The 57,671-nt window shown below is 36.3% G+C and carries 35 protein-coding genes and 3 pseudogenes (1 of these 38 cut by a window edge); 28 read left to right on the top strand and 10 right to left on the bottom strand.

The window, feature by feature from the left end; all coding sequences use genetic code 11:
• The 5 genes from N7659_RS00770 to N7659_RS00750 all read left to right on the top strand — a co-directional run.
• Positions 1-357, top strand: partial view of a BglG family transcription antiterminator gene (locus tag N7659_RS00770; protein ID WP_263275434.1) — the 3' end only. Its footprint begins 1,314 nt before the window's first position; only the last 357 of its 1,671 coding nucleotides appear in the window; its start codon lies off the left edge, out of view; its stop codon occupies positions 355-357.
• A 170-nt stretch (positions 358-527) separates the two neighbouring features.
• A complete protein-coding gene (ulaG, locus tag N7659_RS00765; protein ID WP_263275344.1) occupies positions 528-1,619 on the top strand; it encodes an L-ascorbate 6-phosphate lactonase in 1,092 nt (363 codons plus the stop codon).
• 219 nt (positions 1,620-1,838) lie between these two features.
• On the top strand, positions 1,839-2,375 hold the full coding sequence (locus N7659_RS00760) for a GNAT family N-acetyltransferase (RefSeq protein ID WP_263275343.1): 537 nt from the start codon (positions 1,839-1,841) through the stop codon (positions 2,373-2,375).
• A 78-nt stretch (positions 2,376-2,453) separates the two neighbouring features.
• Positions 2,454-3,137, top strand: a complete 684-nt coding sequence (locus N7659_RS00755; RefSeq protein WP_263275342.1) for a hypothetical protein — start codon at positions 2,454-2,456, stop codon at positions 3,135-3,137.
• A gap of 134 nt (positions 3,138-3,271) precedes the next feature.
• Positions 3,272-5,932 carry a pneumococcal-type histidine triad protein gene (locus N7659_RS00750; protein WP_263275341.1) on the top strand — a complete coding sequence of 887 codons (2,661 nt, stop codon included), beginning with the start codon at positions 3,272-3,274 and terminating at the stop codon, positions 5,930-5,932.
• Between the two features lie 265 nt (positions 5,933-6,197).
• Here the strand turns inward: N7659_RS00750 and N7659_RS00745 are convergent, their stop codons facing one another.
• Both N7659_RS00745 and N7659_RS00740 read right to left on the bottom strand, forming a co-directional pair.
• Positions 6,198-6,653, bottom strand: a complete 456-nt coding sequence (locus tag N7659_RS00745; RefSeq protein WP_263275340.1) for a DIP1984 family protein — start codon at positions 6,651-6,653, stop codon at positions 6,198-6,200.
• A gap of 104 nt (positions 6,654-6,757) precedes the next feature.
• Entirely contained in the window at positions 6,758-9,034 is a 2,277-nt protein-coding gene (locus tag N7659_RS00740; RefSeq protein WP_263275339.1) for a Xaa-Pro dipeptidyl-peptidase, read from the bottom strand.
• Between the two features lie 125 nt (positions 9,035-9,159).
• On the opposite strand from N7659_RS00740, the gene gla reads away from it, so the two are divergent.
• The 4 genes from gla (at position 9,160) to N7659_RS00720 (ending at position 12,820) form a co-directional block, all read left to right on the top strand.
• Entirely contained in the window at positions 9,160-10,017 is an 858-nt protein-coding gene (gene gla, locus N7659_RS00735; protein WP_263275338.1) for an aquaglyceroporin Gla, read from the top strand.
• A gap of 151 nt (positions 10,018-10,168) precedes the next feature.
• Complete coding sequence (locus N7659_RS00730) at positions 10,169-10,924, top strand: CppA family protein (RefSeq protein WP_263275337.1); 756 nt, start codon at positions 10,169-10,171, stop codon at positions 10,922-10,924.
• On the top strand, positions 10,921-11,847 hold the full coding sequence (locus tag N7659_RS00725) for a serine hydrolase domain-containing protein (protein WP_263275336.1): 927 nt from the start codon (positions 10,921-10,923) through the stop codon (positions 11,845-11,847). The genes N7659_RS00730 and N7659_RS00725 overlap by 4 nt, the downstream gene beginning before the upstream one ends.
• Before the next feature lie 193 nt (positions 11,848-12,040).
• On the top strand, positions 12,041-12,820 hold the full coding sequence (locus tag N7659_RS00720; RefSeq protein WP_263275335.1) for a hypothetical protein: 780 nt from the start codon (positions 12,041-12,043) through the stop codon (positions 12,818-12,820).
• Between the two features lie 46 nt (positions 12,821-12,866).
• Here the strand turns inward: N7659_RS00720 and N7659_RS00715 are convergent, their stop codons facing one another.
• Positions 12,867-13,307 (bottom strand): GNAT family N-acetyltransferase, encoded by a 441-nt coding sequence (locus N7659_RS00715; protein ID WP_263275334.1) that lies wholly within the window; start codon positions 13,305-13,307, stop codon positions 12,867-12,869.
• Positions 13,308-13,370: 63 nt separating this feature from the next.
• Positions 13,371-15,683: a formate C-acetyltransferase gene (pflB, locus tag N7659_RS00710; protein ID WP_411575287.1), complete on the bottom strand. Its 2,313-nt coding sequence runs from the start codon at positions 15,681-15,683 to the stop codon at positions 13,371-13,373.
• Between the two features lie 204 nt (positions 15,684-15,887).
• Between pflB and dinB the strand changes: the two genes are divergently transcribed.
• Positions 15,888-16,982, top strand: coding sequence for a DNA polymerase IV (gene dinB / locus N7659_RS00705; RefSeq protein WP_263275333.1), 1,095 nt, complete (start codon positions 15,888-15,890; stop codon positions 16,980-16,982).
• Positions 16,983-17,093: 111 nt separating this feature from the next.
• Here the strand turns inward: dinB and N7659_RS00700 are convergent, their stop codons facing one another.
• Complete coding sequence (locus N7659_RS00700; protein WP_263275332.1) at positions 17,094-17,585, bottom strand: hypothetical protein; 492 nt, start codon at positions 17,583-17,585, stop codon at positions 17,094-17,096.
• 339 nt (positions 17,586-17,924) lie between these two features.
• Between N7659_RS00700 and N7659_RS00695 the strand changes: the two genes are divergently transcribed.
• The 5 genes and pseudogenes from N7659_RS00695 (at position 17,925) to N7659_RS08190 (ending at position 43,154) form a co-directional block, all read left to right on the top strand.
• Positions 17,925-23,858: a discoidin domain-containing protein gene (locus N7659_RS00695; RefSeq protein WP_263275331.1), complete on the top strand. Its 5,934-nt coding sequence runs from the start codon at positions 17,925-17,927 to the stop codon at positions 23,856-23,858.
• A 231-nt stretch (positions 23,859-24,089) separates the two neighbouring features.
• Positions 24,090-34,466 carry a discoidin domain-containing protein gene (locus N7659_RS00690; protein WP_263275330.1) on the top strand — a complete coding sequence of 3,459 codons (10,377 nt, stop codon included), beginning with the start codon at positions 24,090-24,092 and terminating at the stop codon, positions 34,464-34,466.
• A 204-nt stretch (positions 34,467-34,670) separates the two neighbouring features.
• A pseudogene (locus N7659_RS08200) lies at positions 34,671-39,260 on the top strand (discoidin domain-containing protein); the annotation flags it as partial.
• A gap of 228 nt (positions 39,261-39,488) precedes the next feature.
• Positions 39,489-41,801: pseudogene (locus tag N7659_RS08195) on the top strand (alpha-L-fucosidase); the annotation flags it as partial.
• A gap of 843 nt (positions 41,802-42,644) precedes the next feature.
• A complete protein-coding gene (locus N7659_RS08190) occupies positions 42,645-43,154 on the top strand; it encodes an LPXTG cell wall anchor domain-containing protein (protein WP_411575289.1) in 510 nt (169 codons plus the stop codon).
• A gap of 58 nt (positions 43,155-43,212) precedes the next feature.
• On the opposite strand, the gene N7659_RS00680 is transcribed toward N7659_RS08190, so the two are convergent.
• From N7659_RS00680 to rnhC, 3 genes are read right to left on the bottom strand one after another with little or no spacing between them, the layout of a single operon-like run.
• Entirely contained in the window at positions 43,213-45,591 is a 2,379-nt protein-coding gene (locus N7659_RS00680) for an ATP-dependent RecD-like DNA helicase (protein WP_263275328.1), read from the bottom strand.
• A 55-nt stretch (positions 45,592-45,646) separates the two neighbouring features.
• Positions 45,647-46,237 carry a signal peptidase I gene (gene lepB / locus N7659_RS00675; protein WP_263275327.1) on the bottom strand — a complete coding sequence of 197 codons (591 nt, stop codon included), beginning with the start codon at positions 46,235-46,237 and terminating at the stop codon, positions 45,647-45,649.
• A 24-nt stretch (positions 46,238-46,261) separates the two neighbouring features.
• The gene (gene rnhC / locus N7659_RS00670; protein ID WP_263275326.1) at positions 46,262-47,158 is read right to left on the bottom strand and encodes a ribonuclease HIII; all 897 of its coding nucleotides are present in this window, start codon (positions 47,156-47,158) and stop codon (positions 46,262-46,264) included.
• 159 nt (positions 47,159-47,317) lie between these two features.
• Here rnhC and srtB point away from each other — a divergent pair, with 159 nt between their 5' ends.
• The 5 genes from srtB to trxA all read left to right on the top strand — a co-directional run bounded on the left by srtB (position 47,318) and on the right by trxA (position 51,919).
• The gene (gene srtB, locus N7659_RS00665; protein ID WP_263275325.1) at positions 47,318-48,169 is read left to right on the top strand and encodes a class B sortase, LPKTxAVK-specific; all 852 of its coding nucleotides are present in this window, start codon (positions 47,318-47,320) and stop codon (positions 48,167-48,169) included.
• Between the two features lie 75 nt (positions 48,170-48,244).
• Complete coding sequence (zapA, locus tag N7659_RS00660) at positions 48,245-48,556, top strand: cell division protein ZapA (protein ID WP_263275324.1); 312 nt, start codon at positions 48,245-48,247, stop codon at positions 48,554-48,556.
• Positions 48,556-49,101, top strand: coding sequence for a CvpA family protein (locus tag N7659_RS00655; RefSeq protein WP_263275323.1), 546 nt, complete (start codon positions 48,556-48,558; stop codon positions 49,099-49,101). Before zapA ends, N7659_RS00655 begins: the two co-directional genes overlap by 1 nt.
• Before the next feature lie 101 nt (positions 49,102-49,202).
• Positions 49,203-51,530 carry an endonuclease MutS2 gene (locus N7659_RS00650; protein ID WP_263275322.1) on the top strand — a complete coding sequence of 776 codons (2,328 nt, stop codon included), beginning with the start codon at positions 49,203-49,205 and terminating at the stop codon, positions 51,528-51,530.
• 71 nt (positions 51,531-51,601) lie between these two features.
• Positions 51,602-51,919, top strand: a complete 318-nt coding sequence (gene trxA, locus N7659_RS00645) for a thioredoxin (RefSeq protein ID WP_263275321.1) — start codon at positions 51,602-51,604, stop codon at positions 51,917-51,919.
• 15 nt (positions 51,920-51,934) lie between these two features.
• Here the strand turns inward: trxA and mutY are convergent, their stop codons facing one another.
• Both mutY and N7659_RS00635 read right to left on the bottom strand, forming a co-directional pair.
• Positions 51,935-53,098, bottom strand: coding sequence for an A/G-specific adenine glycosylase (gene mutY / locus N7659_RS00640; RefSeq protein WP_263275320.1), 1,164 nt, complete (start codon positions 53,096-53,098; stop codon positions 51,935-51,937).
• A gap of 86 nt (positions 53,099-53,184) precedes the next feature.
• Positions 53,185-53,643, bottom strand: coding sequence for a LemA family protein (locus N7659_RS00635; RefSeq protein ID WP_263275319.1), 459 nt, complete (start codon positions 53,641-53,643; stop codon positions 53,185-53,187).
• Positions 53,644-53,814: 171 nt separating this feature from the next.
• On the opposite strand from N7659_RS00635, the gene rpsF reads away from it, so the two are divergent.
• The 8 genes and pseudogenes from rpsF (at position 53,815) to N7659_RS00595 (ending at position 57,588) form a co-directional block, all read left to right on the top strand.
• Positions 53,815-54,105, top strand: a complete 291-nt coding sequence (gene rpsF, locus N7659_RS00630) for a 30S ribosomal protein S6 (RefSeq protein ID WP_263275318.1) — start codon at positions 53,815-53,817, stop codon at positions 54,103-54,105.
• An 11-nt stretch (positions 54,106-54,116) separates the two neighbouring features.
• The gene (locus N7659_RS00625; RefSeq protein WP_263275317.1) at positions 54,117-54,590 is read left to right on the top strand and encodes a single-stranded DNA-binding protein; all 474 of its coding nucleotides are present in this window, start codon (positions 54,117-54,119) and stop codon (positions 54,588-54,590) included.
• Positions 54,591-54,622: 32 nt separating this feature from the next.
• Positions 54,623-54,862, top strand: coding sequence for a 30S ribosomal protein S18 (gene rpsR / locus N7659_RS00620; protein ID WP_018369272.1), 240 nt, complete (start codon positions 54,623-54,625; stop codon positions 54,860-54,862).
• 111 nt (positions 54,863-54,973) lie between these two features.
• On the top strand, positions 54,974-55,495 hold the full coding sequence (locus tag N7659_RS00615) for a transcription repressor NadR (RefSeq protein ID WP_263275316.1): 522 nt from the start codon (positions 54,974-54,976) through the stop codon (positions 55,493-55,495).
• A gap of 82 nt (positions 55,496-55,577) precedes the next feature.
• Complete coding sequence (locus N7659_RS00610; RefSeq protein WP_263275432.1) at positions 55,578-56,078, top strand: hypothetical protein; 501 nt, start codon at positions 55,578-55,580, stop codon at positions 56,076-56,078.
• Positions 56,079-56,665: 587 nt separating this feature from the next.
• On the top strand, positions 56,666-56,881 hold the full coding sequence (locus N7659_RS00605) for a hypothetical protein (RefSeq protein WP_258511401.1): 216 nt from the start codon (positions 56,666-56,668) through the stop codon (positions 56,879-56,881).
• A 260-nt stretch (positions 56,882-57,141) separates the two neighbouring features.
• Positions 57,142-57,392: pseudogene (locus N7659_RS00600) on the top strand (hypothetical protein); the annotation flags it as partial.
• Positions 57,393-57,399: 7 nt separating this feature from the next.
• The gene (locus tag N7659_RS00595) at positions 57,400-57,588 is read left to right on the top strand and encodes a hypothetical protein (protein WP_258511402.1); all 189 of its coding nucleotides are present in this window, start codon (positions 57,400-57,402) and stop codon (positions 57,586-57,588) included.
• The last annotated feature ends 83 nt before the right edge of the window (positions 57,589-57,671 follow it).

Genomic DNA, 57,671 nt, shown 5'->3' with positions numbered 1-57,671 from the left:
AACCAGTTTCAACATTACTTACCAAATTGTAACGTTCAAGCGATTTTTACAACGGAGCAGTTTCAAAGTGTCAGCGATTTAATTTCAGAGGATACTCTTGTTGTGTCAACCAGTAGTTGTCTAGAAATTGTTCTTCCCTTCTTGGTAGTTCACCCAATTCTAAGTGATGAAGATATTATCCGATTAATTCATTTTATAAAACATGGAAGTTTGTCTGATAATTTCTACCTTTCTGAAGAATTATATAAATCGATTTCTCAATTTGTGAGTGAAGATATTGACCGCAAGGCATTAAAACACCAAATAGAGAAGTTAATCCGTCGTGAACTGATGAATGATATTTTCCCCAGAACGTAATCTTTTGTTATCACCTCAGCTACCTGAACAGAGGATGAGATAGGCTGGGGTATTTTTTGTGTCCAAACGACCCATTTTTGAACACTTTAATGTGTGAGACTTGGTCTTTTTATTAGAGATTTTAAGGATTATACTAAGAGTGTAGAAAAAATAATCTGGAGGAAAAATCAATGCCTAAAGTACAAGAGATAACACGTGAATCATGGATTTTGAACACTTTTCCTGAATGGGGAACATGGTTAAATGAAGAAATTGAAGAAGAAGTTGTGCCTGAAGGCAATTTCTCCATGTGGTGGCTAGGAAACTGTGGCGTCTGGATTAAGACACCAGGTGGTGCTAATGTTGTCATGGACCTTTATTCTAGTCGTGGGAAATCAACCAAAAAAGTAAAAGATATGGTTCCAGGACATCAAATGGCCAACATGGCTGGTGTTCGTAAATTACAACCAAACTTGAGAGCACAACCTGTTGTTCTTGACCCATTTTTAATTAATGAGTTGGATTATTACTTAGTATCTCACTTCCATAGTGATCATATCTGTATCAATACTGCGGCAGCTATTTTAAATAATCCAAAACTAGATCATGTTAAATTTATTGGACCATATGAGGTCGGTGAAACATGGAAGAGATGGGGTGTTCCAGAAGAACGTATGATTATTGTCAAACCTGGTGATTCACTAGAATTTAAAGATATGAAAATCACCGCTGTAGAATCGTTTGACCGTACTTGTATCGTAACCTTACCAGTAAAAGGGGCAGACGCTCAAAATGGTAGTTTAAAAGGTCTACCAGTGACTGATGAAGAAATGAATAGTAAGGCAGTTAACTATGTCTTTGAAATGCCTGGTGGAACAGTTTACCATGGTTTTGACTCACATTTTTCAAACTATACTGCTAAACATGGTAGAGATTTTAATATTGATGTCACCATCAACAACTACGGTGAAAACCCAATTGGTATTCAAGATAAAATGACTTCTATTGACTTACTTCGTATGGCAGAAAATCTTCGTTGTAAAGTCGTTATTCCTGTCCATCATGATATTTGGACCAATTTCCAAGCCTCAACGGATGAAATCCTCGCTCTTTGGAACATGCGTAAAGAACGTCTTCAATATGGTTTCCATCCATTTATCTGGCAAGTTGGTGGTAAATACACTTACCCTCAAGACAAGAACCGTTTGGAATATCATCACCCACGTGGTTTTGATGATTGCTTCTTAGAAGATTCTAATATTCAATTTAAGGCTCTTCTATAATGCCTTATCATCTGGCTAATTATTTAATCATACTCCTAAAATCTCCTTTATTGGAAAAAATTATAAAAATGCTCATCTCTGAAAAAAGATGGGTATTTTTATTAAACTTTTTTTGATGACAAGGGAGTCATCAGGTAAACATCATGAGACAAAACATTAGTTTCTCATTTCTTGTTATTAAAATATGTTATAATAATAGAAAAGTTTTGAAGGTGTTTCATGGATGACTTGTTATTAATAAAACCTAGCCTTGCCTATGAAGCAGAACTAATGACATACCGTGAGGCTTTTGGCGAGGAACATATTTATGGGGGTGCCAATTTAGCTCAGTATGAAAAGATTGCTGATTGGCTTTCTTATCTTGAAAAGATGTCTGATGAGACAACTTGTCCACCAGATAGAGCCCCCTCAACGACTTTTTTGTGTGTCAGACAATCTGATAATGCCATTGTTGGTATCTGTAATATTAGACATCATATTAAAACAGCGTTTCTACTTAACATTGGTGGACATATTGGTTATTCGATTAAACCAAGTGAACGCTTAAAAGGTTATGCGACTAGACAACTTCATTTAGCTTTGTTGGAAGCTCAAAGAATGGGGCTTGAAAAAATCTTACTCACTTGTGCAGAGGACAATATTGGTTCTGAAAAAACAATTCTAGCTAATGGTGGTATCTATGAGGATACGAGATATGATGCTGGTGATGATGAAAATATAAAAAGATACTGGATTGATTTAGAGAAATTAGTTTAGTTTAATTAGTAGAAAATGATAATTACCTTATGATAAATCTGTTTTAAACAGTTTCATAAGGATAGAAAGCGAGGTCGAATGAAAAAGAATAAAGAAATGACCGCAATTGAAGCACAAACTTTTTCAAGTAGAAATCAAATGAAAAAGAATAAAGAATTGACCCCATTTGAAACACTAACGTTTTTAAGTACTGGTTTATTTCTTGTTTTCGTGCTGCTTGTTCCAATAATTCTTAAACTCTTTGTTAGTGTGGATGATTATGTGAAGAATTCTGAGTCTGTTACTTTATCGTCTTACCATCTCGTTAAATCAGACGATTTTCATGCCGTTGGTTTTTCTAGAGAAAGTGAGTTGATTGTAAGCCAACAAACTTACTATGATGTGCTTTACTATCATAAAAAAAAGAATGACCTTGCTTGGATTGATTTGTCTGGCGATTTGGAGGATAAATCCTTGCTGGTAAAAATTAACCCAGAAGAATTTAAAAAGCATAAGGGTACTGAGAGTGATCCGATTCCCGTGTTTAATGTCGCGATTGAAGAAGAGCAATTCGAATGGGATGACAAGAGCTATCGGCATAATATTGAAGAGCATATTATTTATGAAGATATTTTACATGCGGCGTCCTATAATACATTTCTTATTTATTGGATGTGTATCAGCGTGGTTCTTGGTATGATAGCATTTTTCCTTCATATGAATAGAGAAAACAAGCGACGCAAAGCTGAAAAAGAAATGAAACGAAATAGGCATTTACTATAACAATATCAGACTGATATCACTTGATGTGCAAGTGATATTTTTTTGTCAAAAATAGCTTTAAAGTATTGTCCCAGATAACAAATCATGATATACTTAACCGGTGAAATATTTACTGGTTAAGAAAGGGACTAAAAATGAAACGTCGTAACTATATTTTTGGTGTGATGGGAGTTTTATTATCTTGTCAACTTGTCTTATCAGCTTGTCAAAACCAAGAGACAAAAAAAGAGACGACAGCTAAAACACATCAGGAAACAAAAAAGAGTAAGAAAACCAAAAAATCAGCTAAGAGTAATGCTACTAAGAAAAAAGACGCCCCAAAAAATAAAGGCGTTTCTGGAGTTGATTATCCAACGGATGATGGCTTTTTATTTTCAAGTGAAGCACAAATTCAAAGTAAAACAGCAGATGGCCTCATCTTAAAGCATGGTAATCATAGCCACTTTATTTTTTATTCAGAGTTAAAAGGAACCAAGTGGGCATATTTGATTCCAGAAGAATATGTTGAAACAGCTAAGCCAAACTCTTCTATTTCTTCTACTAATCAAGCGGTAGGCAATTACCAACTAGATGATGGTTATGTCTTCAATCCAAATGACATTGTCGCTGAAGATGCTAATGGTTATACTGTGAGACATGGTGATCATTATCATTATATTTTTAAATCTCAATTATCAAATACACAAAAAGAACAAACAAATCAATTGATTAGAACGCAGCCATTACCGATAGCACCGCCAACCATTCAAACGCAAAATGGTATTCCCGGACTTGATTACCCAACTAGCGATGGTTTCTTATTTACTGGTCATAATATTACTGGAAGTACAACAACAGGTATTTTAGTGGGGCATAATGGCCATCTTCATTCGCTTAGTTTTAATGATTTGAAAAAGAGTCGATGGGCTTATCTTGTTGAAGAGTATCAAAAATCTCAAGTCAAACAACCAGCACCTTCTACAGAAAAGAAAACACTAACACCAAAAGAGCCTGCACCTTCTAAAGAAGAACAATTGCCAGAACTACCAGATTCTTCTAACGAAGAAAAAACACCAACACCAGAGAAAAAACCGACCTATCAAAAGGAAATTAGCTATTTAGCAGCTGGTTTGGGCATTGATCCTTCCTTGATTAAATTGATTGAAACAAATGAGGGGGAGATTGGTTTTGAATACCCTCACGAAGATCATAGTCATGTGATAATGTTAAAAGACATCGACATCACACAACCGTTTAAAACACCAGAAGAAGACATTGAGGAAACTCTTGAAGAAACGATTGATGGTGAAACACTTGAGGAGCGAAAAGAAAGACTTATTAAAGAGTTTATGGAGCGCTATCAAGTGAGACGTGAGGATATTACCATAAAAGGTAATTATATGTCGATCAGACATGGTGACCATGCGCATATCTATAAAATTGATCCTAGTCTTCCAGATGATCCAGAACGTGATGAAACAACCGAAACAACTAATCTAGAGATTGAAACCGGAACAGTTTATGGCCCATTTTACCCAGATGTTCATCAAGCAAGAATGTCAAAAGCAGATGTCAAAGACTACTTTAAAGTAGATGATGTTCAAAACATTAAAAATTTCATTCTGCTTGAATTTAGTAGTGAAAATGAATTTGGTGATTTAAAAGGAAATGATGGCCTTGTCAATCGTATTTACTATCTCGTTCGTAAGGATTTGGATTGGTCTGAATTAGAGATCTCAATGCCAGAAACCATGGCTAAAGAAAAAAGTCTGTTTAAAGGATGGCGAGAAGAAATGCCAACGTCAGGTAAAATGCCTAGAGAAAGTCAGCATTTTATCGCATCATTTGATAAAATCAGAAAAGCACCTACAAAAGATGTTTATGGCCCATTTGATGACACAACAGGTATCGATTTATCAGATTTCACTGCCATCAGATACACCACTATCACTAATGGTCGATTAGAATTAGACGGCAACATTCAAGGAGGCTTCATCTATCTCGTTAATCGCAATCTTACTTGGGCAGAAGCTAAGGAAAAAGGAATGAAAATACCGACCCCTGTTCCAAATGAAGGGTTTGAGTTTATTGAATGGCGTAATGTTTCTGTTTCAGAAATAGATGAAAATTCGCCTGTCAATGCTGCGATTAATTTAGCTGCTTTTGGGACAACTAGTCTAAAAATTGGTCCATATCTTGCTCAAAATCCAGATCATCCAACAGACAAAAATGACCCACAAAGACATCCTAATTATTATTGGCATAATCCTGAAAAATATGCCGCTGTTGCTTTCCAAGCAGATGAAAATGGTGAATTGATTAGCCCAGTTGGACGTGGAAGAGCTGTTGTTTACTTGATTAGAAAAGGAACATCACTTAGTCAAGCTGGCATTTTCCCACCAGCTACTCAAGCAAAAGATGGTTATGTTGCAGGGGATATGTCACATATCATCGCTAACTTTAATAAACCGGTTGAAGAGGATACAACATACACCATTTCTTTCACCAAACGTGAGGAGTTGCCAAAAAATGATGATTTGGATGATCCATTTGGACCAGACTATGATCCATTTACACCAGAATCCGATGATTTGGCTGACCCATTTGGAGAGGACTTTGACCCGTTCCCACCAGGATTTGATGAGTCAGATGATCCATTCCCACCAACGAGTGAAGAAACGACAGATGAGTCTTCTTCACCTAAAGAGGAGCCAACACCAATGATCAATGATTTAGATGATTTATTGGCTTCTAATGTCGATGAGACAGCTAATCCAACCCCTATTAGTGATGAATTGGCTAACTTTGAGTATTAATAATCATTCTACTAAGACACCTAAAAAAGCTTCTATCAAAAGGATAGAAGCTTTTTGTGATGGTTTATGACATGATATAATTCCCCGTACCCACCCTCGCAACGGATATAAATTAGTATGTGGTAGTGACAATTAATTGTGATTTGTTCAGTGGTAACAGTTCTGGGCGTCAGTTGTAAAAAGTGGATTCGAACCACGGACCTTGCCCCAAAGTCTGCCTAAACAAAGTTATACTCACCTTTATATCAGAAGCTACCGTCTCGTATTAAAGAAGATCAATCTGCCAATTCATGCCTTGAATAGCTGTATCTAATTCTCTAAAGGCTTTTGAGAGACTGTCTATTTCTTTTTGTAATTTTTTGACATCAACAGTGCTGACATATTTAATTTCACTTCTTGAATACCTAGCTTGTTTTTGACTAGCAACATCAGCAACCTCACTAAGCATATTTCTCTTGGCTAAAAGAGCATCTCTTTTGACAAGAGCATCTGATAACGTCTTTTTATCATCAAATTTAGTGTGATAATTTGTTTTATTAATGGCTTTGATAATTTCTATCAGTTCATTTTGGAGACCGGTATATTCCTTCAATAATTTTTCGGGATTTTCACTAGGGTCATCACCCTCTTGAATTAAAATATTTTGATTTAATCTATTTTTAATTTGTTCCAGTCTTTTTTGTAAATCTGATCTAAGAATTAATGCTTCTGCTAGTTTCATTTTTAATTACCCTCCTAAAAAATAGAGTTTTTATTTTAGTGATTATATCACAACAGGAAGAGTTTTAGCAAAGATGAGAACCTCAATTATACCGATATAAATGGTTATACAATCGGCATTGTCATTGTAGATTCTGCTAAATCAACGCTTAAGCTATAATCACTATTATCTCTAATGGTATGTTCAAAATCTGTCGTATAGAGAATGACACGGATACTATCTCCTTTTTTAAGGCGATAGATGGTTGGTTGTAACTTAAAGTCAAAGGTCATCCACTCCTCTGGCGTCACACTTTCAACGGTTAGCAGGTTAGTACGGTTTTGCAGGTTAAGGACTCCTTTAGTAATGACACGATATGGGCTTTCTGCAAAAGGTAATTCCATAAGGTGGTCTCTTGCAAAATCAATACCATTATCAATACTTTTGCCATCAATAATTCTTGGATTATCACCAAGTCTTTTAGCTTTACCAAAGTCCAACACTTGAGCAGAGAGGAGTCCTTTGTTAGTACTTGATTTCACTTTCAAATTAAGAGTGATTTCTCCATTGATGTGAAGATCTTTCTCCAACGTAATATCAACAATAATTTCATTAGCTTTATTATCAAATAAGTCAGACTTAAAGTTTCTAAACTGTTTGCTGTATCGACTAAAAGTGTCGTCATCATAGTGATTTTGAACGATAGCTTCTTTATCACCCAATGGCATACTTTCTTTTTTCTTTGAACCAAAAGTTTCAAGGGTTTCCCAACTTTGTGCTTCTTGGTTATTTTGCCAGATAACACTCGGTAGCGTATAGCCATTATCATGACCTAATAATTTTTGGCTTAAAAGGGCATTCATGCTTTCTCTAAAGTCGATGGATTGCCAGTTATTCATATAAACATGGGCACCGTGATGAAGAAAGACGTGTTTTTTGACCTGTTCAGGTAAGGCGTTTAGGATATTATAAACATGGCGTGGTTTCACATTCCAGTCTTGGAGTCCATGAGTGTAAACCACTTCAGCAGTGACTTTATCAGCATGGTTGACATAATTACGATTATGCCAGAACTGATTGTAATCGCCACTTTCTCTATCTAAAGCTTGTGATTGTTCCTTGAGGAATTTTTGATAATGTTCATTGTGTTTTAGATAATCACCGGCAACTAGATTACGTGAGTAGGTTAATTCTGTTAAGACATCCAAGTCTTCACCAGGATAGCCTCCAGGGCTACATACCAACCCATTTTCACGGTAATAGTCATACCAAGAAGAAATGCCAGCTTCAGCGATGATCACTTTTAAGCCATCCACACCTGTTGTGGCAAGACCTGTAGAGAGGGTTCCTAGATAAGAAATCCCTGTTGTTGCAACAAGTCCATTTGCCCAAGAGGCTTTCACTTGTTTATCACGTCTATGACTAGTATAGGCGTTAGCACGGCCATTAAGCCAATCGACAACGGCTTTAAAGGATGCAATTTGCTGATAATCACCACTCGTCATTAGTCCCGTTGAGTCTAGAGTTCCCACGCCAGAAACATAGATATTCGCAAAACCTCTTGCAAGCAGGTAATCATTAAGGCTGTACGTTTTTGTAAAACTAAAGCTTTCTTCGGCACTTCTCTCTTCAAGGGTAGAAGGAGTTGTTTTTTTGAGAGTTATTTCTTCATTTGTTACTGAAATGCTATGAGGTTCTTTGACACTCAAGTCATCTTCCATCTTGTATAACTTTTTATTAGATGCAGGATCGTTAATGCCTTGATGATAAGGACTTTGCATCATCATTGTTGGTAAAAGATGAGTTGTTTTTGGGCGAATAATCGTTGTTTTAATAAAATCTAGTTGCCCGTCTTGGTCGGTATCAACCGGCGCTTCTACATAAACAATCTCACGAATTAATTGTGTTGTATCAAACGTTGGCAAACTCTTTCCATTGAAAAAGAGATAGTTATTGGTTGGTTTGATTAGTCCTTGACTAATCAAGTGATCAATAAGCGTCATCCCATTTTTACCACGTGTGTTTAAGAGGTGATAGAGGTTGTCAATCACATTTTCTTCATTATAAGTGATTGGGAAATCTATTGTTTTGATAAAGGTCATCGTATCATCAAAATCAACGTTTGGGATAAAACCTAATAATTGCAAAGAAATGGTATAGAAAATCTCATCAATAAGAGGTGTGTCAGCCTTCAAAAAGGTTAACACATCAGTTTCTTTATCAGCAATAAGACGACTTAGAGCAAACTCCTTATCAGAATAATGTAAAAAGGCTTTTTTGACAAAATGTGCCATCTTTTCTTTGTTTGATTGATGGTCTGATAACTCAAAACCTAATGCTTGTAATTCAGCAAGTTGTTGCTCTTTTTTCGTGTCAATATAGCTATATTGATTATATTTCATATGCTCTTTCAAACTCCTTTTTATGTAAGCGTTTTAAATGATTATAACATCTTTACAATCTCTATTATACTTGATAGAATGTTACTTGTCTAAAAAAAGTTAAATGCGAAAGGAATAAAAATAAAATGGATATCACATGGACTGTGAAATACCTTACAGAGTTTATCGCAACTGCTCTTTTAATCATCTTAGGAAATGGTGCTGTTGCAAATGTTGATTTAAAAGGCACTAAAGGAAACAATAGTGGTTGGTTGGTTATCGCTTTTGGCTATGGTTTAGGGGTAATGATGCCTGCTTTAATGTTTGGTAATGTTTCTGGAAACCATATCAATCCCGCTTTTACAATCGGTTTAGCAGTCTCAGGATTATTCCCATGGGAACATGTTTTTCCATATATTGTAGCGCAATTATTAGGTGCTATGTTTGGTCAGTTAGTTGTTGTTGGTGTTTATCATCCCTATTTTAGAAAAACTGAACAACCTAATCCAATCCTAGGCTCATTTTCAACCATTTCGGCCTTAGATGATGGCACTAAAGAAAGTCAAAAAGCTTCTTTATTTAATGGTGTGGCCAATGAATTTGTTGGTTCTTTCGTCCTATTCTTTGGTGCTCTTGCTCTGACTAAAAACTATTTTGGAGCTGAAGCCATTTCAAAACTTGTTGATCAATATGGTGGTGCTATATCGAGCAAAGAAGCATTTGATTCGATTTCACATATTCTCAGCGGTAGTCTATCAGTTGCCCATGTTGGTGTTGGTTTTCTTGTTTTAGTACTTGTCGTTAGTCTTGGTGGACCAACTGGTCCTGCCTTAAATCCTGCGCGTGACCTTGGTCCACGAATCGTCCATCATTTTCTCCCTAAATCAATATTAGGAGAAGCAAAATCTGATTCAAAATGGTGGTATGCTTGGGTACCAGTTCTTGTTCCTATCCTAGCAGGTATTTTAGCAGTCTTGACTTTTAAATGGTTGTACATGAACTAACAAGAAAAGAGGTTTTAACCTCTTTTTCTATGCTATTTTTGAAATCAAAAGGGCATAATGATTGCAATTTTAGTGAAATAACGATAATGTAAGGGTATATCACTAACACATAAAATAAACAAAATAAAAAATTGAACAGAAAGAGAGAGCCATGCCATTATTTGACCATATTGAATTTAAAACCCCCGTTTTAAGAGTGAACAACCGTGATGAGAATATCAAATTTTACCAAGATAATCTAGGATTAAGATTATTATCAGAAGAGAATGCTCTTGCTTTTTTTGGGAGTTTAGAACGTTCAGCAACCATTTTTACGATTGAAGAATCGCCAGCGATGCGTACAAGAGCTGTTAATGGCCCCAAAAAATTACACAAAATGATTATCAAAGCCAAAAAGAAAGAAGATATTGCGTCACTCTTAGCCAATGGTGCTGATGCTAAACGAGTGTTTAAGGGAGATAATGGCTATGCTTTTGAGATTGTCTCACCCGAAAATGATCTCTTTTTAATCCATGCTGAAGAGGATGTTTCTAGTCTAAAATTAGTGGATCGACCACAATTAGATCAAAACGCATCTTTTAAAGGATTAGCTGATTATACCGTAGAGGACATCATTTTAAATGTTCTTGATCTTGAGAAAGCGAAAACCTTCTATCAAGACATTTTAGCAGACCAATTACCTCTCAACATTGATTTTGTCCAAAATGAGGGTAAAGATTTAGCGATTGAACCTCACATCGCTTGGGATATAGAAATTTTAGAATTTAGCGTCTCAAAAGAGTATGATTTGTTATCCTTGAGCAATCATTTGAAACAAAATGGGTTATCGGTCTTTCTTGATAAGAAACAAAACCTTTTAGTTGTTTCTGATTATAGTAATATTGAAATCTGGTTTGTAAAAGAATGAGTTACAAGAATATCATTGAAAAAATAAAGGAACAAATAGGTGACAATCTTTATCTTGGAGCTAGTTTAGCCATTTACGATAAGGGTTGGAAGGAATACTATCTAGGAGAAACGACTCCAGGGGTTTTAACCAAGGAGAATCTTTCCTATGATTTAGCGAGCGTTTCAAAGGTTGTTGGTGTCGGAACCTTAATGATTTACCTCATCAATGATGGCACTTTTAAGCTCGATGAACCTTTTAAGACTTATTACCCTTTTTTCAACAATGATAGCGTCACAATTAGACAATTAGTGACGCATACTTCTGGGATTGATCCTTTTATCAAAAATCGAGATCAGCTGGAAGCACAGGAGCTAAAAGAAGCGATTCATCAGATAAAGGTGACTGACAACAAGCATTTTTTATACACTGATATCAATTTTCTTCTTCTAGGTTTTTTACTTGAGTATTATTACCAAGAGTCTTTGGATAAACTCTTTTCTCAGAAATTGTTTCAACCTCTTGGAATGACTAAGACAGGTTTTTCTCCTAAAACCGAGAGTGTGCCAACGTCAAAAACCGCTTCAAAAGGACTTGTTCATGACCCTAAAGCGCGTGTTTTAGGAGTCCATTCTGGATCTGCTGGATTATTTTCAACATTAAAAGACTTGGAAATTTTTATGATGCATTACCTCACAAATGATTTTGCCAGTCAATTAACCAAAGATTATGCTTTTTCTAACAAAGACCGTTCTCTAGCTTGGAATTTGAATGGTCATTGGTTAGATCACACTGGCTACACAGGTCCATTTGTAATGTTTAATCGTCACACGCAACAAGCCGTCATTTTTTTGACCAATAGAACCTATCTTTATGATGATAGACCTTTATGGATTGCTAAAAGAAGAGAACTAAGAGATGTGATGATATCCGTCCTTAGCTAGTCATGATTCGTTGTGATGATAAGATAAAAACAATAAAAAATTAACACCAGTAGCTTTTGCTACTGGTGTTTTCTAATAGACTCACCAAAACAGAATATTTTTTATCTCATAAGATATTTGTTATACTGTCTCTATCATAAAACGGTTGTTCTTTTAAATAAGCAACGGTTTGATTATTAAAGGAGGAGAAATGATGACAAAACGAAAACTCTTTATTCCTGTGGTATTAATCTTAGCGATTTTTTTAGTGGCATGCGCAAATGCTAACAATTCCTCAGAACCAAAAATGACAGAAACTAAGAAAGTCAGTGAAATGACAACAGAAGTAGAAGCAAATCAAGCTTCTGAAGTTAATGATGATCCAGCCGCACAAATTTTTAATACGGCCTATGAAAACAACCAATTTATAACAGCGACAACCAATGAACTGGGTGACACTGAACCAACCACGCCAACAGACTTAAAAGAACGTCTAGCTAATGGAGGCCTTGTTATTATCCATCGCTATACCGGTTCTGGTGGTAGTGGTGGTGAGTCTATTCCTGGCTCTATTGATGATGGTCAACGCATTTCTTCTAGCAGTATTGATAATATGACTCAACTTGGAAATGTTTATAAAAGTCTAAATGTACCAATCAGTTCTGTATGGTCTAGTCAATATTATTTTGTCTACCAACATGCTGTTGCTGCCATGGGTGAACCGGTAATGATGAATCGTGATTTGACAGGTTCACTCAATTTTAGTGATAATGATGAATTAGAACGTTCTCTTCAAGGATTAAGGAATTGGACAGTGACACCACCACCAGCCGGTGAGAATATTGTTCTTTTCACCCATCAAGGAAAGTTTGAGAAAGCTTATGGTTACTACTTAAATGCTGGTCAAACGATTATTTTTGAGCCGGATGAATCTGGTGTTCCACATGTGATTGCAAACCTCACTTTAGAGGAATGGTTAGCATTAGCCTCTTAAGTGTGAAAAGACTTAAAAAAACCACAATAAAAAAACCTATTACTTGTTAAAGTGATAGGCTTTTTTTCATCGAGATGTGCTTAATGCCGGCTTCCTCAAAAATCTCACCATAAGCTGTGAAACCTAATTTTTGGTAAAAAACTTTAGCCGATAGCTGAGCATGTAAAATCATCTCCTTGTAATGTTGTTTACTAGCAACATCAAGTATTGTTGTAAGGAGAATTTGGCCCAAATGTTGTCCTCTAAATGTTTTTAGAACAGCCATTCTTTGTAAAATGACTTGCTGAGTATTGACAGGGAATAAACGTGCTGTGGCGACAGCTTTTTGATCATCATCATAGAGAACAAAGTGGAGGCATTTGTCTTCTTTATCATCTATTTCAATCGTTTCTGAGACTCCTTGTTCTTTGACAAAAACTTCCTTTCGAATCCTTAGAGCATCTTGATAAATGGTATTGTTTATTTGTAAAGTATATTTTATTTCCATAGTGTCATTGTAACGAAAAAAACAACTTTGTCAAGACTGACAAAGTTGTTTGAGGAGTAAGGCTTAACCTTGTAAGGCATCATCCATTGAAAGAACTTCATGGAAGACACGTTGTGTTAATTCTGTTTTTTGTTCTGGTGTAAGGTATTTAGTGTTAACACAGTATCCTGAGATACGAACGATAACATCTTCACCAGCCATAATTTTTTCATAAACATCGTTAAGGTCCATTACGTTTAAGTTAACGTGTTGACCACCATTTTCAAAGTAACCATCAAGTACTGTGACAAGGTTTTCAACTTGTTCATCATAAGTTTTACCAAGTGCACGAGGTGATACTTGTGTTGTAAGTGAGATACCATCAGCAGCATAGCTAAAGTCAAGGCTTGCAAGTGAGTTAAGGTTTTGTAACCAACCACCTTTAGCTTTGTTTGATGGGTTAGCACCTGGTGAGAAGAATTCAAGTTTAGAAAGGTTTACTGAACCATCTTCGTTTAAGTATACACCTTTGTGAACCGGAGAGTTACCAGTTTGTTTAGAGTAAGCAACGTTTGAAGTGATTGTAAGAAGTGACACAGTTGCTTCAGCATCTTTATAAAGTTTGTGGCTTCTTAAACGAGTAGTATAAGCTTCAATCAACCATTCAGCAAGTTCATTTGAACGAGGGTCATCTTCACCCCAACGAGGGAATTCACCAATTGTTTCATAGTCGTAGATGTAGCCATCTTCGTCACGGATTGGTTTAACAGTAGCGTATTTGATCGCTGAAAGTGTATCAACTGTGTTTGCAAATCCACAAATACCAAATCCCATGTTGGCACGTTGATGTGATGGTAAGAAGGCCATTTGAACGGCTTCGTAGTTGTATTTATCAGTCATGTAGTGGATGATGTTAAGAGCATCTACATAAGTGTCTGTCAACCAGTCAAGAGATTTTTCAAAGTTAGCTTTTACTTCATCAAAGTCAAGGACATCTGATGTAACTGGGTCGATATCAAAGACTTTGTAGTCTTTATGAACATCGTCATAACCACCATTAAGACCTGTAAGAAGAGCTTTAAGGACGTTTACACGAGCACCAAAGTATTGGATGTTGTGACGTTTTTCTTCATTTTCAGGGTCAAGTGGTGACACACAACAGGAGATACATGACATTTCACCATAACCATCTTTAGCCATTGTTGTTACCCCTTCGTATTGGATTGAAGAGTGTTTATGGCTCATACTCATACAGTAGCGACGGAATGCATAAGGCAATTTATCAGTCCAAAGAACGGTTAAGTTTGGTTCTGGAGAGTTACCAATGTTATCAAGAGTGTTTAGGAAACGGTAGTCCATCTTAGTCACACGGTGACGACCATCGTTACCCATACCAGCCATTGATGTTGTGATGAAAGTAGGGTCACCTGAGTATAATTGGTCATAAGCTTTAGTACGTGCAAATTTAACGGTACGAAGTTTCATAACGAAATCATCAACAAATTCTTGGATTTCTGATTCAGTAAATGTACCACGAGCAAGGTCACGTTCTGCAAAAACATCAAGAACGATTGGCACACGTCCAAGAGAAGTTGCGGCACCATTGATGACACGACAAACTGCCATGAAGGCAATGTTTACCCATTGGATAGCTTCTTTAACGTTCATTGCTGGACGACGAACATCAACACCGTAAAGATCACCAAGTTTAACAACATCACCAAGTGCTTGGTATTGAAGGTTGATTTCTTCACGAAGACGGATAGTTTCTTCGTCGATTTCAGTGATAGCATTCCAGTCGTTCACTTTTTCTTGCATCAAGAAGTCAGCACCATAAAGGGCAAGACGTGCATAAACACCGATGATACGTCCACGAGAATAAGCATCTGGAAGACCAGTAACAGTGTGCGCGTGACGAGCACGACGGATGTTTGAAGTGTAAGCACGGAAAATACCATCATTAACAGTAGTCACATGTTTAGTAAAGATTTCATGAACTGCTGGATCTGGTTCATAACCATTTTCTTTAAGAGTGGTTTCAGCCATGCGGATACCACCTTTTGGCATGAAGTTCAATTTAAACAACTCATCATTTTGAATACCAAAAATGAGTTCATTTTCTTTGTCGATAAATCCTGCTGGAATATCAGCAATAGACGTTGGACGGTTATCGTATGGGAAACGAGTTGCTTCATAGTGTGCTTTTGTTTCTTCAACAATTTTTTTGATATGAAGAGAACGTTCAGTTGGACCAGCTAAGAAGCTTTCATCACCGTCATAAGGGGTGTAGTTAGCTTGGACGAAACGAGACACACTTGCTTTTTCTTTCCAATCAGTGCCTTTAAAGCCTTCCCAAGCTTTTTCAAAAATGTCAGTATTTGTTTTTACAGTTGCCATAAGAATTCTCCTTATTATGTTTTAGCTAATCTGTTATATTTTACACCTTCATTTTATCACATAGTAATCGCTACCAACAAGAAAAAATGGGCTTTACAAGGTAATTCTTTTATAATACAGTTGACTAGAACAGATAAACTGTATTATAAGTTTGATTGTTTTCAGAAAATGAAATAAACGGTATAATAGTCTTGGAGGTTTGCCATGTTAATTTATCCTTTGGTTAATGATATCTCACGAAAAATTATCCACATTGATATGGATGCCTTTTTTGCGTCTGTTGAAGAAAGGGACAATCCAAGATTAAAAGGAAAACCCGTGGTGATTGGGAGTGACCCTAGACAAACAGGTGGCAGAGGAGTTGTGGCAACAGCAAATTATGAAGCAAGAAAATATGGTATTCATTCAGCCATGAGTTCAAAAGAGGCTTATGAGTTATGCCCAACAGCTATTTTTATTTCAGGAAATCATGAGAAATATCGAGCGGTTGCTAAACAAATTAGAAGTATTTTCAAACGTTACACAGCTATTTTTGAATCTGTCAGTATTGATGAGGCCTATCTTGATGTGACCGAAAATAAACTCGGCATCTCTTCTGCCATTAAAATCGCTAAACTCATTCAATATGATATTTGGAAAGAATTAAAGCTTACTTGTTCGGCAGGTGTCTCCTACAATAAATTTTTAGCTAAACTAGCTAGTGATTACCAAAAACCAAAAGGTTTAACCATCATTTTACCAGAGGATGCGATAGCTTTTTTAGCTGATTTACCGATTGAAAAATTTCATGGTGTCGGGGTGAAATCCGTTGCGCAATTACAAAAAATGGGTATCAAAAAAGGGTCAGATCTCCTAGCCTACTCAGAACAGGAGCTCATTGACACTTTTGGTCGCTTTGGCTATGACCTATTTCGTAAGGCAAGGGGTATTAGTAACAGCCCAGTACGAACTGATAGAATTAGAAAATCCATTGGTAAAGAAAAAACCTATGCCAAACGTTTATACACAGAAGAAGATATTCAGGCAGAATTAACAAAGTTAGTGGTAAGAGTGGTTAAGGTCTTAGAAGAAATGAACAGGTATGGGAAAATTATCATCCTAAAAATTCGTTATTCTGATTTTGAAACCAAAACAAAAAGACGTAGCCTTGAAGAAGCTACGCAAGACAAAGATATTATTGAACAAGAAGTTTATCAATTATTTGAAAGTCTTCCTGAAAATAAAACAGGGGTTCGACTATTGGGTGTGACAATAAGTGGTTTTGAAGACACTAGTCACGATATTTTACTTGATGTGTGAGGTAGAATTAGTCTCGTTTTAGAAAGGTAGTTATAACGACTTTTATAAGTTTAGTATTAAAAAATATGAAACAACAGCGTAGCTATACTAGCTACGCTGTTGTTAATATGGTTAGATATTTAGTGAATCTTCTTGAGTGTTATTATCTTCTAATTCGCTGACTTTATATAAGGTAAAGGCATAGATGGCAGTGATAATGACTGGAAGAATAAAAATATATAAAGATAACGCTGCACCTGAATTTATAGCAGTGATAATAGTTAAAATAATGTTAAAAAGAGTGTAGGCAATTCCAATGTAGTAAGGTAATTTTTTCACCATTTCTTCTTGCTTCAAGCGTTTTAGATTTTGGAAGCAAAGAAAAGAAATAGCTATTAAGATAATAATTCCAACAATCATTTGAACAAAAAAGACAGGTGTAGCACTTTCTCGTATAACATCAGCTAGAATTGGATCATTTGCAGCAATCTGGTCGATATTATTCAAAGTGAAATAGATGCTCCAAATAGAAAACATAGACATAATAATCGAAAAGATATTAATTGCCATAATGGCAATTGTCCCTGTTCTAATGGATTGACGAATTTTTGTTACTGACTTCATTTTTCTTCTCCTCATAATAAAATTAAACACTTTTATTATACCATATTTATTCAAAAATAAAATAGAAATAAAATCATAATCACTTCTTTTTTGATAAGAAAAGACAATTTAGCAAGAAAAACTATATTATCTGAGTGTAAAAATTTATGATAAAAACAAAAAGCACTTTTTTCGGAAAGAAATAATTTAAAAGGAAATGACAATTTTACATTAAAATTATTAAAATACGAAATTGAAATAATATGTGAATTAATATTTTATTGTGTACAAATAGAAATTGAAGTGCTAAAATATATTTTGTAACCGTTTTCTAAAAAAATATATAAAGGGAGATATGGCATGAAACATTTTTCTTATTATAAGAGATTAAAATTTTCAATTAGACGTTTGTCAGTAGGTGTTGCTTCTGTTGCTATAGGAGCATCACTTTTTGGTGTTAGCCCTGTTTTGGCCGATCAAACAGAAACAACAAGAAGAACTACAGAAACAGTGACTAATGATGCTTCATCATTAGATCAGGATGAAACTAATACAGTTGCTGAAAATAGTGAATCAACGAAAGCTACAAATGAAACAGTTATTCTTGATGAAACTCTTCCTGAAACAACTGAAACACCAGAAGTTGTAACAAATCATTCAGCAGAGACAACTCCTGATCCAGTAGAAACGACACCTTTAATGGCAACAGCACTTGAAGATGACGCAGAAGGTGAAAGTGAAGCGCCTGAAGTTTTTGAAAAACCAGCCAATGCAGTTGGTGCTATTGACTCATTAACTTTTGACAATGGTGTTGCTAATATTGTTTATAACACTGGTGAGAAAGCTAAGGTTAGCCTATATAATGACCATGTCTTTAGATACTATATTGATAAGACAGGAGAATTTGTAGAAGATCCAGTACCAAGTAGAGAAGATAGACCAGCAAAAATTGCGATTAAGACATTAGAGGATTATCGTAATACTAACAGTGCATTAGGTAGTATGTCTGAAGATGAAACTAGCTACAAAATTACAACGGATAAAGTCCAATTAGTTTTTGACAAACAGACTGCTAGATTATCTGTTTTTGATAAGGTTTCAAACAACCTCATTACAAAAGAGGTTCTTCCAGTTCAAATCACTAATAATAAGACAACACAAACACTGTCTCAAGATGACAATGAATACTTCTTTGGTGGTGGGATGCAAAATGGTCGCTTCACCCATAAAGGCAATAAGATAAATATTGTCAATGAAAACAACTGGGTTGATGGTGGTGTGGCGTCACCAAGTCCATTTTATTGGTCTACAAAAGGTTACGGTGTTCTTAGAAATACCTTTAAGCGTGGTCAGTACGACTTTGGAACACAAGAGCCATCACTCATGACAACAGCTCATGATGAAGATCGTTTTGATGCTTATTTCTTTGTTAACAATACGCCTGCTAATCTTTTAAAAGATTATTATGAATTGACCGGATCACCCGTTGTTCTGCCAGAATATGCCCTTTATCTAGGTCATTTAAATGCCTACAACAGAGATTATTGGGTAGAAGTGCCAAGTAATACCAGAGGTGCCATCTTATTGGATGGCAAGTATTACAAAGAATATCAACCCAACCAATTGCCTGAAGCTGACCGTCCAAATGCGATCAAAGAAACCTTAAATGGTGAAGGAAATAGTTATAAATTCTCAGCTCGAGCAGTGATTGACCGTTATAAAGCTATGGATATGCCATTATCATGGTTCTTACCAAATGATGGTTATGGTGCAGGTTATGGTCAAACCGATAGTCTAGATGGTAATATCCAAAACTTGAAATCATTCGTTGATTACGCCAAAGAAAATGGTGTTAAGGTAGGATTGTGGACGCAATCTGACTTGTATGATACAGATCCTAGCAAAGAAGTTGTTCTTCACAGAGATATTGATAAAGAAGTAGGCGAAGCTGGTATTCGTGTCATTAAAACCGATGTGGCTTGGGTTGGTCCTGGTTATTCCTTTGGTTTAAATGGTGTGGATAAGGGTGCAGAGCTCATCACTGAAAAGAGTGAAGAAAAAGCAAGACCATTTATCATCTCACTTGACGGTTGGGGAGGAACCCAACGTAGTGCAGCCATCTGGAGTGGTGACCAAACAGGAGGAGAATGGGAGTATATACGTTTCCACATCCCAACTTATATCGGATTAGGTCTATCTGGAAATCCTAACATGGGGTCAGATATGGATGGTATCTTTGGTGGTGCTAATCCGATTATTAATGCTAGAGAATATCAATGGAAGACCTTCACTTCAATCATGATGAACATGGATGGTTGGGGAGCAAAACCTAAGACACCATTCTCATTTGATGACAAGACAACAGACTTAAACAGAATTTCATTAAAACGCAAATCTACTTTAGTGCCTTACGCCTACTCAACTGGTCATCAAGCAAGCACTGAAGGAAAACCAATTGTGAGAGCCATGCTGATTGATTTCCCAGATGAAGCTATCAATTATTCTAAATCTGTTCAATATCAATATATGTATGGTGATAACTTGTTGGTTGCGCCGATTTATCAAGATACTGCCATGCAAGAAAATGGTGATGATATTCGTAACAACATCTTCTTGCCAGATGCCTCTATTGAGTGGATTGATTTTTATACGGGCGAAAAATACCAAGGTGGTCAAGTCTTAAATGGCTTTGAAGCACCACTTTGGAAAATTCCTGTGTTTGTTAAAAACGGGGCTATTATCCCGATGACAAATCCTAATAATAATCCAACTGAGATTGATCGTACTAATCGCCTCATTACTTTCTACCCTCATAAGGATACTAACTTCACTCTAGTAGAAGACGATGGTTTAACAGTTGATTACAAATCAGGTAAAGTTGCTAAAACACTCATTGAGAGTCATGCTGGCGATTCTAACGTCAAAGGATCAGCTATTTTAACCATCAATGCAACCGAAGGTAGTTTTGAAGGATTCAACAAAAACAAAACCACTGAACTTCATGTCAATGTTTCTGAAGATGTTGACAGTGTGACAGCAACCATCAATGGTGAAGCTGTTACTCTAACGCGTGTTAATAGTTTAGAAGCCTATCAAAATGGCACTAATGTCTTCTTCTACCATGAACATCCCATCATGGAAACTTATAATCCTAAGAGTACAGAGGTTCAAGGATTACGCGTGGCTCAAAATAGTCTTGTAAAAATTAAATTGGCAGCAGCAGATGTATCAACGTCTAAAATGGTGGTAACAGTTAATGGTTTCATCAATAAAGCTGCAGATAAAGAAGTTCCTGAAGATTTAGCTGAACCAACTGTTCCCACTCAAGTGGAAACACCAGAAGAACTTATTTCTGCAACTTCTATCACAGTTGTTTGGCAACCGGTAGATGATGCAGATACTTATGATGTTAAGAGAGATGGTGTCATCTACACAGGCATTAAAGGCAACTCTTTCTTGTTTGAAGATTTAAACTATGGTAGCTCACACGAGTTTGCAGTTAGAGCGGTTAATGCGAAAGGTGTTTCTGATTGGTCAGCTGTTGTTACTGCAAAAACCAGTGAAGACCCATTGATGAATGCTATTGAAGGCATCAGTGCCACATCAAGTATGACGGCACAACCAGGTCAAGGTCTTGAAAAATTGTTTAACAAACAACTAGGTGACCAATTCCATAGTCAATGGAGTCAACGAGTAACCTTCCCAGCAACCATTACCATGGACCTTGGTGGTGTTTATCAAGTCGATTATTTGGAATATCATCCAAGAACAGATGGTGGTTCTAACGGTATTATTACTAGACTTTTCTTTGAAACGAGTGAAGATGGTAAAAACTGGACAAGAGATGAATTTTACACTAACTGGGCTAGAAATAGTCAAGTAAAAACATATCGCTTCACAGCTCCAAAAGCTCGTTACGTTCGTGCTAATATTGCAGCAGGCTATAACAATTTCGTCTCTGGTGAAGAAATCTTAATCTTCAAAAAACCGGGAACAAGAATGGAAATTGTTGGAGATATTAACCGCGATGGTAAAATCTCTGAAGATGATAAGACATCCTTCTTAAACTATACTGGTCTTAGAACTGTGGATAGTGATTTTGATTACATCAAACACGTCGATGTTAACAACAACGGTCTGATTGATGCCCAAGATATCAGTGTGATTGCTGTTCAACTAGAAGGTGGTGTGCAAACACCAGCCACTCAAGCACCTTCTGGTCGCATCTTCTTAGAAGCTGATAAGTTGGAAGTGGCTACTGGTGAACAAGTTAAGGTGAGATTGATTGCTGATAATTTGGACAATACTAATGCCTTAACATCTGTTTTCCAATTTGATAATACGAAATATCGTTTAGTAAGCAATTCAGTGACACCAACAGACTTTATCAAGCAAGCAGAAAACTTTTCTCGTGTGCGTGCGCGTGATGAAAAAACGGATGTTGTGTTCAGTTTTGTGAACTTTGGTCAAAAAGAAGCAATGTCAGGTTCAGGAGAAATAGCCTACATTACCTTGGAAGCTTTGAAAGATGTTTACTTAAATGAAAGCACTCTTGATAACATTTTAGTAGCCAATAATTTAAGAACTCAAACGGTTTTAGCATTGCCAATTCGTCAAACCATTGATTATGAAGATAAGGCAGTTGTTCCAACTGAGGTGAAAGCAAGTAGAGCAACTCAAGGTGGCGTAAGACTTTCATGGCATAAAGATCCAAAAACTATGTGGTATATTGCAGAACAAGAAGTATCACAAGGTGGTCAAACACAGTTTGTTGAAGTCAATCGAACAGAAAATAATGTTCTTAATGTTTACAATCTTTTGCCAGAAACAAGTTATCGTTTCAGAGTGATTGGTAATAATCCCCTTGGAAATTCAGAACCATCTGAAATCATTTCAGTACAAACAGTGACGAAAGATCTTTCTCATAAGATTGATGGTATTACCGCAACTGCAGAAGCTCCTGATCAACCTAATCAACCGTTAACATTACTATTTGATGGTGATGAATCAACGCAATACCACAGTCAATGGTTTAATGATAAAGCTGTTCCATCATCAATGGTATTAGATTTAGGTAGTCAACAGATTGTTGATCATATTATCTATGTCCCACGTAGAGATGCTGGGAATGGCACATTGACTAGCTTGACAATAGATACTAGTCTTGATGGTGACAATTGGTCAAGTACTGGAGAAGTGATTAACTGGGTAAGAAGCAGTGGTGATAAAGTAGCTTACCTACCTCAAAATCGTAAAGCACAATTTATTAGATTGAATTTTAAAGCAAGTGTTGGTGGCTTTATTTCTGGACAAGAACTCTATGTCATCTCTGGTTCAGGTAATGACGGTCAAGTAGCAATTCCAGATACTGCCCCAACAGCTGAAGACAAACCATCAATTGAATTTAGCAATGGTAGTGGCGTCGTAAATGACTTACCAGAACTTGAATTCTCAACAGAAAAACGTGAGTTAAGAGATGATGCGTCAGGTGTCTTGGTTCAACTAGAAGTCGGTGAAATAGCTCATATTTCTGGCATCAGTGTTGGCCATAAAGAAACCCAAGATCCAAAGACACCAAATGTGCTTAAGGATCAAGACTATGACCTCTTTGACATCTCACTTGTTGATGCTAAAGGTAACGTGGTTAGTCCACTAAAAGTTACCTTAGTTATCATGCCAATCGATGATGGAAAAGTCGTTGAAAAAGTGGTTTACCTACCAAATACTGACCAAGAAGAAGAGCTTGACTTTGAAATGACGCCATACGTAGATGCTGATGGTGTGACTCTTCAAGGGGTTGTCTTTGTTGCAAAACACTTTAGTGAGTATGGTATAGTGTATAAGACAGCTCAAAGACCTGAAATCAAGGTTCCAGATAACTATCCGACTTATGAATTGCCAGAATCAGATTTTGTTCCTGAGACAGCTGTACCAAATACAGCACCAATGGCAGAAGATAAGCCAGTCTTTGAAGGAACCTTAGAAACACAAGTGCCTAAGACTGCACCAAGTTTCGATTTGCCAGAAGGTAAGATTGAAACAGCTGTACCAAACACAGCACCAAGTCATGAGTTACTAGCCTTTGACGGTAAGTTGTCGCCAATGAGTAAAGGAGATAAGGAAGCGAAAGGTATGTCTGAGAAGAAAGCTGACAAATCCTCTTCAACAACACAAGCTAAAGCTTTACCAAACACTGGTGATGATTCAAGCTCACCAATTCTTGGAACAATCACTGCTTTATCGTCACTCGCTTTATATGGCTATGGCAGAAAAAGACGTGACAATGAACTGTAATTGCTAAGCCATTCTCTCCAAAACAAAAAGACAAATCAGTTAACTGATTTGTCTTTTTTAAACTATTTTTTTTAAAATAGTTTTTAAATAGAGGTTTTAAAATAATAAAATACTTATTTTGAGGTGTTTTAGGGGGATTCGTATTGAATTAATAAATTAAGTATGTTAATATATTCTTTGTAAAAACGCTTACAAACATAATATTACTTTTTTAAATTTTAGGAGGGATTTATGAATCGACGTGAGGAATCAAATTGGAATAAACTTTTTCACTATTCCATTAGAAAAACAACTCTAGGAGTTGGGTCGGTAGTTGTCGGAGTTTTCTTATTTGGAGCAAATCCATTAGTCGCAATGGCTGATACAACTGAAGCAGCAACACCAGAAGTAACGGCACAACCAGAGGTAACTTCAAAAGAAACACAACCAGAAGTTTCTGAAGTTGGAGAGAGTCAAGCTTCTTCTGAAGAAGTTGCAACATCGACTGAAGAATCTACTACTCCAGTTGCTGAAGCTGAAAATTCTACTCAACCAGCCACAGAGGACATTTCAGAAGAGATTATAGAAGAAACTCCAGCAACACCCGTTGAGGAGCTACCAACTACACCAGCCACAGAAACTAAAGTTGATGTCCCAGATGATGCTAGTGAAGTTATCTATAATGGTAAGTGGTTTAGAACCAATCAAAAAAATAAATGGAGCAATTTCTCTAGAAATGAAGATAAGAGTGATATCAGTGCGACTTTATTCTTTAATGGAACTGGTATTGAAGTTACAGGACAACTAGCACCAAATCATGGAATTTATACTGTCGAACTAGATGGTCAAACGTTACCATTTCAAGATGGTTTTGGTCATTCAACAACTGTTAATGGTGTAAAATATTTCAGCGGGCAAGCAGCAGAAAGAACAGCTGATCAAAAATTGATTACATTAACTGCTCTTCAAGAAGGTATTCATTCCTTAACTGTTCGTTTAGATTCTGAGAAAAATGATAATGCTCAAAATTTTGGTATTCAAATTGATCAATTCGCCATTTTAGGAAGTCAACCACAGATTTTATCGAAAACTACTGTGGTAAATGCTTACCAAGGAGCTTATAATGCCTTAAAAGATTATGCTAGTCTAGCAACAAATCCTGAAGCTTACCAAGAAAAACTTGATGCTTTAACATTAGAACTAGAAAAAGCAATTCCAAACTTAACGAAAATCCAAGAAATTCAACTAGAATTGATTGCATTGATTGGAGAAGCTGGAACGGAAGATTCTGATTCGCCACAAGATGCTGAATCAGGTTCAGAAAATGATAATACTTCTGATACAAGTGCTAATTCTGATACTACAGACAGTACTGATACAACTGATGATACAGCATCAAATGATACAGCTAATACAGACACCTCAGATGCTAGTGAAGCAACTGACAATGCAAGCACTGGAGAAAGTACTGATATTACAAATGAAGGAAATTCTCAGTCAACAACTGGTGTTAGCACTTCTCCTAAAGAATGGCATAAATTTAATCACTTCACTAAAACAGATCAAAATGTGAATTTTGATAATGACTGGAAATTCCATTTAGGTGAAGTTGCGGGTGCTTCAGGTAAAGAATTTGATGATTCTAGCTGGTCAACTCTTAACCTACCTCATGATTTTAGTTTAACACAAGATTATACTACAAATGGTGAAGCTGAAAGTGGTTATAAACCAGGTGGGACTGGCTGGTATCGTAAATCATTTTCTATCAATGATGAGGTTGCAAAGGGACGTGTCAGCATTCAGTTTGATGGTTCTTATATGGAAACAGAAGTTTTCATCAATGGGACATCACTAGGAGTCCATCCGTACGGTTATAATGCCTTTAGTTTTGACTTAACACCACATCTCAAGGTTAATGAAGAAAACACATTGGCTGTTAAAGTGGTTAATAAAGTACCTAGCTCACGTTTTTATTCAGGAAGTGGTATTTACCGCTCTGTGCATTTAAATCTTGAACCAAAAGTACATTTGGCTGAATATGGGGTTTCTGTTAAGACCCCAGATCTTGCAACAACTCATAATCAAGCAACTGGAAGCACAATCAATATTAGTGCTCAAGTGATTAATGGTGATAGTAATACTGCCAATGTTCAAATAAAAACTATTTTATTTGAACGCAATGCAGATGGTAGCTTAGGTCGCGAGGTACATGCGACAGATTTAAGTGACTCATTAGCTATTTTAGCCAACCAAACTGGAACAGTTAATAGCACTTTCAAATTAGTAAACCCTAAACTTTGGTCTGTTGAAAATCCTAATCTTTATGTTCTTAGAACAGAAGTTTATAAAGATGGTCAAAAAATTCAAACCAACCAACAAGAAGTTGGCTTTAGATTTGTTTCTTTTGATGCTAACACCGGTTTTAAATTAAATGGTCAAGCGATGAAGCTAAAAGGTGTCAGCATGCACCATGACCAAGGTAGCTTAGGAGCATCAGCTTATTATGATGCTGTTGAAAGACAATTTGAACTCCTAAAAGATATGGGTGTTAATACTGTTCGTGTGACTCACAATCCTTCTGCGCGTGTTATGAAAGACATAGCTAACCGCAAAGGAATGATGTTGATTGATGAAGCCTTTGATACTTGGATTCATGCAAAGAACGGAAACACTTATGACTATGCTCGCTGGTTTGATCAACAATTAGGAGAAACAGCACAACACTTAAATGGTGCAAAAGGTACTGAACAAACATGGGCAGAATACCACATCAAACAAATGGTTAAAAGTGGTCTTAATGATCCCTCTATCATTATGTGGTCAACAGGTAATGAGGTTCTTGAAGGACATAACGGCAACTCATCTCGCTACCCAGAAATTATTACTAATTTAATGAAGTGGGTTGATGAAGTTGACGGTACTCGTCCATCTACTTTGGGAGACAATAAACTTAAAAATAAACATCAAACGTCTATTAGCATGGCCAATGCTTTAACCAATAAAACGCAAGGACCAAAAGGAATCGTTGGTTATAACTATGCTAGCGGTAGCCAATATGATGAAGGACACACGACTCATCCTGATTGGATTATCTATGGTTCTGAAACAGCTTCGGCCGTAAATAGCCGTGGTATCTATAATGTCAAAGGTAACGAGCAACGTACGGACAAACAATTAACAGCTTATGATCAAAGTACAGTGCCGTGGGGGAAAGTAGCTAGTGATGCTTGGTATGATGTTATTACTCGTGACTTTGTTTTAGGTGAATTTATCTGGACTGGTTTTGACTACTTAGGAGAACCAACGCCATGGAATAACACCACTTCTGGAGCAAAATTCAGTGATCCTCTACCTAAGAGCTCATACTTTGGAATTATTGATACAGCAGGATTGCCAAAAGATTCTTACTATTTCTACCGTAGCCAATGGAATACTAAAGATACGACCCTACATGTGTTACCGGCTTGGAAAGAATCAGTCGTTAAAAAAGATAATCAAAACAATGTTGAAGTTGTTGTTTATTCTAATGCCGCTGAGGTTGAATTACAATTTATCAATAAACAAGGAGAAACGAGATCTCTTGGCAGAAAGAAATTTACTAAAGAAACAACGCAAGCAGGATACACTTATCAAGTCTATAAAGGTGATGATAAGTCAAATACAGCTCACAGAAATCTCTACCTCACCTTCACAGTTCCTTATGAAGATGGTACCCTAAAAGCTATTGCCTATGATGTGAATGGTCAACTCATTAATGACACCGTTGGTAATAAAGAAGTGACTACTTTTGGTGTGGCTCATAAATTAGTAACAACTGTTACCAAAAAATCTGAACAAGCAACAGATCATTCTCTTGCTTATGTTGAAGTTGAAGTTCAAGATGAACAAGGTAATTTTGTTGCAGATGCCAATAATCTTATTTCAATTGCTGTTGAAGGACCTGCAGAATTAGTGGCTATGGATAATGGTGATGCGACTGATCATCAATCTTATCAAGATAATAATCGTAAAGCTTTCTCAGGTAAAGTAATTGCTATCTTAAGAATGACCGGTAAGACAGGTACAGTGAAAGTAACAGCTTCTTCTGTAGGATTAAACGCTTCAAGTGCAAGTTTTGCTGTGACTGGACAAGAAAATACTGGCGATAGAAAGATTGATAGTTATTATCTTTCTAAGACCATGTACATTAAAAAAGGAACACCACTTTCTCTTCCAGATAAAGTAACTGTTCGCTATACTGATGGCACAGAAGAAGAAAAAACATTAAGCTTTGACCAAGAAGCTATTGCTCAAGGTTTAGAAGCAGGTACGACTTTTGTTGCTAAAGGTAGAATTGAAAATCTTGACACTAATGCAGAGATTGTTGTTTCAGTCATCGATCAAGTAGCAGCGATTAAAAATATTAGTTTTGCTTCAGAAGTTGGTCAAAAACCACAATTACCAGCCCAAGTACAAGCTTATCTGGCTGATGGAACACTATTAAGTGCACAATTCCCAGTAACATGGAATACTCCAGAAGATACGCGATTTAACACAGAAGGTCTTGTAACGATTGAAGGTGTTGCTGATGTCTTGGGTGATAAATTACCAGTTAAAGCAACTATTCGTGTAGCTAGAAAAACAACACAAATTGATCAAAACGTCGCACCTGCAGTTGTTCAATTGACAGAGGATACAACAGGAACAACATCAGACAATCTCCAAGCGATTAAAGATGGTAGTTTAACGGTTTCTGCTAATCCAAAAGGTGGACCAAACCAAACTATTTGGTCAAACTATGGTTCTGCTCAAAGAGGTGACAAGGATTCAACCTTATCCTTTAGATATGATACTGCTCAAAATATAGCTCAGGTTGTAGTTTACTATCACCAAGATAGTGCGTCACTTCGTCTTCCTAAAGCAACTACTTTCTCCTGGAGTACAGGTCCAGGTGCTAACGCAGAAAATGTTTCAGCGACTATTGTTAATAGAGAAACAGTTGGTGGCTTAACTAAGATCACTTACCAATTAGAGAATATTACACCAGCAGTTATCTTTAATGTTCACATTGAAAACTCTAATGAAACATTAGCTAATAATCGTAAACCGTCAACTGGTATTGCAGAACTTCAATTGATGACAGCGATTGAAACTTTCACACAAAACTCAGATGCTAACATCAATAGTCTAAGAATTGGTAACTACACCGTTCCTACTAACCAGATTTCACAAAATATGTCAATTAAGGCAGAATTAGGTGACATTGTTGCAAGTAATACAGATAAAAACGTAGCCGTTACTATTCTTCCAATCAAAAATAATCAATTTAGATTATTTACTGAGTCAGAAGATAAAACGCGTCGTATGGTTTATGACTTAACTCTTGTTACTGAAAGTCCAGCAACGGATACTGATAGCCGTTATTTATCAAGGAATAGTGTTAATTTAACGGCAGGTTCAACCGAACAAAGAAATGGTAATCAAGTTGCAAATGCTAAGGACTTTAACCTAAATACTATCTGGCATAGTGCTTGGGCTGGTACAGCTAAAGAAAACTTGTGGATTCAATTAGATGCAGGTAGTGTCCAAAAAGTAAATGGTTTAGCCTATATGGGTCGTCAAGACACAAGTAACAATGGTAAGGTTACTGATTATGAAATTCTTGTCAGCAGCGATAATGCGACTTGGAGAAAAGTTAAAGAAGGTCGCTTTGATGATGTGAAATCATGGCAAGAAGTTACTTTTGAAGGTGTTGACGCACGTTATGTGAGATTAAAAGCCATTCATACAATGGGAGATTCATCATCTCAAGCAGATCGCTTCATGTCAGCTAGTGAAGTTCGTCTCAGAGTAGAATCAGATGGCACCACACCACCGCCAGCAGACCCACAAACACCAGAAACAACAAATCCTGAAGCACTTAAAGCCCAACGTATTAACCTTTCAATTGGTGCAACAGCAACCGCTAGTGATACAGAACGTGACTTCTGGGGAGCAGACAAGGCGATAGATGGTATTGTTAATCGTGGAGCTACTCCAAATACTACACAATCACGTTGGTCAACCAACCGTGGTGAAACACCTCGTGTTTTAACGGTCGATTTGGGTGCTCAAAAAACTATTGATTCCTTTGTTATCAACTGGGAAAGAACCAATATTAAAGGTTTCCATATTGAGTACTCTACAGATGGTAGTGCTTATCAAACTGCTTATCGTAAAACAGACGATACCTATAATGAATTAGACACAACAATCAACTTAACCACACCAATTACTGCTCAATTTGTCAAACTGACTGTTGATCGTTTTGATGGTGGTACAAGTAACTGGCCTTCTGTTTCTATCTATGAATTCCAAATTATTGGAACACAGACTATTGAAGATTTGGCTCATAAAAAAGTAGCCACTTCAAACGGTAACGAAGCAGCAAGCTTCAACGCAGATAAAGCTGTTGATGGTGACTCAACCACACGTTGGGCAAGTAGTAAAGGTCAAGGCACTAAATCGATTCAAGTTGATTTAGGAGCAGCTAAAGAAGTGGCTTCAGTTGTTTTAAACTGGGAACGTCAAAATGCGAGCCAATACAAGATTCAAGTTTCACAAGATGGTCAAGATTGGACAACCGTTAAAACATTAACTAGAAAACCAAGTGAACTAAAAGAAATCATCAACTTGGATACTCCACAAGAAGCTCGTCATGTGAAAGTATTGGTTGAGGCCTTTGATTCACGTGCACAAGATCGTTCTGGTCAAATGGTTGATTGGCCAACAGTTTCACTCTTTGATTTTGAAGTGTATGGTCAACCAATTGTTACAAAAGCAGTTAAATCTCTAAGGGACATTGCCAATGAATTAGTGCTTCCAGAACTTGCCAAAGGAATGACAAGTTGGACTCTACCAACAGTTCCAGCAGATGTGGACATTAGCTTTATTGGTGCTGATTTCGAACAAATTATTGACTATGACTTAACTGTTTATCAACCACTAGTAGACACAACTGTTCAAGTTAACTACAAGCTAACTAGAGGCGATGAAACTTACGAAACACCTGCCTACTCAATAGTTGTAAAAGGTCAGTACGAAGTGACTGCTGAAGACAATGCGGTTCTTCCAGTTGTACCAGGTATTGCAGAGTGGAAAGGTCATACTGGTCACTTTACGGTTAATGCCTCAACTCGTATTGTTGTTAATCCAAAAGATAAAGAAGCACTTAGCTATGCTGTTCAAAGCTTTAAAGAAGATTATGAAGCTATTACTGGTAAGTCTATTACCATTGTTTATGACACAACTCCAACTGCAGGAGACTTCTATTTTGAGTTGAATGAAACTCACCCAGGTCTCAAAGAAGAAGGCTACTTAATGACTATCGATGATGTTGTTAAAGTAGAAGCTAGTCATAAAACAGGTGCTTTCTGGTCAACGCAAACCCTTCTACAAGTCTTAAAACAAGATCCAGATCAAATTGCTAAAGGGATTGCAAGAGATTATCCAAAATACGCTCGTCGTGGTTTTGTTCTTGATGTTGGACGTAAACCAGTGCAACTATCAACCTTAAAAGATATGATTAAGAGTTTATCATGGTACAAATACAATGATTTCCAACTACACTTAAATGATAACTACATCTGGGTAGAAGAATATCAAAATACTGACAATCCTTATGGTGCATACTCTGCTTTCCGTCTTGAATCAGACATTAAAGAAGGTGGTAATAATGGTCTTAACAAGGCTGATTTAACCGCTAAAGATCTCTTCTACACTAAAGAAGAATTTAGAGACTTAATCCTCTTTGCGAAGAATCGTGGTATTCAAATTGTTCCAGAATTTGATGCGCCAGCTCATGCTTTGGCCTTTACTAAGGTAAGACCAGACCTAACAATGACTGATAAGAGTGTTAGACGTTGGGTTGACCATTTGGAAGTAAGTAATCCAGAAGCATTAGAGTTTATCAAGAGTGTTTGGAACGAATACCTTGATGGAGAAGATCCAGTCTTTGGTTCAACCAATGTTATTCATATGGGTGTTGATGAATTTGAAGGAAATAACGAAGCCTTCCGTGCCTTCACAGATAGTCTCTTGAAGTATGCTATCAGTAAAGGGAAAACACCTCGTTTCTGGGGAAGTCTAACCGCTAAACCAGGAACAACACCAGTTCAAGTTGATGGTGTTGAAATGAATATCTGGAGTGTAGGATGGGCAAGACCAGCCGACATGTATCACAAAGGCTACAAACTTATCAATACCTTAGATTCTTCACTTTATTGGGTTCCAGGTGCAAACTATTATCAAAACTTATTAAATAGTGAAGCACTCTATAACAACTGGGAAGCTAATAAGATGGGCAACACTGTTATTCCGGCAGGTTCTAAACAAATGCTTGGAGCAGCCTTTGCGATTTGGAATGACTTGATTGGTAATCGTGCTAATGGTGTCCAAGACTATGATGTCTATAAAGGATTTGAACAATCACTCCCAGCCTTAGCTGCTAAGATGTGGGGTAACCGTGCAGTTGGAAATTACCGTGATTTAACCGCTAGAGTTGAAGCTATTGGTAAACCTGCTAAGCAAAATCCTTACAAAGAAGTTGCTTCTGAATCATCTGTTATTAGTCGTTATCGCTTTGATTTAAGTAACTTAGAAGATCTATCAGGAAATAATAATGATGGAGTAACAGCTAAGAATGTTGACTATGAAGCAGGTAAGAACAAGACTGCTGTTCGTTTCAATGGTGGAGAAAGCTATATTGAAACACCAATTACATCAGTTGGACCAAATAACAGCTTCTCTGTCTGGGTGAAACTAGATGCCGATGCAGATGGGGAACAAATCCTAGCTGAAAATGGCCACACAGCTCTTAAACTGGTTCAAAAAGAAACTGGTAAAGTTGGCTTCTCAGCTGAAAACTATGATTATTCATTCAACTACACCTTACCAAAAGATGAGTGGGTACAATTAACCTTTAGAGGTTATGAAGGTCGTACAGAATTGTATGTCAATAATAATCTAGTTGATACCCTTTCTCAATCACAAACTGGTCGTCGTTCAGCTACCTTGGTATTACCAACGCAATTTATTGGTAGTAAGACAAAAGCTCTTAAGGGAATGCTTGATGATCTTGTCATCAATCAATACCAATCTGAGGAAGGTTATCTCGATAGAGCTGGTTGGCAAGTAGCAAGCGACAATGAAAATGCTGATGGTACTGCAGATAAAGCCTTTGATGGTGACTTATCAACCATTTGGCATACGAAATGGTCACCAAGTAAGCAAGAACTTCCTGCAAGTATTACGATTGATATGACAGCTCCTCATCACGTAGACAAACTCGTTTATGTGCCAAGAAAAGGGGTTAAGAATGGTAATATTACTGGCTACAAACTCTATGGTAAATTAGCTGAGGCTGATGAATATCATCTACTCAAAGAAGGTGCACTATCAGATGATGCTTCAACAAAGACAATCGCTTTTGCCACAGAAGAACTTCGTTATCTTAAATTAGATGTTATTTCTGGATTTGGTGGCTTTGGTTCTGCGGCAGAAATTATGGTTGCTCAAAGTGATATTAAAAAACCACTCAGAGAACTTGCTCTTGAAGGGAAAGCTCATCAAGAACTTGCAAGTCATTATACAGCTGATTCTGTTAAAGGATTAGTACAAGCTCTAGATAATGCTAAAGCTATTATAGCTAAAGCAGATAGCAATCAAGCTGCTGTTAGTCAAGCAATGACAAGTCTCCAAGCTGCTATTGATGCTCTTGAAATTAGCCAAGAAGAAAGAGTATCAAAAGTACCAGATACTGCTCCAACAGCTGAAGACAAACCATCTATTACCTTTACAAATGGTTCAAGTGTTGTTAATGACATACCAGAACTAGCCTTCTCAACAGAAAAACGTGAATTAAAAGATGATGCGTCAGGTGTCTTGGTTCAACTAGAAGTTGGTGAAATCGCAGCAATCGAAGGCATCAGTGTTGGTCATAAAGAAACCAAAGATCCAAACACACCAAATGTGCTTAAAGATCGAGACTACGACCTCTTTGACATCTCATTAGTTGATGCTAAAGGTCAAGCAATCAGTCCATTAAAAGATACTCTTGTTATCATGCCAGTAGATGATGGTAAAACAGTAGGAAAAGTAGTTTACCTCCCAAATACTGATCAAGAAGAAGAACTTGACTTTACGATGACAAGCTTTGAGGACAGTGATGGTGTGACTCGTCAAGGCGTTGTCTTTGTCGCAAAACACTTTAGTGAGTATGGAATTGTGTATAAGACAGTTCAAAAACCTGAGACAGCCGTACCAAATACAGCTCCAACGGCAGAAGATAAACCAGTCTTTGAAGGAACCTTAGAGACACAAGTGCCTAAGACTGCACCAAGTTACGAGTTACCAGAAGGTAAGATTGAAACAGCTGTACCAAACACAGCACCAAGTCATGAGTTGCTAGCCTTTGATGGTAAGTTAGCACCAATGAGTAAAGGTGATAAGCAGGCTGAGAAGAAAGCTGTTCAAGCCTCTTCAACAACACAAGCTAAAGTTTTACCAAATACTGGTGATAATTCTAACTCAGTAGTAGTAGGAACTATGTTAGCGTTGTCGTCACTCGCTTTATATGGCTATGGCAGAAAAAGACGTGACAGTGAATTATAATTGCTAGTCAGTTCTCTCCAAAACAAAAAGACAAATCAGTGATTTCACTGATTTGTTTTTTTGTGGGAACCTTTCTTTAAGAATTTGAATCAGAGGATATTAGTCGCAAGAATCGCACTTTAAAATGCTTAAAATTATTGACAAAAAGACAAAGTCAATATATTATTATATTGAGTAATAAAGCGCTTACAAAAGGAGGTAGAAATGAAGCACAATCAGTCGTTTGAAAAAAGAAATCGTTATGGAATTAGAAAACTTAGTGTTGGGATTGGTTCCGTTTTAATTGGGATGTTCTTTTTGGGCATACCACAAACTACGATTTTGGTACAAGCTGATGAAACAACCGATTCAGCCACTACTGAAACAATCATAGAAGAACCTACCAAAGAAGAGTTAGCTATGGTTAACCAACCAAAAGCAGATTCTTCTATGGAAGCAACTCCTAAAGCTGAAGTCGTAGCTGTTAGTGAAGAAGTTCTTAGCGAATCAGAACAAGAGGGTGAAGCACAGGTCACAAAAGAGTCTGAAACTAATATTGCTCTTAATAAGACATACACCAGTTCAGGTGTTGAAGCCAATACCACTTATATTGAGAATTTAGCTTTTGATGGCAATCTTGATACCCGTTATTCCTCAGCGAGAATGAAAACAGGTCAATCAGAGACGGCAGAACAAACACCACAATGGCTACAAATTGATTTAGGAAAAAAAGCTGAGATTAACTCTATAGAAGTTGATTTCTTTAAAAAAGTTTATGCCACAGATTATGTGATTGAAAGTTCAGCCGATGGACAAGGTAATTGGCAACAAATTAGTCATAGGACAGACTTACACCCCAATGCCACTCTGCAAGACCCTAAAGACACCATCACTTTTACACAACCTGTTATTAGTGAGCGTTATTTGAGGTTCCATTTTAATAAGGTTAATCATTTTGCAGGTGGGAATGCGGTTTCTGTTAAAGAGATTGCTATCATGGGCAAACTTTTTGACAAAGAACCAGCCACCAATCTAGCACTTAACAAAACCTACAGTAGCTCAGGAATAGAAACTAATACTTCTTATACCGAAAATTTAGCTTTTGATGGCAATTTTGACACCCGTTATTCTTCGGCAAGAATGAAGACAGACCGTACAGCAACGTCACCACAAACGCCACAATGGTTACAAATTGATTTGGGTCAAAAGGCAGAAATTGAGTCTATCACGCTTGACTTCTTTAAAAAAGTTTACGCGACTGATTATGTGATTGAAAGTTCAGCTGATGGACAAGGCAATTGGCAAGAAATTAGTCATAGAACACAATTACAGGCTAGTGAAAGCCTTGAAGATCCTCAAGACTTAATCATTTTTGGCACACCAATAACTAGCCAGCGTTATTTGAGATTCCATTTCAACAAGATTAATCATTTTGCAGGTGGCAATGCGGTATCTGTTAAAGATATTGCGATAATGGGAAGATTGCTTGAAGAGGCACCTGAGACAAGTCCCGCTACCAATTTGGCACCACATAAAGCTTATAGTAGTTCTGGTATTGAAGCAGGAACTACTTACACAGCAGACTTAGCGTTTGATGAAAATACAGAAACGCGTTATTCTTCAGCAAGAATGAAGACAGACCGTACAGCAACGTCACCACAAACACCTCAATGGTTACAAATTGATTTGGGCAGAAATGCTGAAATCGAATCGATTACACTTGACTTCTTTAAAAAAGTTTATGCGACTGACTATGTGATTGAAAGCTCAGCAGATGGTCAAAATAACTGGCAAGAAATTAGTCATCGAACAAGTCTAACACCTGATGCTAGCTTAGAAGACCCTAAAGATGTGATTACTTTTTCTAGTCCTGTTATGAGCAATCGGTTCTTGAGATTCCGTTTCAATAAAATCAATCATTTTGCAGGTGGAAATGCTGTTTCAGTTAATGAGATTACCATTATGGGTAGATTAACTGGAGAAGCGCCAGTTGTTATTAATCCTCAAGAAAAACTAGAACAAGCCACTCTTGCTGTTGATGGCAACCGAGTAGTTCTAGCCAATATTTCTGAGGATGATGTTTATAGCTATGAGATTATCGGTTCAAACAACCAATACCTTGTTGATAATCAAGGGAATATCTCATCTTATCGCTTAAATGATCAAACAGTAACCCTTTTAGTCGCTGTTAGAAATAAAGCAACATCAGAATTACTAGCAACCACTAAAATGAATAAAACCATTCAGATTGGAGCGCATCATGAAGAAACGGTGACTGGGACCAATCAAAAGCCTCAACTAGCCATTGATATTCAAGAATTCTTAGCCGGTGAAGGTCTTTTGTCTATCGCTGAGGGTGATACTGTCTATGTTGATTCTAGCTTCCAAAAACAAGTGGATTTATTCAACGAAGATTTACAAAATATTCTTGGCTTTAAATTGAGTGCCGGAACACAAGAAAATGCCAAAATTAAGTTTATTCTAACTAACGATTATAACTTGAAAGAAGAAGGTTATCTTCTTCGTGTTCTAGATGACACCATTGAAGTCTATGCTCACGATGCGAAAGCCTTTAACTATGCTGCCGTTACCATGGCTCAAATGTTGCAAAAAGATCAAGCCTTAACACGAGGCGTTTATCGTGATTATCCAAATTATGAAATTAGAGGAATGGTGCTTGATGTGGCAAGGGTTCCAATGCGTATGGATTTCCTTCAAAAAGTATCCAAACTCTTTAGATGGTATAAATTAAATGAATTGCATCTTCATTTTAATGATAACCAATGGCCATCAGGCTCAAGAGCTGATGCTGAAAACTGGAAAGTGACTGAAACAGCCCATCGTCTTGAGAGTCCAGCATTCCCATCGTTAAACAAGCAAGCGTTTAAACACGATCGCTATGAAGGTGAATATGATTTCTATCGCAATGTTTATGGGAATCCAGCCTATAGTATTGAGGACTTCAAAGCTTTCCAAGAAGAAATCCAGTCTTATGGGGCTCACATTTTGGCGGAATTTGATAATCCTGGACACTCTGCGCATTATAGCTTATATGCCTTAAATAATCCAGATAACATTGATTATCTCGGTAAACCAATTCATCACCCATCTGACCTAGAAGCATTAGCTATCAATGAACAGGCTTATCCTGAACAAACTGAGCGTGCTAAACGCTTTATAAAAGATTTGATTGATAGCTACTTAGACAATGATATTCTAAGCTATTCGCAAATCCATCTTGGGGTTGATGAATACTGGGAAAAAAATGGTAACATTGAAAGCTTTAGAAACTACTTAAATGAGTTAAACCAACTGGCTAAGTCTCATGGGAAAACGTTGAGAACTTGGGGTGCTTTGACTCAGTTTAATGGTCAAACACCAGTTGATAAGGACATTATCTTTGATGAATGGGCACAGTACGAATCTCTTACCGTTGATCGTATCAATGAAGGCTATCGTGTGGTAAATGTCCCTCAACCATTTACCTACGTGACACCAGGACGTTATCACAAAGATATCATCAATGAACAGTATGTCTTTGAACATTGGAATCCAAGAGTCTTTAATCTTGGCGTTGCAAAAGATAAACAAAATGCCCTAGAAGCTGAGCCATTAATCTTAGGAGCCAAAGGAGCTCTTTGGGGTGATGAACACCGTGAAGGGATTGAAGAGAGTGATTTATATGATCGTTTAGAAAAATCACTTGCCATGATTGGTTATAAGACATGGTCAGGTAATGCTAACAGAAGCTTTATTGATTATCAAAAAGCACTAGAAGCAACCAAATTAAAAAATAATTATTTACCACTAAAAACCAATTCAGAAGTCTTGGTTAATATCGATGCTGCACATGTCGCAGAAGGTAACATTTATGATTTAAGTAGTAATAATCATGTTTTCCAAAATATTAACAATGTGGCAGTCGTTGAATTAGAAGATAATGACAAGTGGTTTGCCTTTAATGGTGATAATTATCTAGCAAGTGACATCGAAACCATTTCACTGCCATATACTTTAGAGATGACTATTCGTCCAACAGATAGTAATAGTGGTAGTTTACTTGCCAGTCGTGATGGTGCTATTTTCCTTAATAAAAAAGGACGCCGCCAATCTGGTGAAGTTGTAGATGGTTTCATGTTGAACCGTTATTTCTACAGTCAAAACATCACTAATCCACTTGAAGCAGGAAAAGACTATAAACTCACCTTTACTGCAACAAGAGAAGCTCTCATTGTCTACATCAATGGTGAACAAGTGGCAAGCTTTGCTCATCAAGATGAAACAGCAAGAAATTCAAACACTGAAGGCAACTTTAGAACCAGCTTTAATCTACCATTTAAGAAAATTGGTGAAGGCTTTAAAGGTTATATCAAAGACATCAAAGTCTATAATCGCTTTAGCGAGTCTGATGAAATAGGCAAAGAAAACCTTGAAAAAGTTAACATTGCTCTTCATAAACCAGTCTACTCTCAGAGAAATAATTCTGCTTTCTTTGATCAAGGTATTCGTTCTTATAGTCGCTTTAAGGTAACTGATGGTGACCTTGTTGCAGGCGATGGTCGTTGGAATTCAAGTAATACAGATAGTGATTTCTTCATTGTTGACTTAGAAAACCCACAAGAATTTTCAAGTATTGAAGTCATTTTTGACAATGCAAGAATTGCTGATTCCTTTAAAGTACTAGCCTCAAATGATTTAGAAAGCTTTACTGAATTAAAAACAATTAGAGCTAACCAGTCAGAGCGTGTGACTATTGATACAGGTCGTCAAGCTGCTCGCTATGTTAAATTTGAAACCCTCAAGCGCCAAGCGGGTAAAAATGAAATTGGTGTGAGAGAATTCAGAGTTTACCAAACAAGAGGTTCTAAAGAAGAATTAGCAACAGCCTTCAAACAAAAAGCAGTGGCTTTGACTGATAGCCAATGGTTAGCAATCAACAATGTCTTAAACAATAAGTTTGCTAGCAATCAAGCTATTCAAGACGCTAAAAATCAATTAGGTATTACTTCTGATACCAATGATAACCCTGACATAGAAGATGCTGAAAACGAAGAAACAGTTATTGGTAATTTTGGTGCTATTCCATCACAATCTCAACTAGACTATCATAAACAAGAATTAGCAGCCTTTATCCATTTTGGTATGAATACCTTTACAAATCGTGAATGGGGGAATGGTCAAGAAGATGTTAATCAATTTAATCCAACTGAACTGGATACTGATCAATGGATAAAAACGTTAAAAGACACTGGCTTTAAACGTACAATTATGGTTGTTAAACATCATGATGGTTTTGTGCTTTATCCAACCGAACATTCTAATCATAGTGTTGCCTCAAGTCCATGGAAAAATGGTAAAGGGGATGTTTTATTAGAACTCTCAGAGTCAGCAACAAAATACAATATGGATTTAGGTGTTTATCTTTCTCCGTGGGACGCTAACCACCCTAAATATTCTGTTGCAACACAAGATGAGTATAATGCTTATTATCTCAATCAATTAAAAGAAATTTTGGGAAATAACAAATACGGAAACAATGGTAAGTTTGTCGAAGTCTGGATGGATGGAGCAAGAGGTAGTGGCGCTCAAAATGTGACCTATACGTTTGAAGAATGGTTTAATTACATTCGTGAGCAAGAAGGTGATATTACTATCTTTTCAAATCAACCAACAAATGTTCGCTGGATTGGTAATGAAAGAGGTATTGCAGGTGATCCAATCTGGCACAAAGTGACTGAACAAGCTATTAAAAACGGTCCAACAAACGCATACCTAAATACAGGTGATCCAAATGGTGATTTGTATTCTGTGGGTGAAGCAGATGTTTCTATCAGACCAGGATGGTTCTATCATGCTAATCAACAACCAAAATCATTACGAGATTTGATGACTATTTATTTCAAATCAGTAGGTAGAGGAACTCCGTTACTACTGAATATTCCACCAGATAAACGTGGTAAATTTGCTGATGCTGACATTGAAAGATTGCATGAATTCCATAATACGATTGAAGAAATGTATGCAACTGACTATGCTAGAAACGCTTCAGTGACTGCCTCCTCAACTAGAAAAAATACAAAATATAGTACAGCTCATCTCACTGATGGTGATGATAATACCACTTGGGCTTTATCAAATGATGCAACCACTGGTTCATTTATCGTTGATCTTGGTCAAGAACAAACCTTTGATGTTGTAGAATTAAAAGAATTTATTCAACAAGGACAACGAATTGCAGGCTTTAGAGTTGATGTTGAAGTTGGCGGTCAATGGATTGAATATGGTAGAGGTAGCACTGTTGGTTATCGTCGTTTAATTCAAGGAAAACCTGTAACCACAAGTAAAGTCAGAGTGACAATTACTGATGCGTTAGCTACCCCAATACTAAGCAATTTCTCACTTTATAAAGTACCAACTAGTATTGAAGTAACTGATGGGTTCCCTTTGGGTCTTGAGTACAAATCTAATGATTTAGCAGACACTAAGAATTCAACATGGCGTAAAGAAACAGAAGGTGTTCGTGGAACATCTATGTGGACAAATCAACAAGGTGCGAGTGCTGAGTATACTTTTAGTGGTACAAAAGCTTACGTTGTTTCTACAGTAGATCCTAATCACGGTATTATGGAAATCTATATCGATGGTCAAAAAGTTGATGAAGTCAATACACAAAGTTCTGTGAGAAAGAGAAGTCAACTAGTTTATGAAACCTCTGATTTAACTAATGGTCAACATACCATCAAGTTAGTTGCCAAAACAAATCGTGCCATCGCAACAGAAGGTATCTTCGTTTTAAACAATGATGGCAATGGTATTTTCGAAATTGAACAAGCAACATACCATGTTGCTAAAGGTGAAAATGTTAGTCTTGTTGTTAAGAGAAATGGTTCATCTGATAAAACATCTTCCATCAAGGTGATAACAGAACCAGGAACAGGTGTCCATGGTAAGGTTTATCAAGATACCACTCAGACCCTAACTTTTGCCCCAGGTGAAACAAGTAAAACAATTGACATACCAACGATTAAGTATCCAGACTCAGATGGTAATTTATTTGATTTCTTTGTTAAATTAGTGTCACCTTCAGAAAAATCACTTCTTGGGTTTACAACAATAGCAACCATCAATGTTGTACCAGAAACAGGTTTACCAGATTATCGTAGAGAAGTAGCTGATGATGCTAGTGAAATCATCTACCATGGAACATGGTTTAATAAAACTGGAACTAACAAATGGAGTAACTTCCCTAAAAATACTGACGAAGACAAACAAGATATTAGTCTAAGTATGTTCTTTGAAGGTGAAGGTATCGAAGTTATTGGGCATGTCGATCCGGGACATGGTATTTATATCGTTGAGTTAGATGGACAACCTCTTGAATTTAAAGAAGGTTACGGTCATTCTACTATTGTAGATGGTGTAGCATATTTTAGTGGTAAAGCTAACCAAAGACAAGGCAATCAAAAACTAGTCAATTTAGCTAATCTTTCAAAAGGTGTTCATTCCCTAACAATTCGCTTAGATCCAAATAAAAATGATAAAACACAAAATATTGGTATTCAAGTAGATAAATTTATTACTTTAGGTAGAACTTCACGTATTTTATCTAAGGCAGATGCTTTAAGTGATAAACGAGCATCTTATGAAGAATTGACTGGCTATATCAATTTAGCACAAGATAAAGTGTTATATCAAGAGAAACTAGATGCTTTGAAATCTGAGTTAGAAAGAAATCTTCCTAAATTGGTAATCATCGAACAATTAACACAAGAGTTAATTGAGTTGATTAGTGATGCTGAGGAGGATAATAATGGTGAGACACGCATTCCAAACAATTTCCCAACCTATGAGTTACCAGAATCAGACTTTGTGGCTGAAACTAAAGTACCAGATACTGCCCCAACAACTGAGGACAAGCCATCAATTGAATTTAGCAATGGTAGTGGCGTCGTCAATGACTTACCAGAATTAGCCTTCTCAACAGAAAAACGTGAGTTAAAAGATGATGCGTCAGGTGTCTTGGTTCAACTAGAAGTCGGTGAAATAGCTCATATTTCTGGCATCAGTGTAGGCCATAAAGAAACCCAAGATCCAAATACACCAAATGTGCTTAAGGATCAAGACTATGACTTATTTGACATCTCACTTGTTGATGCTAAAGGTAACGTGGTTAGTCCACTAAAAGATACCTTAGTTATCATGCCAATCGATGATGGAAAAGTCGTTGAAAAAGTGGTTTACCTACCAAATACTGACCAAGAAGAAGAGCTTGATTTTGAAATGACACCATACGTAGATGCTGATGGTGTGACTCGTCAAGGCGTTGTCTTTGTCGCAAAACACTTTAGTGAGTATGGTATTGTGTACAAAGAAGTCTCAACACCAAAAACGAAGATTCCTAATAATGCTCCAACGGCAGAAGATAAACCAGTCTTTGAAGGAACCCTTGAAACAGCTGTACCAAACACAGCACCAAGTCATGAGTTGCTAGCCTTTGATGGCAAGTTAGCACCAATGAGTAGTGAAGCTGGTCATAAGGCTAAAGGTATGTCTGAGAAGAAAACTGACCAAGCCTCTTCAACAACACAAGCTAAAGCTTTACCAAATACTGGTGATAATTCAAGTTCAGCAGTATTAGGAACCATGTTAGCTTTATCGTCACTCGCTTTATATGGCTATGGCAGAAAAAGACGTGAGAATGAATTATAATTGCTAATCAGTTCTCTCCAAAACAAAAACATATCAGTGATATCACTGATATGTTTTTTTATGATTTGAAAAAATAGTCGAAATCTTCCTGTGAAAGACCAATCATAGGATCAATGGTCAACAAATTTTGTTCCGTCAATCTTGTTGGTTGTCTATCATCTGTCTGATGACTTGATTCTACTGTTTTATCTGATATGACTTGTTTTGTAGTAGTTATTTGTTCCGTCACTTTTTCAGGTTTAAAGCGTTCAATGAGAAAAGTGTTTCTTTGGCTGCCTACGTGTTGTGTGGCATATTGAAAGGCATTAAAGTCTCCTAACATGACGAGCTTATGTTTAGCACGTGTAATAGCAGTATAAAGGAGATTTCGTTGTAGCATACGACTGCTTTGTTGTGTTATTGGTAAAATAACAACGGGAAACTCACTTCCTTGAGCTTTATGAATGCTCATCGCATAAGCAAGGGTCAATTTATGCCAATCATTACGGGCATAAGTCACTTCAACACCATCAAAATTAATCGTCATTTCATCTTGTTTGGATTCGGTATACTTAGCAGCTATCAATTCAGTAATATAACCAATATCACCATTAAAGACATTGCTCTCTGGATCATTCACCAGATGAAGAACCTTATCATTGACTCGAAAACGATTGTCATTAAAGGAAAACTCTAATTGGTCATTCAAAGGATTAACTAATTCTTGGAGTAATTCGTTAAGATAAGTAATGCCAGCCTGTCCGCGATACATTGGGGCAAGAATTTGGATGTCTTTGGCAGCAATACCATTTTTAAGAGCGGCAGAAACAATTTTTGCTACACTTTCAGGAATAAAGGGTGTCTGACATTCAAAGTAACTTCGGTCAACTTGTTTCGTAGTAAAATCATTTGGCAAAACACCTTCTCTAATCTTGCTGGCTAAGTCAACAATGGTTGATTGATTAGACTGTCTAAAAATCTTTTTCAAGCTAACCTTAGGAAAATCATCAATCTCTAGTAAATCTGCCAAGACTTGTCCAGGACCTACAGAAGGCAGTTGGTCACTATCCCCCACAATAATCACTTGCGTTGATGATGAAATAGCAGAAAACAATTGATTGGCAAGCCAAGTATCAACCATAGAAAACTCATCAATAATTATTAGATGGGCATCCAGATAATCATCAAGAATTTGATAATCGTTATCACTATTTAAACCAAGATGCCTATGGATGGTAGCACTAGGTAATCCAGTCAACTCATTCATACGTCTAGCAGCTCTACCTGTTGGTGCGGCTAGAATAATTGGAGAGTTATTATCAGAAAGAGACAGTTCATGTAGGTTAGCAAAACTTTGAATAATGCCATTAATAATGGTTGTCTTTCCTGTTCCAGGTCCGCCGGTCAGAAAGAAAATTTTACTCGTCAAAGCTTTTTCAATAGCTTCTTTTTGACTGTCATCATAAGTCATATGATGGTTTAATTCAACTTTTTTAATTTCCTCTTTAATCGCCTCTACACTTGGAAAAGGTAGTGAAGGAGAATTATCTAAGATCCGTTCTATATGTTTTTTAATACCTGATTCAGCAAAAAATAAACTATTATCAAAAATTTTGGTATCACTATTTTGAATTTTTCCAGTCATCAACAACTGTCTAAGTTCATTAGCAACATCAACCTCAGGAATGGGTGTTTGACGTGCTTCTTCTAGAAGCAATAGGCTTTTTTCAAGTAATTGTTTGGCTTCAACATAGGTATCACCCGTCTCAAGAGACGTCTCAAGTAAGGCATGTAAAATAGCTGCTTGAAAACGCTCAGGGGAATCATCAGAAACGCCAAGTTGCTGAGCTAGCTGATCGGCCATTTTAAAACCAATCCCTTTAACATCCTCTACTAATTGATAGGGATTCTTAGTGATAATGTCCAAGGTTCTTTCTTTGTAGGATTCAAACACTTGAATAGCTATTTGATTTTTAAGCCCATACTCTGCTAATTTCGATAAAATTTGTTCTGTCCCGTAGTTGATTTTTAATTTTGCAAGAAAAGCTTCTTTATTGACTTTTGATAAACCACTTATCGTATCCAGATGAGAAGGGTCTTTCAAAATACTATCAATCGGGTCCTCGCCGTAGAGAGTAATAATCTTTTCTGCTGTTTTTTTGCCAATTCCTTTAAACTGTTGGCTAGAAAAGTAGTTGATAAGCCCTGCTTTTGATGGTTTTTCACGTTCATATCGTGACATTTTCAATTGTTCACCATATTTAGGATGCTTTGTTAATTCTCCCCAAAAGGTATAATTTTCCTCTTCAAAAATATCAGCCATAACACCAGTGACAATAATCTCAAAATCATCAAAGTCACTATCAGTATCTTCAATTTCTAAAAGGATAATCTTAAAAAAATTAGTTGGATTGTCATAGATTACTCGTGTGACTGTCCCGGAAAAAAAATATGTCATCATAACCTCATAAATTCTTTAGCTGATGATAGAGAAAAACACGGCAACCCGTGTTTTAATCATTATCAAATGTGCCAATTCTAGAAAGTGGCCAATAGCGGAACTTCACTTCACCAATGATGGACTCTTTTGAAAAAGTTCCTACTTCACGACTGTCTTTAGAGACAATTCTATCATCACCAAGAAGATAATATTGACCTTCAGGGACAGTGATACTAAAGCTTGGGTTGCCAGCTTTATTAGTAGTAAAAGCTCTAGAATTTAAAGCTAATTCTTTAAAGAGAGCACTGTAAGAATATGTTTTTTGTAATTTGTCTTCTTTAAAAGCTTTTTGGTACTCTTCAAGATAAGGTTCATCCACCACTTCACCATTGACAGTTAAAACATCATTATCGTAGCTGATGGTATCTCCTGGGACACCAATGACTCGTTTAACAATCTTTTTATCACCCTCTTCTTTAGCTACCACAATATCAAAACGATCAATATTAGCAACTTTCACAACAAATAGTCGCTCACCATTTGATAAGGTTGGGTCCATAGAGTGTCCATCTACAAGGACATTGGCCCATAAAAATAACCACGAGAGGAAAAATAGTGTCATAAAGAGGATAAATCCTCCCCATTCTTTAATAAAATGTTTCATTGATATCCCTTTCTCTGCTAACAATTAAAGTAATTGTTTAGCTTTTTCTGTGTTTTTAAAGTGTAATTTTGCTAAGTGCGATAAAGTGGATAAGTCAAATTTTTTGATAATCTCACTAGCGACTTGATCTGATTGGTGTCCAGCACCACTTGGTAAGCTAACACCAACTGATTGTCCAAGTTCATCAAGATTTTTTAAAAATAAATAACGAGCAATAATAGAACTCACCGCAACTGCCAAATATTTTCCTTCAGCCTTTTCTTCAAAGGTTAAGGGACTTGAGAAGCGATTTTGTTCTTTTGACAGATAGGCTTCATAGTTTTTTGGGCTAGTAAAGGCGTCAATAACAATTTTTTTAGGCTTTACGCCTTGTTGTAATAACAAATAAATGGCTTGATTATGAAGAGCTACTTTGACTGATACAGCATTGTGCTTTAATCCCTTACCAACAACCTCATTGTATTTACTTGGAGGTAGCAGCAAAGATTTATGCGGTATCTTTTCTTGTAATAGAGGGGCAATTTCTTTAATTTTACCATCAGTCAATGTTTTTGAATCATCGACACCCAATTCTTTTAGAAAAGAATGGTCCTTTGGCTCCACAAAACTAGCGACAACAGCAATACCACCAAAATAAGAGCCATTTCCGACTTCATCTGAGCCAATTATGGCAAGGTTTTGATGGCTAGATGATGTTTTTTCTTCCTTTGCTACTGGAAAACCTAAAGCTTGGACCAATGGTTGTGAGTTTTTTCCTTGAAAAACCACCTTACCTGAGCTATAGACGGAAACACTAACCCCTTCTTTTTTAGCAGCAAATAAAACATAAGGATTGTTGCTGTTAATCTGATAAGGAGCTAATTGTTTTTTTAATTTAGTGAGTTCTTCTGTCTTATCCACTTGAATGACAATAGTATCCATAGAAATATTTTATCATAAAAAAGTTTTTTTAGGTCTTACAGACTTTCAAAAAACAATAAAATCAAACTAATCATCAAAGAAAACACAAAAAATTAAAAATAATAGAGAATATCGGTGGCCTTGCTTTAATTTCCTGAATGAAAACGTTATAATAGGATTATGATTAAAAATAAAAAAATAAAATGGCTATTTGGCATAGCACTTAGTGTCTTAGCAATCACATTTTTGCTAGTCTTTTTACCTCAAATCAATTCTCAAAAGGAGAATGTTTCAAAAGAATTACCAACAAAAACAACGATTTCTAAGGAAGAAAAGAAGGTTGAACCGTCAAAACCAAAAGAAACCTATCATCTGAGTGAGGCAGAAAAAGAGCAGTTAAGACAACGTTTTACGAGTTTGAAAGAGATTAATCAAGAAGTGATTGCTTATATCTATGCACCAGGAACACAACTTGATGAACCGGTACTTCATACGGGTGATAATCATAAATATTTGGAACAAACCATCACTGGTGAGTATTCCCCTTATATGGGTGCAGTGTTTATGGATATGGACAATCATCCAAATTTTCAAGATCGTTTGACTTGGCTATTTGGACATGCAAGAGGAAATACTGTTCCTGATCATAGGATGTTTAATGACGTCAATTTTTATGACGACCAAACATATTTTAATGAGCATCCTTATCTCGTGATTGAAACACCTGAACGTTATTATTACTATGAAGCAGCATTTATGATTATTGTGCCAGAGACGACTGCTTTTTATAGAACTAGTTTTGAAAATGATCAAGTCTTTTTAGAGCAGCTAAGAGAGGTTCAAAAAGAGGCTATTGTTAAAAATGAAGCTATTGAAATCAATGCTTCGGATCGTTATTTGGTGCTTTCAACCTGTCGAGAAGAAGATGAGACTATCAGATCAAACCTATATCTAAGACAAATTCCAGATACTGAATTACCAGAATTTTTGGCAAAAAACAAAGAGAAATTAACCTATGTGCCAACAAGGTGAACTCATCTGGTAGAAAATAGCTTTGAGATTGTCAAATTTTAAAAAATCGTTATAATAAAATGTAAGAGGTGACGTATGGATAATAAAAATCGTTATAAATTTACTTTTGGAGATAAATCTTTAACTCTAACAACGGATAAAGATAATCTATTTATGGAAGAAGTTGAGCGTGTTGCTAGAGAAAAATATGAGGCTATTAAGCAAAAACTACCACAAGCTGATAATGAAACGGTAGCGATTTTGATGGCTGTTAATACTTTGTCAAAACAACTGGTCAGAGAAATCGAATTTGATAAAAAAGAAAGAGAATTAGAAGAATTACGTGGCAAATACATGGGTGATTTACAAGAAAAAATCAACGCCAATGAAGTAGGTGACGACTACTAATGTTATCACTTATCATCTTATTATTACTGGCTTGGCATTTCTATATTGGCTATTCACGAGGGATAATTCTTCAAGGCTACTACTTTTTAGCAACTATTATCTCACTTATTATTAGTAGCTTATATTACAAACCCTTAGCCAAAGCTATCACACTATGGGTACCCTATTCTAATCCTTCTGAGGATGTCAAAGTTTTCTTTTTTACCGATGTTCCAATTTTTGAATTGGACAAGGTTTATTATGCGGGTGTTGCTTTTTTAAGCATCTTCGTTGCCAGCTATTTAGCCTTTCGTCTACTAGGCATCTTTATGAACTTGATGGACTTGGACCTCTATGACACTCTAACCTTTAACTGTATTAGTGGTGCTTTATCGGTTTTAATGACCATGCTCTTTTTCAATATGGCATTAAGCATTTTAGCAACGGTTCCGATTCCTTTTATCCAAAACATCCTTTCAAAAGAAGTGATGACTCAGTTATTGATTACATTTTTCCCTTCAGCTTTCTTAATTAAAATGCTGTGGGTAACAAACATACTAAAGTAAGGAATTTCCTTGCTTTTTTAATTGGCTATCATGAAAAAACACAAAGAAAGTAGTCAAACATTTGAAATAGAAAGGGCGGTTTTTTCTGCTATAATATAAGCATGAATACAAAAATATTAGACGATTTAGAATTTAACAAAGTTAAAAAAAGACTAGAGTCTTTTTTAAAGACCAAACAAGGTCACGAAGAACTACTTCACTTAGCGCCAAGTAGTGAACGAGAAAAGATTGAAAAAAGTTTTACCGAGCTATCTGAGATGGCTGATATTTTCACCAACACACAAGGCTTTTCAATCGGTTCTACTGAAGACATTTCACATAGTTTAAAACGGTTAGAATTAGAGGCTGATCTTAATATCCAAGAGCTATTGGATGTTAAAAAAATATTGAAAATCTCATCGGAACTAAAAGCTTTTTATGAGGATTTAGAAAATGTCACCCTTGACTTCTTAGAAGAACTTTTTAACAAGATTAATCCTTTTCCTGCTCTGCAAGGGAGTCTTGAAGCGATTAATGATGCTGGCTTTATTGAAGATTTTGCAAGTCCTGAACTCATCAGAATTCGTAGGATTATCCAACAAGAAGAACGTCAAGTCAGACAGACCCTGCAAGAAATCTTAAAAAACCAAGGCGATTTACTCTCAGAAAGTTTGATTGCAAGCCGTAATGGTAGAAGTGTTTTGCCTGTTAAAAACACCTTTAGAAATCGTATTTCAGGAGTTGTTCATGACATTTCTGCTTCAGGCAATACCGTCTATATTGAACCACGAGCGGTGGTAAAATTAAATGAAGAAATTACTCAAGCCAGAGCTGATGAACGATACGAGATAGCCAATATCTTACGTCAACTCTCAGCTATGCTTAGAGAACATGTCTCTGAGATTAGAAACAATGCTTGGCTAATTGGCCATCTTGATTTTTTGCGAGCTAAATACCTTTATATGGTTGAACATAAGGCAAGTATTCCAACGATTACGACTGATCATTCGATAACACTTTTGAATGCTCGTCATCCCTTGATTGAAAATCCTGTTGCCAATGATATCCACTTTACAAAAGATTTAAACACCATTGTGATTACTGGTCCAAATACTGGTGGTAAGACTATTATGTTAAAAACATTAGGTTTAGCGCAGCTAATGGCACAATCGGGTTTACCTGTCTGGGCGGAGAAAGGTAGTAAGGTGACTATCTTCAATCAGATTTTTGCTGATATTGGTGATGAGCAATCCATCGAACAAAGTCTTTCGACGTTTTCAAGCCATATGACCAATATCGTTTCTATCTTGAACCAAGCAGATAACAAGTCCTTAGTCTTATTTGATGAGATTGGCGCAGGAACTGATCCACAAGAAGGGGCTAGTCTTGCGATTGCTATTTTAGAACATTTACGTCTATCAGACATCAAAACGATGGCAACGACTCACTACCCAGAACTGAAGGCTTACGGGATTGAAACACAACGTGTTGAAAATGCCAGCATGGAGTTTGATATTGTTACTCTAAGTCCGACCTATCATTTTATGCAGGGTGTTCCAGGTCGCTCAAACGCTTTTGAAATCGCAAGACGTCTAGGATTATCAGAAATCATTATTTCAGAAGCTAATCAAATGACTAATCAAGATAGTGATGTTAACCGCATCATTGAACGATTGGAGCAACAGACCATTGAAAGCAGACGTCGCTTAGATAATATTAAAGAGGTTGAACAAGAAAACCTCAAATTTAACCGTGCAGTCAAAAAACTCTACAATGAATTTAATCACGAAAAAGAAAAAGAGCTTGAAAAAGCGACTGAGGAAGCCAGAGAAATTGTGGATATGGCTCTTTCAGAAAGTGAAGCCATTCTTAAACAACTGCATGACAAGTCACAACTAAAAGCCCATGAAATTATTGAGGCTAAAACCCAGCTGAAAAAATTAGTGCCTGAACCGGATCTTTCAAAAAATAAGGTCTTAAAAAAGGTGAAGAAAGCGCGTGCTGCGCGTGTGGGTGATGATATTATCGTTATTAGTTATGGTCAGCGTGGGACTCTGATCAATCAATTAAAAGACGGTCGCTGGGAAGCACAAATTGGCTTAATTAAAATGACGCTTTCAGAAGATGAGTTTAATTTGGTTAAAGAAGAAAAAACGACGACAACGAAAAAACAAGTACAAGTCGTTAAAAAAATGGGCCATCATTCACCACAAGCTCGTCTTGATTTACGAGGCAAGCGTTATGAAGAAGCCATGCAAGAACTAGATGCATTTATTGACCAAGCTCTATTAAATAATATGGCTCAAGTGGATATTATTCATGGGATTGGCACAGGAGTTATTCGTGAAGGAGTCACCAAGTATCTAAGACGCAACAAGCATGTTAAAAGCTTTGGTTATGCCCCTCAGAATGCCGGTGGCTCTGGTGCCACGATTGTTAATTTTGGTTAGCGTATCAAATAGTGGTCAAAGAAACTATTTTACTGTAAAATAGTACTGTAAAAAAATAAAGGAGAATTGAAATGGTTAAAGCAGTAACAGATGCAACTTTTGAAACTGAAACAAATGAAGGAATCGTTCTTATTGACTTTTGGGCAACTTGGTGTGGTCCTTGTTTAATGCAAGCGCCTATCTTAGAACAAATTGCTGAAGAAGTCTCAGAAGACGAACTTAAAATTGTGAAACTTGATGTGGATCAAAACCCAGCAACAGCTCAAAAATTTGGAATTATGAGCATTCCAACCTTGCTCTTTAAAAAAGATGGGCAAGTGGTTAAACAAGTTGCCGGCGTTCACAATAAAAATCAAATCAAAGCAATTGTTGCAGAATTAAGCAACTAAAAAAGAGCTAACTATTTAGCTCTTTTTTTCTTGTTTTATTTTTTGATAGGTTTGCCACATTTTCTTTTGTGGTGTTGCAAAGGGATAATGTGAAAATTCTTTTTCAGGCAACCAAATAAGAACTTTCTCGGATGATAGTTTATCTGATAAAGCCTTACCTTCTATCAATTCTATTTCCCATTTTTGATGGCTAAACACATGCTTAACAAGGGGAAAAGTGTAATCACTCCAAGTGATTTTTAAAGGATATTTCTCTAAAAAACTCTCTTTTTGAGATTTGAAATCTACGGGCCTAGAGTTATCTGTATCAAATAAGTCAAGTTGTGTTTCGATAATTTCTTTCTCAAGCATAGGAAAAGACCAAAAACCGCCCAATAATTTATCTTGGGTATTTTTTTCAAGAAGGTATTCTCCTTTTTGGTTTTGAATAATAAAGGCTTCTAGATGGATGGGACGAGGTTTCTTCTTTGGTTTTTTAATGGGATATTTGTCCATTGTTCCATGGAGGTAGGCACCACTAAAAAAACGAATAGGGCTCTCATCAGGGCGCGGATTTTTGGCTGATTCGATATCTGTTCCTAAATCCATAAAAGCTTGATTGAAATCACCAGGTCGCTCTGGGTCAATTAATCGAGTCATTATAGCTTGAAATAGTTTAATATTTTTTGGGTCACCGATATCATAATCCACTTCAAAAAGACGAGCTAAAACACGCATAACATTGCCATCAACGGCAGGAGTTGGTTCTTGAAAAGCAATACTTGCAATAGCACCAGCGGTGTATGGACCAATCCCTTTTAGACTGAGGATATCTTGATAGTGACTGGGAAACTGTCCAGAAAAATCTTCCTCTACTTGCTGGGCAGCTTTTTGCATATTTTTAACGCGTGAATAGTAGCCAAGACCTTCCCAAGCTTTTAAGATTTTTTCCTCGGGCGCTTTAGCTAAATCAGAAATAGTTGGAAACCACTCTAAAAACCTAGTGTAATAAGGAATAACTGTGACAACTTGTGTTTGCTGAAGCATTATCTCTGACACCCAAATGTGATAGGGGTTTTTGGTTCTGCGCCAGGGCAAATCTCGCTTGTTTTCATCATACCAAGCTAAAAGCGTTCTTCTGAAAGAAGCTATTTTCTCATCATCCCACATTGTGATGCCGTAATCATTTAAATCTAACATAATCTTATTTTAGCAAAATCTTTCTTTTTTTGAAAATCCTGATAAATCCTAACAAAAAAAGATGACGTTATCATCTTTTAAAGTATTTAAAAGTCAAAATCAGAAAAATAACTTTTCTCCTTATGACCTAGGATATGTTTGAAAAATTTAAACGGAAGGAGATTAATGGCGTTATTATATGCCTCTATCGCTTCATTATAAGATACTTTATACTGATAGAGTTTATCTGTGGCGTCTTCTAATGCTTCTTTGTCCTCTTCTTTTTTAAGTAATCGAATCTGATCTTCGGTCATCATAATATTACTGTTATAGGAAGCTAATCGTTGCTCAAGTTGGGTAATGGCATTAGCTTGTTCAAAAACAGATAAAATCACTGGTGTTGGTAAAGCTAACAAGACACTAAAAGTTTCAGAAAAATTTTCTAGAGTATCAAAATTGTCTAGTAGCATGTCAAAGAGAATATTAAAAATCAAATAGGCTGCAAAAAATTGCCAAATATAGGTCATGACATTTAACTGTTTCACTTTTCTTTTTTTATCGCTCATAGGTACCAAATCTTTCCTTTATTTTGAAACTATTATAACATTTTTCTAAGGAAAGGACTATATTTTACTTGCAAATTCAGCAATTGTCATGTATAATAGTGTCTTGTGAGAATCCCTCACTTACTCATGACAAGGATCATGAGTCATTAGACCAAAAGGAGGAAAATATCAATGACTAAATACGAAATTCTTTATATCATTCGTCCAAACATTGAAGAAGAAGCAAAAACTGCTTTGGTAGCACGTTTTGACGCTATCTTGACTGACAACGGTGCAACTGTTGTTGAATCAAAAGATTGGGAAAAACGTCGTCTTGCCTACGAAATCCAAGATTTCCGTGAAGGACTTTACCACATCGTTACTGTTGAAGCAGACAATGATGTTGCTATCAAAGAGTTTGACCGTCTTTCAAAAATCAATGGTGACATTCTTCGTCACATGATTGTTAAACTTGAAGCGTAAGAAGGTAGTTTATGATTAATAATGTAGTACTAGTGGGTCGCATGACCAGAGATGCAGAACTTCGATACACACCAAGTAATCAAGCCGTGGCAACATTTACTTTGGCAGTTAACCGTAATTTTAAAAATCAAAATGGTGAACGTGATGCCGACTTTATCAATGTTGTTATTTGGCGCCAACAAGCTGAAAATTTAGCTAATTGGGCTAAAAAAGGTACATTACTAGGAGTTACAGGTCGTATTCAAACACGTAACTATGACAATCAACAAGGTCAACGTGTTTATGTGACTGAAGTTGTCGCTGATAGTTTCCAAATCTTGGAAAGTCGTGCTACACGTGAAGGTGCAAGCACTGGTGGTTATAATCCATCACCAGTAAGTCCACAACCAACTTCACAAGCTCAAACACCTAACTTTGCAAGAGACGACAGTCCGTTTGGCAATGCCAATCCGATTGAAATTTCTGATGATGATTTACCATTCTAAGAGGATGATTAAAAGTATATAAGGAGAAAAATATGGCTCAACAACGTCGTGGCGGTTTCAAACGCCGTAAAAAAGTTGATTACATCGCAGCTAACAAAATTGAATATGTTGATTACAAAGATACTGAATTGCTTAGCCGTTTCGTTTCTGAGCGTGGAAAAATTCTTCCACGTCGTGTCACTGGAACATCAGCTAAAAATCAACGTAAAGTAACAACTGCAATTAAACGTGCACGTGTTATGGCTCTTATGCCTTTCGTTACTGAAGATTAATAATAACAAGGAGATGGCTTTATGCCATCTCTTTTTTATGTTATCATTATCTTGAAAATCATTTCTACTTCGTCATTTTAAATGATTAAGTGATAAGAAAAGGAAAAGCAAATGAAAGCAACTCAAAGACGTGATCAGATAGTAGCCATTTTAAAAGAAAACACCTCCCCTATTTCTGCAACAAAACTCGCCAAAGAATTAGGTGTCAGTCGACAAGTCATTGTTGGTGATATTGCCCTACTAAGAGCCAGTAACATAGATATAATGGCGACTCATAGAGGTTATTTGTTGGTTAATAATCTACCAAAACCAAAGACTCAATACATTAAAAAAATAGCCTGTCAACATTCAGAAGAAGAAGTGGCAAAAGAATTAGACATTATTGTCAGTGGTGGCGGTCAAGTTTTGGATGTTGAGATTGAACATCCACTTTATGGTATTTTGACAGCTACGTTAAATATTGCTACAAAAGATGATATAAAATACTTTACTCAACAAGTCAAAGAACATCAAGGTGCTTTATTGAGCCATTTGACGCATGGTATTCATAATCATACCATTTCATGTCCATCAAAAGAAGTGTGTGAAAAGATTCTTGAAATACTTAAAAAAGAAAATATTTTATTAACATAATTGACAGGTGTCAAGACACATGATAAAATACTTGTTATCAACTTAAAGGAGATGACAAGTGAATCGTAAAAGAACTCAAAAGATGGCTTTAAGTGCCTTATTAACAGCTTTTGCTATTTTGATCCCTATCGTTATGCCAGCCAAAATCATTATTGGACCAGCTTCATTTACCCTGGCTAGCCATGTGCCGATTTTTATCGCTATGTTTATCTCACCAAGCGTTGCTATTTTCGTATCGCTTGGTAGTACATTAGGTTTTTTTATGGCAGGATTTCCAATTATCATTGTTTTTAGAGCACTTTCCCATGTCATTTTTGCAAGCATTGGTGCCTTTTTAATCAAAAAACGAATAGTCACATTTACTAAACCAATAACAACATTCTTATTTGCCTTAATCATTAACCTTATTCACGGCTTAGCAGAATTTTTGGTGGTGGTTGTGTTAACAACAGGCTCACAAGTCGAGTCAAACTACTGGTTTACAATGCTTTGGTTAGTCGGTTTTGGAACACTGATTCATGGAACGATAGATTTTTACCTAGCCAGAATCTGTTGGCACCTTATGACGAAGAAAAAAGCTTAAACAAACAGCACTGTGTTAAACGGTGCTTTTTTTATTTTATTTAAGATATTACACTTAAAAGGTTATTGAAAATTTCTCCTACTAAATTACTATTTTAAAAGAAAAATGAATAGTTATTGATGATAAATTTTATTTTAATGCTATAATGATATTAGTAGATAACCTAATAAATTTAATAAAGAATATTAAAATTATCTTCATTAGAGAAAAAGAGAAATTGCTTTGTTTAAAAGATTAAAAAGATAAACATCCGAGAAATGGTAGGTGAAACATGATGAAGCTGGGTGAGAAAGCAATTCTAGTAGTTGCATTACTTGGAGCACTATTAGTCCTAGTGAGTATGTATCTGATTCCTATCATTAAACCAAATAATCAGTTTTTAGAGTTGGTTCTGTTTATTTTAGGAGCAGTTTTAATAATCTTTTCATTGATAAGAATGAAAAAGTATTAATTTGGAATAATTTTAAAAAAATATTCCAAATCTTTATCAAAGTAGTGCGGAATTGCGAGATGCAATGAGACAAGTTGGACTAGTTTCAACTCGTTTAAATTATTATAAAAGAAATTAATAAGGAGGTTATCTTCAAATGAAACATTTTTTTGCAGGAATTGGTGAAATTCATTTTTTGTTATTTTTATTATATCTAATAATGTCTACTAGTCCAATTATTGGACTAGTGATTGGACTTACTAAAATAAATCCAATAAATTCTATTATTATGGCTCTTGGTATGATATGGGCATTAACTTTGGTATTATCAAGAGTGTATAGAAAATATTTTTATAGAGACGATGATTACTAAAGTTTTTGTCAATAATTTGGGCTCTTTGTCAACTGTAGTGGGTAGTTGAAAAGTTCTACCTCGAGAGAACGAAATTCGTTCCTCCTTTTCTATATTCAAAGCAATATAACTTAAGGATGAGTATGTAAAATTGAATAAACTAATCGATGAACGTGATTAGTTAAATATTGATCTTCAGACTGCTTAAAACGAATTAGCTCAACTACAGCAACAACTAGCCTCACTACCTGCGCCAGATTCGACTACAACAACTACAAATGGTACTGAGCGGAGAAGCCATCAGTCTAGTTAAAAATTATGTTCGTAAGCATGGCTTAAGATGGGTTACAAGTACATTAGCTAGAGCTGTCGCAAGATATGTTGTAGTAAGGATTGCAAATAAAGTATCAGGATTTGCATTATCTGATATCAATGGATTCGCAGCTTGATGTCAATTGGTGATGCTATCACAACGATTTTGGCTAATAATGATGTCAATCGAAGAGATTCCAATCTAAACATTTTGAGGTAATAATAATATGAATATTGAAGTTGAAAAAATTTTTGTCAGTATCTTTTTTGCATGTCTATTAATTTCAGCCGCAACTTTTTTAGCATATGATCATGTTAGTGAAGAAATAAAAAAATATATTATTTGGATTAATATCATATTTTTTCTGTTAATCATAGCAATGATGATTTATGCAAAAATTTTTTTAAAAAAATAATATTTTAAATGCGATATCTGTTGTATTTCTATATTAGGAATTTACGGGTGCTTTGAGAATATTTACACTGATTTTACACCATC

The organism is Streptococcus sp. CSL10205-OR2, from assembly GCF_025660655.1.
Classification (GTDB): Bacteria; Bacillota; Bacilli; order Lactobacillales; family Streptococcaceae; genus Streptococcus.
This window is presented reverse-complemented; position numbering and strand designations above follow the sequence as displayed.

Coding starts and splice junctions, on each gene's coding strand:
- ulaG (WP_263275344.1), top strand. CDS start 528: ATGCCTAAAGTACAAGAGATAACACGTGAATCATGGATTTTGAACACT.
- N7659_RS00760 (WP_263275343.1), top strand. CDS start 1,839: ATGGATGACTTGTTATTAATAAAACCTAGCCTTGCCTATGAAGCAGAA.
- N7659_RS00755 (WP_263275342.1), top strand. CDS start 2,454: ATGAAAAAGAATAAAGAAATGACCGCAATTGAAGCACAAACTTTTTCA.
- N7659_RS00750 (WP_263275341.1), top strand. CDS start 3,272: ATGAAACGTCGTAACTATATTTTTGGTGTGATGGGAGTTTTATTATCT.
- N7659_RS00745 (WP_263275340.1), bottom strand. CDS start 6,653: ATGAAACTAGCAGAAGCATTAATTCTTAGATCAGATTTACAAAAAAGA.
- N7659_RS00740 (WP_263275339.1), bottom strand. CDS start 9,034: ATGAAATATAATCAATATAGCTATATTGACACGAAAAAAGAGCAACAA.
- gla (WP_263275338.1), top strand. CDS start 9,160: ATGGATATCACATGGACTGTGAAATACCTTACAGAGTTTATCGCAACT.
- N7659_RS00730 (WP_263275337.1), top strand. CDS start 10,169: ATGCCATTATTTGACCATATTGAATTTAAAACCCCCGTTTTAAGAGTG.
- N7659_RS00725 (WP_263275336.1), top strand. CDS start 10,921: ATGAGTTACAAGAATATCATTGAAAAAATAAAGGAACAAATAGGTGAC.
- N7659_RS00720 (WP_263275335.1), top strand. CDS start 12,041: ATGACAAAACGAAAACTCTTTATTCCTGTGGTATTAATCTTAGCGATT.
- N7659_RS00715 (WP_263275334.1), bottom strand. CDS start 13,307: ATGGAAATAAAATATACTTTACAAATAAACAATACCATTTATCAAGAT.
- pflB (WP_411575287.1), bottom strand. CDS start 15,683: ATGGCAACTGTAAAAACAAATACTGACATTTTTGAAAAAGCTTGGGAA.
- dinB (WP_263275333.1), top strand. CDS start 15,888: ATGTTAATTTATCCTTTGGTTAATGATATCTCACGAAAAATTATCCAC.
- N7659_RS00700 (WP_263275332.1), bottom strand. CDS start 17,585: ATGAAGTCAGTAACAAAAATTCGTCAATCCATTAGAACAGGGACAATT.
- N7659_RS00695 (WP_263275331.1), top strand. CDS start 17,925: ATGAAACATTTTTCTTATTATAAGAGATTAAAATTTTCAATTAGACGT.
- N7659_RS00690 (WP_263275330.1), top strand. CDS start 24,090: ATGAATCGACGTGAGGAATCAAATTGGAATAAACTTTTTCACTATTCC.
- N7659_RS08190 (WP_411575289.1), top strand. CDS start 42,645: ATGCCAATCGATGATGGAAAAGTCGTTGAAAAAGTGGTTTACCTACCA.
- N7659_RS00680 (WP_263275328.1), bottom strand. CDS start 45,591: ATGACATATTTTTTTTCCGGGACAGTCACACGAGTAATCTATGACAAT.
- lepB (WP_263275327.1), bottom strand. CDS start 46,237: ATGAAACATTTTATTAAAGAATGGGGAGGATTTATCCTCTTTATGACA.
- rnhC (WP_263275326.1), bottom strand. CDS start 47,158: ATGGATACTATTGTCATTCAAGTGGATAAGACAGAAGAACTCACTAAA.
- srtB (WP_263275325.1), top strand. CDS start 47,318: ATGATTAAAAATAAAAAAATAAAATGGCTATTTGGCATAGCACTTAGT.
- zapA (WP_263275324.1), top strand. CDS start 48,245: ATGGATAATAAAAATCGTTATAAATTTACTTTTGGAGATAAATCTTTA.
- N7659_RS00655 (WP_263275323.1), top strand. CDS start 48,556: ATGTTATCACTTATCATCTTATTATTACTGGCTTGGCATTTCTATATT.
- N7659_RS00650 (WP_263275322.1), top strand. CDS start 49,203: ATGAATACAAAAATATTAGACGATTTAGAATTTAACAAAGTTAAAAAA.
- trxA (WP_263275321.1), top strand. CDS start 51,602: ATGGTTAAAGCAGTAACAGATGCAACTTTTGAAACTGAAACAAATGAA.
- mutY (WP_263275320.1), bottom strand. CDS start 53,098: ATGTTAGATTTAAATGATTACGGCATCACAATGTGGGATGATGAGAAA.
- N7659_RS00635 (WP_263275319.1), bottom strand. CDS start 53,643: ATGAGCGATAAAAAAAGAAAAGTGAAACAGTTAAATGTCATGACCTAT.
- rpsF (WP_263275318.1), top strand. CDS start 53,815: ATGACTAAATACGAAATTCTTTATATCATTCGTCCAAACATTGAAGAA.
- N7659_RS00625 (WP_263275317.1), top strand. CDS start 54,117: ATGATTAATAATGTAGTACTAGTGGGTCGCATGACCAGAGATGCAGAA.
- rpsR (WP_018369272.1), top strand. CDS start 54,623: ATGGCTCAACAACGTCGTGGCGGTTTCAAACGCCGTAAAAAAGTTGAT.
- N7659_RS00615 (WP_263275316.1), top strand. CDS start 54,974: ATGAAAGCAACTCAAAGACGTGATCAGATAGTAGCCATTTTAAAAGAA.
- N7659_RS00610 (WP_263275432.1), top strand. CDS start 55,578: ATGGCTTTAAGTGCCTTATTAACAGCTTTTGCTATTTTGATCCCTATC.
- N7659_RS00605 (WP_258511401.1), top strand. CDS start 56,666: ATGAAACATTTTTTTGCAGGAATTGGTGAAATTCATTTTTTGTTATTT.
- N7659_RS00595 (WP_258511402.1), top strand. CDS start 57,400: ATGAATATTGAAGTTGAAAAAATTTTTGTCAGTATCTTTTTTGCATGT.